A 57,671-nucleotide genomic window follows, 5' to 3' on the forward strand; every position below is an offset into this window, starting at 1 on the left:
CCTGGGTGGGGTTGTTCAGGTAGTGGGCGCGGCGCGGCGGCAGGACCTCCTCCCAGTCGCCGTATCCCTGGCTCCAGAAGGCCGTTCCCCAGGCCGTGTTGAGCGCGTCGAGCGTGCCGTACCTGTCCCTGAGCCAGTGGCGGAACGTGCCGGCCGCCTCGTCGCCCCAGTCGTAGGTGCAGTACTCGTTGTTGATGTGCCACATGGTGAGCGCGGGGTGGCTGCCGTAGCGGGCGGCCAGGTCCTCGGTGATCGCGGCGGCGTGACGGCGGTAGGTGGCGCTGGAGTGCGAGAAGTGCTGGCGGCCACCCCACCACTCGGTGCGGCCGTCCGCGTCACGGGGCAGGGTGTCCGGGTGGAGCCGGCCGAGCCAGGGCGGGGGCGAGGAGGTCGGGGTGGCGAGGACGACCCCGATGCCGTGTTCGTGCACGAGGTCCATGAGCCGGTCCAGCCAGCCGAACTCCCGTGCCCCTGGGCTCGGTTCGATCTTCGCCCAGGAGAAGACACCGAGCGTGACGGAATTGACCCCCGCTTCCCGCATGAGGCGCACGTCCTCGCGCCAGACCTCCTCGGGCCACTGCTCGGGGTTGTAGTCCCCACCGAAGAGAACGCGACCACGGACGGAATCGGCGAGCCCGACTCGCCTGCGGGGACTGGTCGCGCACATGACACACCTCGTTCGGCAGAGAGGGACAAGCCCCCGAGGGGGGCGCCCCGAAGGGGCGCGGGGAACTGCGCGCTCAGCCACATCCGGCCCGCACCCGACAAGCAACCGGAAGTCACCTGCAAGAGCGGGCTGACCGGCGCCAAAGGCGCGAGGTCAGCCTTTGACCGCGCCGGTCAACATCCCCTTCTTGAAGTGCTTCTGGACGAAGGGAGACAGGAACGCAACCGGCAACAACGCCAGCACCATCACAGCCATCTGCACAGCAAGCGCGGACAACTGTCCAGCCCGGATCGCCTGCCCCAACCCCACCGGAGGTTCCTGCTTCTGCACGAGCTGGATCATCACGTTCTGCAGCGGCATCATGTCCTGATCGCTCAGATAGATCGACGCGTTGAACCACGCACTCCAGTACCCGACGGCGTAGAACAGCGTGATCACCGCGATGACGGCCCGGGAGAGCGGGAGCACGATCTGCCAGAGGATCCGCCAGTCCCCCGCCCCGTCGATCCGCGCGCTGTCGGTGAGTTCCGGCGAGATGCCCATGAAGAACGCGCGCAGCACCAGGATGTTGAAGACACTGATCGCGCTCGGCAGGATCAGCGCGAGATACGTGTCGGTCAGCCCCAGCGACTGCACCAGCAGATACGTGGGGATGAGCCCGGCGCCGAAGAACATCGTCGCGAGCAGGGTCATCAGGAACCAGCGGTGCCCGAGCGACCCGATGCGCGAGAGCCCGTACGCGCAGAGGACCGACACCGTCATCGAGAACAGCGTGCCGACGGCGGTGACGCCCAGGCTGACGACGGTGGCGCGGGTGACCTGGCCACCGCTCAGCAGCTCCTGGTAGGCGATGAAGGTGAGGTCCCTGGGCACCAGCACCAGCCCGCCGGCCTCGCTGATGGTCTGCTTCGTGGACAGGCTGGTGACGACGACGATCCACAGCGGGAACAGGACGGCCAGGCAGGCGAAGGTCAGGGCGATGCCCTTGCCCGCGAGTCCGGCCCGGCGCGGCTCCTCCTCCCAGACGGGCCTCGGCGGGGCCGCCCAGCGGCCGGGCGCCTTCGGTCCCGCGCCCTCCGGCCGTTCCTCGGTGACGGCACTCTCGGTCACGGCACTCATTTCTTGTACACCCCCTGCTCGCCCATGAGATGGGCGACCTTGTTCGCGGCGAGGACGAGTCCGAGACTGACCACACCCTTGATCAGGCCGGCCGCCGCCGCGTAACTGAAGTCCTGGTTGCGGACGCCGTTCCACCACACATAGGTGTCGAGGACCTCCGCCGCGCCCGGTCCCACCGCGTCCCGCTGCAGCAGGATCTGCTCGAAGCCGACGGTGAGCGCGTCACCGACGCGCAGCACCAGGAGCAGGGCGATCACCGGACGCAGCGCGGGCAGCGTGACGTGCCACATGCGGCGCCACCGGCCGGCCCCGTCCATCGCGGAGGCCTCGTACAGATCGGGGCTGACGGAGGCCAGCGCGGCGAGGAAGACGATGACGCCCCAGCCGGCGTCCTTCCACACGCCCTCCGCCGTCACCAGGAACTTGAAGACCCCCGGGTCGGTCATGAGGTCGAAGCCCTCGTAGCCGTGCCGGCGCAGGGTCTGCGCGATGATGCCCGCGCCGCCGAAGATCTGCTGGAAGACGGTGATGACCAGCACCCAGGAGAAGAAGTGCGGCAGATAGAGGATCGCCTGCGAGACCGCCCGTACCCGGGGCCTGATCACGCTGTTGATGAGCAGCGCGAGCAGGATCGGGACCGGGAAGAAGAGCACCAGTTGCAGCCCGAACAGGACGAGGGTGTTCTGGACGGCGTCCCAGAACGCCGAGTCCTCGAACAGCCGGGAGAACTGCTCGAAGCCGACCCACGGGCTGTGGAAGACGGCGATGAAGCCGTTGTCGCTGATGTAGGGGTCGTACTCCTGGAAGGCGACGACGTTGCCCAGGATCGGTATGTAGTTGAAGACCAGGACCAGCAGGACGGCCGGCAGGGTCATCAGGACCAGGGTGCGGTCCCGTCTGAAGCGGACCCTGAAGGTGCCGCCGCCGTCGAGGGCCCTGCGCAGGACCCTCTTCTCGGCCCTGGTGACCCCCGGGGCGGGGGACGCGGCGGCCACCGGAGTGCCGCCGCGCGTAGTGGTGTCACGTGAAGCGGTGTCACGTGGAGCGGCGTCACGTGGAGCGGCGTCGGCTGTAGAGGTGTCGGCCGGAGTGGTGTCCCGTGGAGCGGTGCTGTGTGCCACCGGGTCACCCCTGCGCGGATCCGCTGTCGTCCAGCAGCTTCCCGTACCAGTCCCGCAGCTTGTCGCCGCCCTGGCTCTTCCAGTCCGACACTGCCTGCTGCATGTCGCTGATCTTCTTGCGGCCGCGGACGATGTCGTCCTCCAACTGCTCGAAGTCGTTGGAGAGGTTCGTCCAGCGGGCCGGTTCGATGATCTGGAGGCCGTAGAAGGGGGACTTCTTGGTGAAGGCGCCCATCCGCTGCTGCCACTCGACCTGCGCCTTCGCGATCTCCGGCAGGTCGGGGTGCGCGATCGTCGAGGCGGGGCTCGCCAGCATGACGAAGGCGTTCAGGACCTCCTGGTTGCCCTTGTCGTTCTTGGTGGGCGTACCGTCCTTGACCGTGTAGTGCGTGCCCTCGACCCCGTAGTTGGTGAGCATGTACTCCTCGGTGCCGTACGGGGCGGCGGTGACGTTCGCCGCGGCCAGCACGTCCCGGATCACGGCCTTGGACGCCTTCTTGTTGACGAAGGCGAAGATGCTCGCGGGCGCCCCGGCCCACAGCGTGGGGTCCCCGCCGTCATGGCCGAAGATGTCCATGCCGTCGATACGGAAGTCCTTGTTCTGCGCGGCCTGTTCGGTGGTCTTGGCCCACCAGTGCGAGATGTCGTTGTTGTAGATGAGGACTTCGCCTGCGGTGAAGCGCAGACTGGAGTCGCCCTGGTTCTGCGCCTTGGCGTCCGGGTGGACGACTCCCGCGGAGTACAGCTTGCGCGTCCACTCCAGCGCTTCGAGGTATTCGTCGGTCTCGACGCGGTAGACCAGCTTGCCGTCGACGAGGTTCCAGCCGAGCGGCTTCTCGCTCCCGGACAGCACACCGAAGCTGTTGAACGCCGTCCACTTCATGTCGTCGCAGGCCCACACCTTCGCCCTGGCGCTGGTGATCTCCTTGGCCAGGGCCAGGAACTCGGCCGCCGAGGTGGGGAGTTCGTAGCCCTTCTTGTCGAAGATGTCCTTGCGGTAGTACGGCACGATGTTGGCGACGTACGAACTGGGCATCGGCAGGCCGCGCAGCTTGCCGCCGAAGATGGAGCGCTGCCAGGCGTCGGTCGGGACGGCGGCGAGGTTCGGATAGTCCTTGACCTTGTCGCCGGAGAGGTACGGGCCGAGGTCGGCCATCTTGCTGATGATGGCGCTGGGTATCTTGCCGCCCATGTTCCAGCCGGGGATCACCACGACGTCCGGCATGTCGCTGGAGGCGAGGACCGCGCCCAGCTTCTCGTCGTACGTGTTGCCGTCCTGGTTCTGCCAGACGACGTTCGCGCCGATCTTCTCGTTCATCGCCTGGTAATAGGGGTTGTCGCCCTTCGGCGGCGAGCCCCAGAACGGCGACATGATCTTGATGGTGCTGCCCTTGCCGAGCTTGCCCGACACCGAGGCCTTCAGGTCGGCCGTGACGAGCTTGCTGGTGAAGCCGAGGGAGGACCCGTTCTTCGACGCGATGTCCGGCGTCACCACGTTCTGCGCCACGAAGGCGGGAAGGATCTTCTTGGCGTCCTTGCCCGAGGTCGTGCCCTCCTTCTTGCCGCCGTCGGAGCCACCGCAGGCGGCCAGCAGCGGCATCCCGCCGGCCACCGCGACGGTGGCGACCGCCGTGGAGGCGAGGAAGCTTCTCCGGCCGGGACCGGGGGCGGAGGTGTTCGGCGTCATTGCGTCAACCCTTCGTGGCGCACAGCAGGACACCTGGCCAAGTGGCCTTCGGCTGCGGTGTCTTGAGCGGAACTGGCTGAGCTGGAGTTGCGGTGGCTGAGCTGAGGTTGCGGAGGCTGAACCGAAGTCGCACCGGCCGAGCTGAGCGGAAGCGAACCTCGGAGGTCTGCGCACCCAGGAGCAGCACCTTCGATAGTCGAAGCGCTTCGATGTTGCTGCGAGGTTAAGTGAACACCTGGGGGTGCACAAGAGCCGATTCAAACATTCCTCGGAGGTGTGCCAGGGAGGGAGAGGTCTGTACCGGTCGCTTTTGCCCCTTGGGGTGACGAAGGACGGCGGTGGGGATTCGGAGTTGTTGCGTCTGGGTGTCTTGACACCCGACCACTCGTCGAATCAGCATCGAAGCGCTTCGAAAGCTCGCCACCGGCCTTCCCCGTCTTCCGCAAAGGGATCCTCGCGTGACTGCACAAACGCCGCCTTTCCGCGACTCGCAGCTGCCGTTCGCGAAGCGCATCGACGATCTTCTGTCGCGGCTCACCCTCGACGAACGGGTGGCGATGCTGCACCAGTTCGGGCCCGCGGTCGAGCGCCTGGGCATCGCCGCGTTCCGCACCGGCCAGGAGGCCCTGCACGGGGTCGCCTGGATGGGCCCCGCGACCGTGTTCCCGCAGGCGGTCGGCCTGGGCGCGACCTGGAGCGAGGACCTGGTGCGCCGGGTCGGCGAGGCGGTCTCCACCGAGACCCGCGCGATGCGCTCGCGCGACGACCGCGTCGGCCTCAACGTCTGGGCGCCCACGGTGAATCTGCTGCGCCACCCGCTGTGGGGCCGCAACGAGGAGGGCTACTCGGAGGACCCGAAGCTGACCTCGGCGATCGCCACCGCGTACACCCGCGGTCTGCGCGGCGACCATCCCGCCTACTGGCGCACGGCCCCGGTCCTCAAGCACTGGCTCGCGCACAACAACGAGACGGACCGGGCCACCGCGTCGAGTTCGGTACGCCCCCGTGTGCTGCACGAGTACGATCTGCGGGCCTTCCGGGAGACGGTCGAGGCGGGCGCGGTGGCCGGCGTGATGCCCGCGTACAACCTGGTCAACGGCCGCCCCAACCATGTGTCGCCTTACCTGGCGGAGCAGTTGCGCACCTGGACGGACCAGGACCTGCTGGTCTGCTCGGACGCGGGCGCGCCCTCGAACCTGGTCGACTCGGAGCATTACTTCGACACGCACGAGGAGGCGACGGCCGCGGCGCTGCTCGCCGGCGTCGACAGCTTCACGGACCACGGCACGGACGGCTCGAAGATCGTCGAACGCATCCAGGGGGCCCTGGACCAGGGCCTGTTGAGCGAGGCCGACATCGACGCCGCGGTCCGCCGTCAGCTGTCGGTCCGCTTCCGGCTGGGCGAGTTCGACCCGCTGCTGGACCCGTACGCGGACGCCAAGGACTTCGACACCCCCGCGCACCGGGCCCTCGCCCGGGAGGCGGCGGAACAGGCGATCGTCCTGCTCAAGAACGACGGCGGCCTGCTCCCCCTCACCCCCACCCCGGATGGCACCCCGACCGGGGAAGGCCCGCGCATCGCGGTGGTCGGCCTCCTCGCCGACGAGTGCAAGCTCGACTGGTACAGCGGCACCCTCATCCACCGGTCCACACCACTGGAGGGCCTGTACGACCGCTTCGGCGCCGACCGGGTGGACTTCGCCGAGGGCGTGGACCGCGTACGCCTGAGGACCGCCGACGGTACGTACCTGAGCGTGCCGCGGGCGGACGACGCGGGTGAGGAGGTCCGCGGGGCCGAGGGCGCGCTGGACCCGGCCCTTCTCGCGGGCCGCACCGATCTGCCGCCGCTCACCACCGACGACGTGGGCACCGAACTGGCGCTGATCGACTGGGGCGAGGGCGTCCTCACGTTCCGCTCCCCCGACGGCCGGTACCTCTCGGTCGCCGAGGACGGTTTCGTCCGCGCCTCGGCGGACCAGCCGGGCGGCTGGGTCGTGCAGGAGACGTTCCGGCTGGAACCCCGGGGCTCCCGAGAGGGCGGGCACGGGAACGGGCACCTCCTCCGGCACGTCGGCACGGGTCGCTACGTCTCTGTGACCGCAGACGGCGTAAAGGTTGCCGACGAGAATCCGACAGTCCTGGAACTGGAGATCACCGAGCGCGGCGAGGACGCGGTGGCGCACGCGGCGGCCTCCGCCGACGTCGTCCTCGTGGTCGCGGGCAACGACCCGCACATCAACGGGCGCGAGACGGAGGACCGCACCACCCTCGCCCTCCCCGCCCACCAGCGACGGCTCCTGGACGCGGCACGGGTCGCGAACCCGCGCACAGCGCTGATCCTCACGTCCTCGTACCCCTACGCGATCGACCCCACGGGCCCGGCCGCCATCCTCTGGACGGCCCACGGCGGCCAGGCGGCCGGCACCGCGCTCGCCCGCGTGCTGGCGGGGGACGCCTCCCCGGCGGGCCGGCTGCCCCAGACCTGGTACGCCTCGGACACGGACCTGCCCGACCTCCTCGACTACGACGTGATCGACGGCCGACAGACGTATCTGTACTTCGAGGGCACCCCGCTCTTCCCGTTCGGCCACGGCCTGTCGTACGCGTCCTTCGCGTACGCGGACCTGGCGGCGCGGGTCGGGGAGGAGTCCGCTCGCGTCACCTTCACGGTCACCAACACCGGTGACACGGCGGCCGACGAGGTGGCCCAGCTCTACGGCCGCCCCGTGTCACCCTCCGTGCCACGCCCCCGCCGTGAACTGCTGGCCCACCGCCGCGTCCACCTCCCCGCGGGCGCCACCACGGAACTGTCCTTCGAACTCCCGCTCTCCGCACTGGAGTTCTGGGACGTCGCACACGGCCGCCGACGGCTGGAACCCGGCGGATACGAACTCCTCGCGGGCGCGTCCGCCGAGGACATCCGCCTGAGCGCCACGATCGACCCGGCCGGTACGCCGCCCACCCCGCGCCCGGTCCTCGAACGCGGCCTGCGCGCGGCCGACTTCGACGAGCAGCGCGGCGCGGAGATCGTCGACCGCACGAAACGGTCGGGCGACGCGGTGACCCCTGCCGACCCGGACTCGGACCGGGCCGTCGGCCGCACGACCGAACTGGTCTACCGGGCCTGCGACTTCGGGCCGGACGCCCGGTCGGTCACGGTCGAGGTGTCGGGCGAGGGAACCCTCGAACTGGCCCTGGACGACGGCCCGGCGATCACCCACCTGGACATCGCGCCCACCACGGGCCCGTACGCCCACACCTCCGTCACCAGCCCGTTCGCCGCTTCCGGGGTCCACGACCTGCGCATCGAGCTGCGCGGCCCACTGCGGCTCGCGCACGTCGGCTTCTCCGGCTGAGGGCCCGGAGGGAACCGACGGCACAAGGGAGGGGCCCGGCACCGGAAGGCAGCGGTGCCGGGCCCCTTCGCCCGGGGGTGAGGGGGAGGATCACCCCTCGGGCCGGATCATGCTTCGGGCCGGATGAGCCCGCGCTCGTAGGCGCGGATCAGGCGGCGGGGCACGGCGTACTCGCGCCCGTCGACGTGGAAGGGGACGAGATCGGGCGTCGCCGCCTTCCACTGGGACCTGCGGTGCCGGGTGTTGGAACGGGACATCTTGCGCTTCGGGACGGCCATGCCCGGCACACTACATGAAAATGATTGTCACTAGCCATAGGGTCCCGGTGTCCGGTCTCAGAGAGCGAGCCCCGTGAGGACCAGGACGCGCTCGTAGGTGTAGTCGTCCATGGCGAACCGCACGCCCTCGCGCCCGACACCGGACTCCTTGACCCCGCCGTACGGCATCTGGTCGGCACGGTAGGAGGGCACGTCGCCGATCACCACGCCGCCCACCTCCAGCGCCCGGTGGGCCCGGAAGGCGGTCTGCAGGTCATGGGTGAACACCCCTGCCTGGAGCCCGTACTTGGACGAATTGACGGCGGCGAAGGCGGCGGCCTCCCCGTCCACCTTCTGCACGGTGAGGACGGGCCCGAAGACCTCCTCGCAGGAGATCGTCACGTCGGCCGGTACGCCCGCCAGCACCGTCGGCGCGTACGAGGCACCGTCGCGCTTGCCGCCGGCGAGCAGCTCGGCCCCGGCCGCGACGGCCTCGTCGACCCACGACTCGACCCGCTTCGCCGCGTCCTCGCTGACCAGCGGACCGACGTCGGTCGTGTCGTCGGAGGGGTCGCCGGTCACCTGGGCCCCGACCGCGGCGACGATCCGGGGCAGCAGCCGGTCGTACACCGACGCGTCCGCGATGACGCGCTGCACGGAGATGCAGGACTGGCCGCCCTGATAGTTGCTGAAGGTCGCGATACGGGTGGCGGCCCAGTCCAGGTCCTGGTCGCTCGCCCAGTCGGCGAGCACGACGGCCGCGCCGTTGCCGCCCAGCTCCAGGGTGAGGTGCTTGCGCGGTACGGAGTCCATGATCGCGTAGCCGACCTTGTCGGACCCGGTGAAGGAGATGACAGGCAGCCGCTCGTCCTGGACCAGCGCGGGCATCTTATCGTTGGCCACGGGCAGCACGGACCAGGAGCCGGCCGGCAGGTCCGTCTCGGCCAGCAGCTCGCCGATGACCAGGCCGCTGAGCGGGGTCGCGGGGGCGGGCTTCAGGATGATGGGCGCGCCCGCCGCGATCGCCGGGGCGATCTTGTGGGCGCACAGGTTGAGCGGGAAGTTGAAGGGGGCGATGCCGAGCACGACGCCCTTCGGGAAGCGCCGGGTGAGGGCGAGCCGGCCCTGACCGCCCGCGTCGGTGTCCAGCCGCTGGGCCTCGCCGCCGTTGAACCGGCGGGCCTCCTCGGCCGCGAACCGGAACACGGACACGGCCCGGCCGACCTCGCCGCGGGCCCACTTGAGCGGCTTGCCGTTCTCGGCGGAGATGAGCCGGGCGATCTCCTCGGTCCGCTCCACGAGCCGCTTGCTCACGTGGTCGAGGGCGGCGGCCCGTACGTGGGCCGGGGTGGCGGCGAACTCGTCGCGCACGGCGTGGGCGGCGGCGACGGCCTCCTCGACCTGTGCGTCACTCGGCACACCGACCTTGCCGACGAGGCGCCCGTCCCAGGGCGAGGTGACGTCGAAGGTGGCCTCACCGGTGACCCGGCGCCCGGCAAGCCAGAAGGCATGGGTGGAAGTCATGAGGGCCCCGCCCCTTCCAAGAAGTAGGTCAACTACTGGACGTCCCCACGCTAGGCCCCCCACGGACGGGACCCACTTGTCCACGACGGAGCACTCCCCGAAAGCATGGCTCCACTTCGTCAAGGGGGCTGCCTTTGGGGGCGCGGGGAACGGCGCGACCGCCCCCACCGGCCCGCAGCCGCAGCCGCAGCCGCAGCTGAAAGATTGCGCCGTTCCCCGCGCCCCTAGGGGGTCGGGGGGTTTGGGCGGATCGTCGACCGCGGGCCGGTGGGGGCTGGGCGCGCCGTTCCTCGCGCCCCTAGGGGGTCGGGAGGCTCGGCTTGATCGTCAACCTCGGGCCGGTGGGGGTTGAGCGCGCCGTTCCCCGCGCCCCTGGGGGGGGCTCGGGCGGATCGTCGGCCGCGGGTCCGTGGGGGCTGGGCGCCGGGAACGGCGCATGCCTTTAGGGGCGCGGGGAACTGCGCAAGGCCTCAGCCCCCACTCACCCGCAGCCACCAACAGCCCCGGCCGAAGCCTGCCTACTCCCCCGGCACGGCAGTCGCGGACGCCGTCGCCTTCAGCGCCAGCCACAGCTCCATCCGCACATCCGGATCGTCCAGGGACCGCCCGAGGATCTCCTCGACCCGCCGCATCCGATACCGCAACGTGTGCCGATGCACTCCCAGATCCGCCGCGGCCGCATCCCACTGCCCGTGCCGCGACAACCACGCCCGCAGCGAGGCGACCAGATCCCCCCGCCCGGTCGCGTCGTGCTCGTGCAGCGCCCGCAGCAGCCCGTCCGCGAACGCCCGCACCGCGTCGTCCGCCAGCAACGGCACCACGGACCCCGTAGCCACGTCTTCGTGCTCGACCAGCACCCGCCCCCGCCGTCGCGCGACGGACAGGGCCTGCTCGGCCTGCTTGTAGGCGGCCCCGGCGGCGATCGGACCGGCGGGCGCGGACACCCCCACCACCAGTTCGTCCTCGTCGGTCCCCTGCTCGGAACCGCTCCGCGCGATACCGACGGTGTGCGCGTACCGCGTACAGGCGGTGACCACCGCACCCCCGTCCGCGGCGAGCACCACGAGCCGCCGCTCCCCGTCGGGCACGACCAGCACGGCCTCCCCGGACCGGGCCGCCGCGGCCTCCGCGACCTCGACGAACCCGCCCACCAGATCGCCCCCGGCCTCGGCGAGCACGACCGAGGCCGCCTCGACACCGTCCGCGTCGATCCCGTCGGAGTCAGGGCCGGAGTCGGCGTCGGCACCGCCCCTGGCGCGTGCCCGCCCGGCGGACGCGGACGCGGCCTCGGCGAGCATCATCCGGTAGGGCGCGTCGAGCAGCCCGCCGTACAGGTCGCCGGCCACCCCGCGGGCGTGGTCGGACTGCCCGGCCAGCAGCATGCGCAGCACCGCGGCCCCGATCCGCTGCTCGGCGGCGTACAGCGAGCGGGACCGTTCGGTGACGAGGGTCAGCAGGGCGATCGCGGAGTGCACGGCATACCGCTCGGCCGTGCCCGGCGCGGACGCGGTCCCGACGGCGAGCGCGCCACGGGAGCGGCGCCCGGTGCCCAGCGAGTGCAGTTCGACCCGGTCCTCGCCGCCCGTGCCGTCCGTGCCGTCCGTGGGCTCCCCGCCGACGACGGAGCTGGCCGGCGCGGGCCGGTCGCGCAGCCGCTCGACGTCCTCGATGATCCGGGCGGCCCTGCGGCCGGCCCATTCCGGTGCGGTGGCGACGACGGCACCGGAGGCGTCGTACAGCGCGGCCCAGCCGTCGACCTGGGAGGCGAGTGCGGCCAGCAGTCCTTCGGGCCCGTCGTTCAGCGCCTGTCTGGTCAGTTCGCGCTGGGCGGCGAACCCCGCGGTCACCGCCCGGTACTGGTCGGCGGCGATGGCCGCGGAGACGGCCTTGCTGATGGCGAGGAAGGGCGTGCGCCGGGGCACTTCCAGGAGCGGCAGGCCCTCTTCCGCCGCCGCGTCGGCCAGCGCCTCGGGGATCTTCTCGTAGTGCACGCCGACGGCGAAGCCGAGCCCGGCCACCCCGGCCCCGACCAGCCGCTTCACATACCGGCGCATGGCGTCGGCGTCCTCGGCGTCCAGCTTGAGCGCCGTGATGAGGAGGAGTTCCCCGCCCTCCATGTAGGGCACGGGGTCGGTGAGTTCGCTGGCGTGCACCCAGCGCACGGGGGTGTCCAGCCGTTCCCTGCCCGCGCGCACGGTGAGCTTGAGCGCCGAGTGGTGGACGAGCGAGGCGAGCGTGGGTGGCATGGGACCTTCAGGTCTTCACGGGTTCTTCGACGGTCATGGACGAAGTGATGACGAGGTGATCTTTTGGCCGCGATGTATGAACGACCTATGCCGATTCTGCCTCACCGTACGGTCGACCCGTGACCATATGTCCAGACGTCCTGCCGGATGCGCCCGCGCACACCCCTCAGGAGCCCCACACTCCCCTTGCGTACCGCCGCTCAGCCCGCGAGTTCCGCGCTCAGGCTCCCGAGTTCCGCAGATCCACCAGGAGCGGGGGCGCGTGCTCCCCGCGCACGCTGGTGAGCGAGAGCACCGCGTGCCCCGGCGGCACCGCGTGCGCCAGTTCGGACGCCGACCACCGTTCCCGTTCGACCTGGCGCACGGTCACGGCCCGGGCCGTCGGCGCGTTCCCGGTGATCACCCGGCGCAGCATGTGGACGGCCTTCCCGGCCGGTGTCTCCGCGATGATCTGCCGGTCGGTGACGTCCCGCGCCTCGATCCACTCCTTGCCCCAGACCTCCGCGAAGTCCTGCCCGTCCCACGGGGTGAGCCCGGACAGCGCCACCCGGCAGCCGATCGCCCCGAGCAGCGGCGAGCGCAGCGGGCGGGGCGCGTCGTCGAGCGTGCGCAGGGTCATCACGACCCCGGCGTTGGCGGACCGCAGCCGCTGGATCCCCCGTACGGCCTCGGGGGTGACGACCCCGGTGGCGTCGTCGAGCACAAGGCAGGCGAACAGGGACCGGTCCTCGCGGACCGCGACACTGGCCGCGAACTGGGCGAGCACGAGCCGCGACAGGATCCGTGAGGCGTCCGCGTGCCCGCGCTGGGGCAGGTCGATCCGTACACGTACGGGATGGTCGAGCGCGCGCAGCGAGAAGGGCCGGGTCTGTCCGGAGGTGTCGAAGAAGCCGGCGAAGGCGGGCCGGTCGAGCAGCGCCACCCGGTCCGCGAGCACTCCGCCCACATCGCCGGGCTGCCCCAACTGCCGCTCCCGTGCGTCGAGTTCCCGCAGCAGCGACTCCTGGCCGCCCTCGGTGAGCGCCTTACGGAGCGCGCCGAGCGGGCCGGGCGCGCCGTCGAGGAGCTGCCGCAGTTCGGGCACGGAGGGAAAACGTCCGTGGACGGCCCGGTACGGCCCGAGCAGCTGGGCGAGCACGGTGGTGGACCGCCGGCTCTCTCCGCTGGGGTGCGGGTCGGCGAGATCACCGACGAGCGCCTCGGCGAGCACGGCCGCGGCCTCGTCCGGGTCGGTGGTGCCGCCGTACAGGTCGAGGTCGTACACGGACTCGGGGTGGCCCACCCGCACCACGACGTCGTACGCGTCCACCGGGCCGAGGCCCGCCCCGGCGGCCCCGACAACGACCACGGCGGCCCGCCCGGCGAGCGCGTGCAGGCACAGCGACTCGACGAGCGGCCAGACGACACAGCCGGTCTTCCCGGACCCGGCGGGCCCGACGGCGAGCAGCGAGGTCCCCAGCAGCTCGGGCCCGAGCGCCATCCCGGTGCCGCGATAGGCGTACGGATTGCGTGCGTCGTCGGCGGTCGTGCCGAGGCGCACCTGCCCCGTGACGAGGTCGTGCCGCGCGAGCCGGCCCGGCAGGTCCCGGTCGCCGGAGGGGTGCAGACAGGCGGCGGCGCCCTCCTGCAGCACCGCGCCGGTGAAGGTGGCGAGGCTGTGGCGTCCGCTGCGCACGCCCTGCCAGGCGCGGGTGATCCGGGCGTGGTCGACATCGCGCATCAGGCCCGCCCGCGCGTCGGAGCCGAGCCGGTCGGCGGCGTCGGCGGCCCCGGCGGCGCGCAGGGCGTTCCACTGCGCGGGGTCCTCCTCGGGTACGGGCGGCCGGGTGTCGACGGGCGCGGCCCGGCGCCAGGCGGGGGGCCCGTACCGGCGCCAGACCTCGCCCCACCGGCCGAGCCGGCCGACGCCGATCATGATGCCGAGCGCCACGGCCACGTAGTAGGCGTAGACGACCACGACGGATCCGAAGCTGTGCGGCTGCGCCCAGGAGTCCGGGATCATCGCATACAGCGGCAGCAGCCACCAGCCGCCGAGGTAGCCGTTCCACAGCAGCGACCAGATGAGGTAGCCGACGAGGAACGCGATGAACGCGCCGCTGAGCAGCTGCCGGGCCGGAATCCGCTCCGGCTCCACCTCCGGCCGGGGCCGGTGCCCGAAGCGCCAGACGCCCGGCGCTGCCTCGGGCCGGGGCGTGCGCAGCCAGTTGAGGAACGCGGATCCGTCCGGCCGCGGCGGTCCGCCGGGGGCCTGCGCGGGCCGCGGCGGCACCCGGGGCGGTCCGGCCGGCCGCGGCACACGATCGGCGTGTGTGCCCCGTGCGTCGTGCGTGCCGTCGCTGTCCATCGCCTCTGCCACCCCTGACCAGCCGCTCCGTACGTGGTTGCGAGTCAATCTAACGCCCTCACAAGGGGAGTTCACCGCTTACCCGGCCGGGTGTGCGACGAGACGCATCCCCGCCCCCTTGGACGTTCCCCGGCCGCGCCATGTCCAACACGGACAAGCGGCTTCTCCGACACCGCCCAGATGGAGCATGCCCACTCCCCGGCCCCGGCCCTAGCCTGCGAGGAAGGAAGCCGGGCATTCGAGAGAATCCGTTCGCAGACCGCCGTACACCGACAGCCGTTCGCACGACCCCAGGGAGCCCCTCATGAGCGCAGTTCCGCAGGAGCGCCGCATCGTCACCGCCATTCCCGGCCCGAAGTCGCAGGAGCTGCAGGCGCGCCGCACCGCCGCGGTCGCGGCCGGTGTGGGGTCCGTGCTGCCCGTCTTCACCGCGCGTGCCGGCGGCGGCATCCTGGAGGACGTCGACGGGAACCGGCTGATCGACTTCGGTTCCGGTATCGCCGTGACGTCCGTCGGCGCCTCCGCCGAGGCCGTCGTACGCCGGGCCGCCGCCCAGCTCCAGGACTTCACCCACACCTGTTTCATGGTCACGCCGTACGAGGGTTACGTGGCCGTCGCCGAGGCGCTCGCCGAGCTGACGCCCGGGGACCACGCCAAGAAGAGCGCCCTGTTCAACAGCGGCGCCGAGGCCGTCGAGAACGCCGTCAAGATCGCGCGCGCCTACACCAAGCGGCAGGCGGTCGTCGTCTTCGACCACGGCTACCACGGGCGCACCAACCTCACGATGGCGCTGACCGCGAAGAACATGCCGTACAAGCACGGCTTCGGGCCGTTCGCGCCCGAGGTCTACCGCGTGCCGGTGGCGTACGGCTACCGCTGGCCGACCGGGCCGGACAACGCGGGCGCCGAGGCCGCCGCGCAGGCCATCGACGAGATCACCAAGCAGGTCGGTCCGGACAACGTGGCCGCGATCATCATCGAGCCGGTGCTCGGCGAGGGCGGCTTCATCGAGCCCGCGAAGGGCTTCCTGCCGGCCCTGAGCAAGTTCGCGACCGACAACGGCATCGTGTTCGTCGCCGACGAGATCCAGTCCGGGTTCTGCCGTACCGGCCAGTGGTTCGCGTGCGAGGACGAGGGCATCGTCCCGGACCTGATCACCACCGCCAAGGGCATCGCGGGCGGTCTGCCGCTCGCCGCCGTGACGGGCCGCGCCGAGATCATGGACGCCGCGCACGCGGGCGGCCTGGGCGGCACCTACGGCGGCAACCCGGTCGCCTGCGCCGGCGCGCTCGGCTCCATCGAGACGATGAAGGAGCTGGACCTCAACGCGAAGGCGAAGAACATCGAGGCCGTCATGAAGGCCCGGCTGGGCGCGATGGCCGAGAAGTTCGACATCATCGGCGACGTCCGCGGGCGGGGCGCGATGATCGCGATCGAGCTGGTCAAGGACCGTACGACGAAGGAGCCGAACGCGGAGGCGACCGCCGCGCTCGCCAAGGCCTGCCACCAGGAGGGCCTGCTGGTCCTGACCTGTGGCACCTACGGGAACGTGCTCCGTTTCCTGCCGCCGCTGGTCATCGGTGAGGACCTGCTGACCGAGGGACTGGACATCATCGAGCAGGCTTTCGCCCGCATCTGAGCGGGCCAGGTCTCATCGGTCCGCTGCCGGGACCGTCCGTCCTGTCGCAGGAGCGGGGCGTGTGAAGAAGGTGTGCGAGGTGCATGGCGGGAAGGGAATCCTCCTGTCGGACGCCCGTCCGCTGTCGTAGGTTCTAGGCAGATGAGAGATGCACCCCGCCCACAGGGGACTGTGGGCGACATCAGGACGGGGCCTCCCCAGCTTCGCCCTGGTCGTGCCTTCGCGCACACAACCGGAGCCTTGTGCTTCGGGTCTCCTCACCGATCGGACAGTCGCTCGCCCCAAACCCCCCGGGGCGCGCGACAACCCGGTCAGAACCACCGAAGGGCTTGCACCTACCCCCCTGGTGCAAGCCTTTCGGCGCGTCCGGGGGCTGTCCGCGGCCCTGCCCGGCCGGCTGACCGGCGCCACGGGACGGCGTCCGCCGGGGGTGCCTGGTCGCCTGCGGGTCCGTTGTGGCTGGCCGCGCAGTTCCCCGCGCCCCTGACGGGGCGGGGCGGGACCGGGGTGGGATCGCCGTCTTGCCGTCCTCGGTCCCGTCGTGGGCGGGCGCGCAGTTCGCCGCGCCCCTGACGGGGCGGGGCCTCGTGGTGCTGGCACGCTGTACCGCATGATCAGCGACCCCGAGAGCGGCAGTCGACGTGGCGGCTCAGCGGATGCGGGGCGCCGTGCCCGGATCCTCGCCCCGCTCTTGCTCCTTCTGCTCCTCGCCCTCCTCACCTGGCAGGTCTGCGTCGACGGCCCAGTGCGCCGCGCCGACGAACGGCTCGCGCGGACGGTCGAGGGAAGCCGCCTGCCGACGGGTGCCGCCGAGTTCCTCGCGGATCTCGGCAACATCGGGGTCGCCGTCCCGGTCCTGGCCGCGGTCGCCGCGTACGTCGCCTGGCGGGCGCGGCGGGCGGCTCTCCCCCGCTGGTGGCTGCCGCCGCTCGCGGCCCTGGTCACCATGGCCGCCGTACCGCTCCTGGTCGTCCCCCTGAAGGAGGCCGTCGGCCGCACCGGCCCGCCCGGTATGGCGGGCGACGGCTACTACCCCTCGGGCCACACCGCCACGGCCGCCGTCGCCTACGGAGCCGCCGTCCTCCTCCTGCTCCCCTGGCTCCGCAACCGCTACCTCCGCCGCGAACTCACCATCGCCTGCCTGGTCCTGGTGGCAGCCGTGAGCTTCGGCCTGGTCCGCCGCGGCTACCACTGGCCACTGGACGTGATGGGGAGCTGGTTCCTGAGCGCCCTGCTGCTGCTGGGACTCTCGGTGTTCCTGACCAGCAGCAGCACAGCGGCTCAGCCGAAATAGCCGTCGAAGTTCTTCGAGAACTCCCAGCCGCCGAAGCGGTCCCAGTTGATCGACCACGTCATCAGGCCGCGCAGGGCGGGCCAGGTGCCGTGGGTCGCGTACGAGCCGCAGTTCGTCTTCTTCGTCAGGCAGTCCAGGGCCTTGTTGGTCTCCGACGACGGTACGTGGCCGTTGCCCGCGTTCGTCGTGGCCGGCATGCCGATGGCCACCTGGTCGGGGCGCAGCGGCGGGAAGACGTTGGCCGCGTCGCCCGCCACCGGGAAGCCGGTGAGGAGCATGTCGGTCATGGCGATGTGGAAGTCGGCGCCGCCCATGGAGTGGTACTGGTTGTCGAGGCCCATGATCGGCCCGGAGTTGTAGTCCTGGACGTGCAGGAGCGTCAGGTCGTCGCGCAGGGCGTGGATGACCGGGAGGTACGCGCCGGCGCGCGGGTCCTGGCCGCCCCACTTGCCCGTTCCGTAGTACTGGTAGCCGAGCTGCACGAAGAACGTCTCCGGGGCCATCGTGAGGACGAAGTCGGCGCCGTACTTGGCCTTGAGGGTCTTCACCGCCGAGACGAGGTTCACGATCACCGGGGTCCTGGGGTTCTTGAAGTCGGTGTCGTCGGCGTTCAGGGAGAGCGAGTGGCCCTCGAAGTCGATGTCCAGGCCGTCGAGCCCGTACGTGTCGATGATCTTCGAGACCGAGGAGACGAACGTGTCGCGGGCCGCCGTGGTCGTCAGCTGCACCTGGCCGTTCTGGCCGCCGATCGAGATGAGGACCTTCTTGCCGGCGGCCTGCTTCGCCTTGATCGCCGCCTTGAACTCGGCGTCGGACTCGACCCCCGGGCACTCGGCCGCCGGGCAGCGGTCGAAGCGGATGTCGCCCGAGGTCACCGTGGTCGGTTCGCCGAAGGCCAGGTCGATGACGTCCCAGCTGTCCGGGACGTCGGCCATCCGCGTGTAGCCGGAACCGTTGGCGAAGCTCGCGTGGAGGTAGCCGACCAGGGCGTGGGCGGGCAGGTCGGCGGGGTCGCCGCCGCCCGGGCCCGCCGCGGTGGTCGCCGTGACGACCGGGGACTTCGCGGACTCCCCGGCGGCGTTCACGGCGGTGACCTGGAAGGAGTACGCCGTCGAGGGGGCGAGGCCGGTGACGGTGGTCGACGTCCCGGTGGGCGTCTGGACCTTCGTCCCGTTGCGGTAGACCGCGTAGCCCGTCGCGCCCGGCACCGCAGGCCAGGACAGGCCGACGCCGGTGGACGTGACCGTGCCGACCGTGGGGGCGGTGGGCGCGGCCGGGGGCTGCACCGCGTCGCCGCCGGGGCCGACCAGGGAGATGTCGTCGGCGTAGTAGGCGCCGGTGCCGTACCAGCCGTGGGTGTAGATCGTGACCCGGGTGGTGGTGGGGCCGGTGCGGAAGGTCGTGGCGAGCCGCTGCCAGTCCGGCGCGGACTGGGTCCATGTGGAGACGTCGGTGGTGCCGGTGCCGCTCGCGCCGAGGTAGACGTAGGAGCCGCGGACGTGTCCGGCGAGCGTGTACTGGGAGTCGGGTTTGACCGTCACGGTCTGCGCGCACTGCGCGTTGTCGCTGCCGGCCGGGGTCGCCTGCAGCGCCGAGGCACCGCTGCGGACGGGCGAGCCCACGGTGGTGCCCGCCGTGCAGGACCAGCCGTCGAGGCCCGCTTCGAACCCGCCGTTGCGGGCCAGGTCCGCGTCGGCCGCACGGGCGGCCGACGAGAGCGCGGTCATTCCGGGTACGGCCAGGACGGTGGCCGCGCACACGGCGAGGACGGATCTGTGAACAGATCCGCGGACAGGTCCGCGGACAGGTCTGGCGCGATCCACGAGTGCCTCCTGGCGTGGGGGAGATGGAGGGTGGAGCGCGCTCAATTTGGTCCAGACCAATAATGTTGTCAAGACCCCCGGCAGCTATCCGTCACCGCGCTCACCCCTCACCGAACCCGTCGCGCTCACCGGACCCTCCCCGGTCCTCGGTCGCCAGCCCCGCCGCCGCCTCGTGCATGGCCAGTTCCAGCAGCGCCGGGTCGGTGAGCGTGCCGGAGCCGTCCGGGGGGATCAGCCAGCGGACCCCGCCGGTCGAGCGCCCGGGATACGGGACGACGATCCACGTACCGCGCCCCGCCGTACGCACCCCCGTGCCCAGCCAGCGCGCGGCCGTCCCCGGCGGGACGAAGAAACCCATGCGCGCGTCACCGAAGTCGACGAGCACGGGACCGGGCTGGTCGAGCACGCGGGACAGCACGTCGAGCGTCGGATAGCCGAGCCGGCCCGGCAGGATGAGCACGTCCCAGACCCTGCCCGCCGGCAGCAGCGCGACCCCCGCGGGGTTGCGCTCCCACTCGAAGCGGCAGGCCTCGGGATCCGGTGCCACGGATGCCAGCCACTCGACCGCCGTCTTGGCCCCTGTCATGGCGGAACCTCCCTCTCTCGTGTCGACGCCTGGTCGCGTCACAGGAGAGAGGGAGGTCCAGGCCTGGCATTACGCGGCTTTCGGCAACGAATTGCGGGAGTCGTCCCTGCCGCCCGGCCGGCGAACCGGCTCAGCTGTCGAAGCCGAGGCCCACCCGGTCCATCGTCCGCAGCCACAGATTGCGCCGGCCGCCGTGCGCGTCCGCGCGGGCGAGGGACCACTTGGTGAGCGCGATGCCCGTCCACGCGAACGGTTCCGGCGGGAAGGGCAGCGGCTTCTTACGGACCATCTCCAGCGCCGTACGCTCCGTGCGCTCCCCCGCCAGCAGGTCGAGCATCACGTCCGCGCCGAACCGGGTCGCGCCGACACCGAGGCCCGTGTAGCCGGCCGCGTAGGCGACCCGGCCCCCGTGCGCCGTGCCGAAGAAGGCCGAGAACCGGGAGCACGTGTCGATCGCGCCGCCCCAGGCGTGGGTGAAGCGGACGCCCTCCAGCTGCGGGAAGCAGGTGAAGAAGTGCCCGGCGAGCTTCGCGTACGTGTCCGGCCGGTCGTCGTACTCGGCGCGCACCCGGCCGCCGTACGGGTACACCGCGTCGTAGCCGCCCCACAGGATCCGGTTGTCGGCGGACAGCCGGAAGTAGTGGAACTGGTTCGCCGAGTCCCCGAGCCCCTGGCGGCCCTTCCAGCCGATCGAGTCGAGCTGCCCGGCGGTCAGCGGCTCGGTCATCAGCGCGTAGTCGTAGACCGGCACGGTGTACGGGCGCACGCGCTTGACCAGGTTCGGGAAGATGTTCGTGCCCAGGGCGACCCGGCGGGCGCGCACGCTCCCGTACGGCGTGCGTACGGCCATGCCCGCGCCGTACGCCTTCAGGGTGAGCGCGGGCGTGTTCTCGTACACGCGCACCCCCAGCCCGACGCAGGCGCGTTTGAGTCCCCAGGCGAGTTTGGCGGGGTGGAGCATGGCGACGCCCCTGCGGTCGTGCAGGCCGCCGAGGAAGGTCGGTGAGTTCACCTGCTCCCGTACGGCGTCGGCGTCCAGGTGCTCGACGCCGTCGGCGAGGCCCCGCTCCTTCAGCTCCTCGTGCCAGTCGCGCAGTTCGGCCGCCTGGTACGGCTCGGTCGCCACGTCGATCTCGCCGGTGCGCTCGAAGTCGCAGTCGAGGGAGTAGCGGGCCACGGCCGCCTCGATGCCGTCGAGGTTGCGAGCGCCCAGCTCCTCCAGCCGGTGGATCTCGTCGGGCCAGCGGGTCAGGCCGTTGGACAGGCCGTGGGTGAGGGAGGCGGCGCAGAATCCGCCGTTGCGGCCCGAGGCGGCCCAGCCCACCTCGCGGCCCTCCAGCAGGACCACCTCGCGCCCGGGGTCGCGTTCCTTGGCGAGGAGCGCGGTCCACAGTCCGCTGTAGCCACCGCCGACGACGAGCAGGTCGCAGGTCTCGGCGGCGGTGAGCGCGGGCTCGGGGCGGGGCTTTCCGGGGTCGTCCAGCCAGTACGAGAGCGGCTGGACGTCGGAGAGCGACTTCGCCCAGTTCTTGTCGGTCCGATCGTTGTTACGGCTCATGGCGCTCGGGGCCATGATTTCAACTCCCAACAGAGATTCTGCGGTGGTGCCTTTCGGCCGTCATGCCTTCTGACGGTTGCGGCGGTTTCCGATGACCATTCCGGCCAGCACGAACAGTACGGCGATGAGGAACATGGCCGTACCGATGACGTTGATCTGAACGGGTGTTCCGCGCTGTGCGGAACCCCAGACGAACATCGGGAACGTGACGGTCGAACCGGCGTTGAAATTGGTGATGATGAAATCGTCGAAGGAGAGCGCGAAGGCGAGCAGCGCTCCGGCGGCGATTCCGGGCGCGGCGATGGGCAGCGTGACCCGCAGGAAGGTCTGCAGGGGGCCCGCGTACAGGTCCTGCGCGGCCTGTTCCAGGCGCGGGTCCATCGACATCACGCGTGCCTTCACGGCGGTGACGACGAAGCTCAGACAGAACATGATGTGGGCGATGAGGATCGTCCAGAAGCCCAGCTGGGCGCCCAGGTTGAGGAAGAGCGTGAGCAGCGAGGCGGCCATGACGACCTCGGGCATCGCCATCGGCAGGAAGATCAGCGAGTTCACGGCGCCGCGCGCGCGGAAGCGGTAACGGACGAGCGCGAAGGCGATCATCGTGCCGAGGACGGTGGCGCCCAGGGTCGCCCAGGCGGCGATCTGCAGGCTCAGTGAGAGCGAGCCGCACAGGTCGGCGACCCCGCAGGGATCGGTCCAGGCGTCCGTGGAGAACTGCTGCCATTCGTAGTTGAAGCGCCCCTTCGGATTGTTGAAGGAGAAGACGGTGACGACGATGTTGGGCAGCAGCAGATATCCGAGGGTCAGCAGACCCGCGATGACGACGAGACGGCTTCTGAACCAGCGCAAGAGGCCCATCTAAACCAGATCCTCCGTCCCGGACTTGCGGATGTAGAGCGTGACGATGGCCAGGATTCCCGCCATGAGAATGAAGGAGAGAGCCGCGGCCGTCGGATAGTCGAGAATGCGCAGGAACTGCGTCTGGATGACGTTTCCGACCATGCGGGTGTCGGTGGAGCCGAGCAGATCGGCGTTCACGTAGTCGCCGCTCGCCGGGATGAACGTGAGCAGTGTCCCGGAGACGACGCCGGGCATCGACAGCGGGAAGGTCACCTTGCGGAAGGTGGTGAAGGGCCGCGCGAAGAGATCGCCGGCCGCCTCGTGCAGCCGCCCGTCGATGCGTTCGAGGGAGGTGTAGAGCGGCAGGATCATGAACGGCAGGAAGTTGTACGTGAGTCCGCAGACCACCGCGAGCGGGGTGGCCAGCACGCGGTCCCCCTCGGTGACGCCGAGCCAGCTGGTGACGTCCAGGACGTGGAGCGTGTTGAGGGCGCCGACGACCGGGCCGCTGTCCGCGAGGATCGTCTTCCAGGCGAGCGTGCGGATCAGGAAGCTGGTGAAGAAGGGCGCGATGACCAGGATCAGGATCAGGTTGCGCCAGCGGCCCGCGCGGAACGCGATCAGATACGCGAGCGGGTAGCCGAGCAGCAGGCACAGGATCGTGGCGGTGCCCGCGTAGGCGATGGAGCGCAGGAACTGCGGCCAGTAGTCGGCCACCGCGTCCCAGTAGGTCGCGAAGTGCCAGGTGACCTGGTAGCCGTCCTCCAGGGAGCCCGTCTGCACGGACGTGGAGGCCTGGTAGACCATCGGCAGCGCGAAGAAGACGACCAGCCAGAGGATGCCGGGGAGCAGCAGCCAGTACGGGGTGAGGCGGCCCCTCCTGTGAGGGGGGCGCTCCTTCGGCGCGGGGGTGGGCGCCAGGGGTGGCGCGTCGGTGACGGTCGTCATCAGGCCGCCTCTTCCTCGACCGTTTCGATGCCCGCGTCGATGTCCTGGGCGGCGTCCAGGCCGAAGGTGTGTGCCGGGTTCCAGTGCAGGACGACCTCGGCGCCGGGTACGAGCCGGGGGTCGCGGTCGATGTTCTGGGCGTAGACCTCGAACTCCGGGCAGACCGGGCTGTCGATGACGTACTGCGTGGAGACGCCGATGAAACTGGAGTCGGCGATCGTGCCCGTGATGCGGTTGCGGCCCGCCGGGATCTCGCCCGCCTCGTCGGCGTGCGTGAGGGAGATCTTCTCGGGGCGGACCCCGACCAGGACCTTGCCGCCGGCCGTCGTGGGCGCCGAACATCGGGCCTCGGGCAGGACGAGCTTGCCGCCGCCCGCTCCGAGGACGATGTCGTCGCCGCTCCTGGCGTCGACCTCGGCCTCGATGAGGTTGGAGGTGCCGAGGAAGTTGGCGACGAACGTGGTCTGCGGGTTCTCGTAGAGGTCGGCGGGCGAGCCGAGCTGCTCGACGCGGCCCGCGTTCATCACGGCGACCGTGTCGGCCATGGTCATGGCCTCCTCCTGGTCGTGCGTGACGTGGATGAAGGTGATGCCGACCTCGGTCTGGATGCGCTTGAGCTCCAGCTGCATCTGACGGCGCAGCTTCAGGTCGAGGGCGCCGAGGGGCTCGTCGAGGAGGAGCACCTTGGGGGTGTTGATCAGCGCGCGGGCCACGGCGACGCGCTGCTGCTGGCCGCCGGAGAGCTGGTGCGGCTTCTTGCGGGCCTGCTCGCCGAGCTGTACGAGGTCGAGCATCTCGCCGACCTGCTTCTTCACCGACTTGATGCCGCGCCGGCGCAGACCGAAGGCGACGTTCTCGAAGATGTCGAGGTGCGGGAAGAGGGCGTACGACTGGAAGACGGTGTTCACGGGCCGCTTGTACGGGGGCAGGTTCGTGACGTCCTGCTCGCCGAGGAAGACCGTTCCGGAGGAAGGTTCCTCCAGACCGGCGATCATGCGCAGGGTGGTGGTCTTGCCGCAGCCCGACGCTCCGAGGAGGGCGAAGAACGAGCCCTGGGGTACGGTCAGATCGAGCGGCCGGACGGCGTTGAAGGAGCCGTAGGTCTTGCTGATGCCCGAGAGGCGGACGTCACCGCCGGACTCCGTACCGCTCGTCGTGCTGCCCGTCGTGCTGTTCTTCGCACTGTTGTTGGTGGTCACGGTGATCACGCCCCCGTCAGCTTTGCGAACTTCTCTTCGTACGCCGTCTCTTCCTTCGCGCTCAGCGAGCGGAAGGCGTGCGACGTGGCCGCCATGGCGGCGTCGGGAATGATCAGCGGGTTGTCGGCCGCCGACTTGTCGATCTTCGCCAGTTCGGCCTTCACACCGTCGACGGGACAGACGTAGTTGATGTACGCGGCCAGCTGCGCGGCAGGACCGGGCTCGTAGTAGTAGTCGATGAGCCGCTCGGCGTTGGACTTGTGCCGTGCCTTGTTGGGGACCAGCAGGTTGTCCGAGGAGATCATGTAGCCGCTGTCCGGGATGACGAAGTCGATGTCCGGGCTGTCCGCCTTGAGCTGGACGACGTCTCCGGCCCAGGCGACACAGGCCGCGAGGTCGCCCTTGGTGAGGTCGGACGTGTAGTCGTTGCCGGTGAAGCGGCGGATCTGGCCCTTGTCGACGGCCTTCTGGAGCCGGGCGATCGCCGCGTCGAAGTCGTCGTCGGTGAACTTCGCCGGGTCCTTGCCGAGGTCGAGCAGCGTCATTCCGATGCTGTCGCGCATCTCGGACAGGAAGGCGACGCGTCCCTTGAGCTTCGGGTTGTCGAGCAGGTCGGAGATCGACTTCACCTCCACCCCGTCCAGTGCCTTCTTGTTGTACGCGATGACGGTGGGGATACCGGTCCAGGGGTACGAGTAGGCGCGTCCCGGGTCCCAGTCGGGGGTGCGGAACTGCTGGGAGAGGTTCGCGTAGGCGTGCGGCAGGTTGGACGCGTCCAGTTTCTGCACCCAGCCGAAGCGGATCAGCCGGGCGGCCAGCCAGTCGGTGACGCAGATGAGGTCGCGCCCGGTGTCCTGGCCCGCCGCGAGCTGCGGCTTGAGCTTGCCGAAGAACTCGACGTTGTCGTTGATGTCCTCGGTGTACTTGACCTTGATGCCGGTGCGTTCGGCGAACGTGTCGAGCGTCGGGTGCCGCTTCCCGCTGTCGTCGACGTCCATGTACTCGGTCCAGTTGGAGAAGCTGATCTGCTTCTCCTTGGCCGAGTGGTCCTCGGACGAAACGCCCGCGGTGTTCTTCGCCGCGGGGATCCCGCAGGCGCTCAGGGTCCCGAGTCCGCCCAGGGCGAGCGCGCCGCCCGTCGAGGCGCGCAGCAGCGAACGGCGGCTGAGGGAGGCCCTGCCATTGCGGAAGCTGCGCCGCACGGCGGCCAGTCGGGCCGGGGACAGTTGGTCGGGCTCGTACTGCTCCATGCTCGTGGTGCCCTTTCGGGAGGGTTCGGCCTGGTCCGGGCCGACAGTGACTAACGGTCCCCGAAGATCGTGCGGTGCCAGTCCTTCCTGGCCACCGCCGTGTTGTCGAACATGACGTGCTTGATCTGTGTGTACTCCTCGAACGAGTACGCGGACATGTCCTTGCCGAAGCCGGACGCCTTGTAACCGCCGTGGGGCATCTCGCTGATGATCGGGATGTGGTCGTTGACCCACACACAGCCCGCCTTGATCTCACGCGTGGCCCGGTTCGCCCGGTACACGTCACGGCTCCACGCGGAGGCGGCGAGACCGTACGGGGTGTCGTTGGCGAGGCGGATGCCTTCGTCGTCGCTGTCGAAGGGGACGGCCACCAGGACCGGGCCGAAGATCTCGGACTGCACGATCTCGCTGTCCTGGGCGGCGTCGGCGATCAGGGTCGGCCGGTAGTACGCGCCGTGCTCGAGCCCCTTCGGGATCTCGCCGCCGGTGACCACGCGCGCGGAGGAGCGTGCCCGGTCGACGAACCCGGCGACCCGGTCGCGCTGGGCCACGGAGATCAGCGGTCCGAGATCGGTGTCCGGGGCGAACGGATCGCCGAGCCGGACGCTCTCCATCAGCTCCGCGGTCCTGGCGACGAACTCTTCGTAGAGGGGCCTTTGCACGTACGCGCGCGTGGCGGCCGTGCAGTCCTGGCCCGTGTTGATGAGCGCGCCCGCGACCGCGCCGTGCACGGCGGCCTCCAGATCGGCGTCGTCGAAGACCACGAAGGGGGCCTTGCCGCCGAGTTCCAGATGCAGGCGCTTGACCGTGGAGGTGGCGATCTCCGCGACGCGCCTGCCGACGGCGGTGGACCCGGTGAAGGAGGTCATGACGACGTCCGGGTGCCCGACCAGATGCTCACCGGAGTCCCGGCCCGCCCCGCTGATGACGTTGACGACCCCGTCCGGGATGCCCGCCGCCGTCGCCGCCTCGGCGAACAGCAGCGAGGTGAACGGGGTCAGCTCGGCGGGCTTGAGGACGATCGTGTTGCCGGCGGCGATCGCCGGGAGGACCTTCCAGGCGGCCATCTGGAGGGGGTAGTTCCAGGGGGCGATGGACCCGACCACCCCGATGGGCTCACGCCGTACGTACGAGGTGTGGTCTCCGGAGTACTCACCGGCGGACTGGCCCTGGAGATGCCGGGCCGTGCCCGCGAAGAAGGCGGTGTTGTCGATCGTGCCCGGGACGTCGAACTCCCGGGTCAGCTTGATCGGCTTGCCGCACTGCAGGGACTCGGCCTGCGCGAACTCCTCGGCGCGGTCCGCGAGCACGGCGGCGAAGCGGTGCATGGCGTCGGAGCGCTCGCCCGGGGTGGCGCCGGACCAGCCGGGGAACGCCTCCCGCGCGGCCCGCACCGCCGCGTCCACGTCGTCCGTGCCCGCCAGCTCGTACGTGTGGAGGTCGTCGCCGGTGGCGGGGTCGACGACGGTGTGACTCCGGCCGGACGTGCCCTTGGCCGGCCGGCCCGCGATGTACTGCGCGCCGTCCGCGAAGCGGTCCTGCGCCTGGAAGCGATGGCCCGGATTGTGCATTTCGCTCTCCTCCGCCGCACTCCCCGAACCCGGGGGGGTCGGCGTAGCTCCAGCTCGATTTGAGTGCCGATCCTGACAGAGCAATGGTGCTCCAACAAGTGATTCCGTTGTTGCCATTTGGTTACGCGACGGAATCTGTCGACCAGGTGTCGAGTCGCTGAGGAAAAGGCAGGACGGATTGTCAGTGGTGCGTGCCAGACTCGCGTGCATGGGGGAGATCAAGAACAGCATCGCGTCCCGGGAGGCGCTGGTCAGCGCGGTCCGGGCGGGGGCGAAGGTCAAGTACCTGCACTTCTGGGGGCACCGGCCGCGGGCCGACGGGCGCATCGGGTCGAGCTGTCTGAGCCAGTGGTGGCCGTCGCCGTTCACGGCCGACGGGGTGGAGTACCGGACGGCCGAGCACTGGATGATGGCGCGCAAGGCGCGGCTCTTCGGTGACGCGGAGGCGGAGCGGCGGGCGCTCGACGCGTCCGATCCGGCGCTCGCGAAGAAGGCGGGGCGGCTGGTCAGGGGGTTCGACGAGTCCGTCTGGGAGCGGGAGCGGTTCGACATCGTGGTCGAGGGAAGCGTGCGGAAGTTCGCCTCCGACGAGGCGCTTCGCGGATTCCTGCTGGGTACGGGCGGGCGAAGCGAGGTGGGGGTCCCCCCGGCCGAAGGCTGGGGGAGGGTGCTGGTGGAGGCCAGTCCCGTGGACCGGGTCTGGGGCATCGGCCTGTCCGCGGACGACGCCCGCGCGTCGGATCCCACGCACTGGCAGGGCCCAAACCTCTTGGGCTTCGCCCTGATGAGGGCCCGGGAGCGCTTGCGCTCCGCGTGAAGGGTGAACGAGTCCGGCCTGCGGCCAGGCCGGGGCGGCCCTGGCGGGGGCGAGGTACGTGGTTACCTGCGGGCCCGGTGGGGGCTGGTCGCGCAGTTCCCCGCGCCCCTAAAGGGGCCCGGCCGTCGCAGCCCCCTGCCGCAGCAACGGACCGCTTCGGGCTTTGGCGTTTAGCTTTTAGGGGCGCGGGGAACTGCGCGACAAGCCCACAACAACCCGCACCCGTCCACCCACCGAACCCACCCCCAGGGGCGCGAGGAACTGCGCGGCCAGCCCACGACCACCCGCACCTGCCCACCCGGCGGATCCACCCCAAGGGGCGCGGGGAACGGCGCAAAGGCCTCAGCCCCTACTCACCCGCACCCACCCACAAGCCAGCCCAAAACCCCCGCTCAGCTGACCGTAGTCAACGACGTGCTGAAGCCGTCGTCCCCGTTCCCCGACTCATCGATCACGGTATCCGGCAGGATCAGGAACACCACCAGGAACGCGACGCCCAGCGCGACACCGACCGCCCCGCAGATGATCCCCGCCAACGCCTGCCCGGCGTTCGTCGCCTGGCCCCGCCGGGCCCGCCCCCGCCCGATCGCCCCGAAGATCACCGCGAGAATCCCGCACACGAGCGCCACCGGCCACAGGCAGAACCCGACCGCCGCGACGATCCCGAGTACGAGCGACGCGGTCCCCAGCCCATTGCTCGGCCCCATGGGCATGCCAGGCATCCCGGGCCCACCCGGCCACCCGTAACCGGGCCCACCCTGCACGGGGTAAGCCGGATACCCGTACCCAGGCCCGTGCCCGTGCACAGGCCCGTACCCGTACGGCACCTGCCCCGGCCCTCCCGGCGCAACCGGCGGCGGCGGAACCGCGGAGGAACCCCCCGGCGCCGCATACGGATCCGGCGTCACGGGGAACGAGGTCACGGTCTGCCGGTCGTGCACCGAGGACGGCCCGGCCCCCGGCGAGGCACCCGCGTCCATCGGCGGAGCCCAGGGATTCGGCTCCTCGCCCGCCCCACCCGATGCCTTCGCGTCCTCGGACATGCGCAAAGCCCCCTCTTTCGTACGTGGCGTCATGCTACGGCCCAAGCCTCCCCGCAGGCGGACCGCGGCCTACGATGATCCTCGAAGCACCGCACCACCGATCAGCCGATCACCCGCGCCCACCCGCCGCACACCGGCGGGGCGCCGTTCCTGGGGAGGAACCTTGACCGACCTGCACGCCTTCATCGCCGGACTGCCCAAGGCCGAACTGCACGTCCACCACGTCGGCTCCGCCTCCCCCCGGATCGTCTCCGAGCTGGCGGCCCGGCACCGCGACTCCAAGGTGCCGTCGGACCCCGAGGCACTGGTCGACTACTTCACGTTCACGGACTTCGCCCACTTCATCGACGTGTACCTGTCCGTCGTCGACCTCATCCGCACCCCCGAGGACGTACGTCTCCTCACGTACGAGGTCGCCCGTGACATGGCCCGGCAGCAGATCCGCTACGCCGAGCTGACGATCACGCCGTTCTCGTCGACGCGCCGTGGTATCGACGAGGGCGCCTTCATGGACGCCATCGAGGACGCCCGTATCGCCGCCGAGGCCGACTTCGGCACGATCCTGCGGTGGTGCTTCGACATCCCGGGCGAGGCGGGGCTCGAATCCGCCGAGGAGACGGTCCGGCTCGCCACGACCGACAAGCTCCGCCCGGAGGGCCTGGTCTCCTTCGGGCTGGGCGGCCCCGAGATCGGCGTACCCCGGCCGCAGTTCAAGCCGTACTTCGACCGTGCGATCGCAGCCGGCCTGCACTCCGTACCGCACGCGGGCGAGACGACCGGGCCCGAGACGGTGTGGGACGCGCTGACGGACCTGCGGGCCGAGCGCATCGGCCACGGCACCAGCTCCGTCCGGGACCCGAAGCTCCTCGCGCACCTCGCCGAGCACCGCATCCCGCTGGAGGTGTGCCCCACCTCCAACATCGCCACCCGCGCGGTCCGCACCCTCGACGAGCACCCCATGAAGGAGTTCGTACGGGCCGGTGTCGTCGTCACCGTCAACTCCGACGACCCGCCGATGTTCGGCACCGACCTGAACAACGAGTACGCGGTCGCCGCCCGTCTTCTCGACCTCGACGAGCGGGGTCTGGCCGAGCTCGCCAAGAACGCCGTCGACGTCTCCTTCCTGGACGCCCCCGGCAAGGCGGCGCTGGCGGCGGAGATCGACACGTACACCGCCGGGTGGCTCGCGCCCTGAGCCGGCGCACCAGCACAATGGGCCGATGCGTACCGTGACTGCCGTGGCCCATCGCGGCGACCCCTACCGCGTCCGTGAGAACACGCTCGGCTCCCTGCGTTCCGCGCTCCGACGGGGCGCGGACGCCGTGGAGATCGACGTCCGGCCGACCCGCGACGGCGTGCCCGTCCTGCTCCACGACGACACGCTGAAGCGGCTGTGGGAACAGGACCGGCCGTTGCGCTCGCTCTCCGCCGACGAGGTGCGGGGGCTGACCTCGGGCGGGATCCCCACGCTGGAGGAGGCTCTGAAGGCGGCGGACGACGGCCGCCTCATGATCGACCTGCCCGGCCCGCCGGACGCGCGTACCGTCCGCCGGATCGTCGGTGTCGTCCGGGACTTCGGCGCCGAGGAGCGCGTGTACTACTGCGCGGGGGCCGCCGCCATGCTCGCCGTCCGCGCGGCCGACCCCGCCGCCGAGATCGCCCTCACCTGGACGAGCCTCGCCCCGCCGCGGCCCGCGCTGCTCGACGCCGTACGGCCCCGGTGGCTCAACTACCGCTTCGGGCTGGTCGACCGCGATCTCGTCGACAGGGTCCACCGGGACGGCTACCTGGTCTCGGTGTGGACGCCCGACACCCGGCGGTCCATGCGGCGGCTCCTCGACGCGGGCGTCGACTCGATCACGACGAACCGCATCGACACGCTCCGCTCCCTGCCGGTGCGGACCCCTCAGGGAAATCCCTGACAACACCCTTGCCCGGTACGGAAGTTGCTCGGGGACCGGCCAGGGTCGCCGCCCTCCCGGAGGAGGATCCGCGAGGCGGCGTACGCCCGGAGGATGAAGGTCACCGATCACCCGGGAGTCAGCCGATGGATGTCCGTGCCCGTACCCGTACCGCCTGTGCCGCCCTCGTGGTGCTGGGCCTGACCGCGGGCCCCGTGGCCGGGACCGCGCTCGCCGCCTCCCCGCCCACGGCCTCCGTACGTCAGACCGCGGGCCCGGACGCCGGGGACCGGGACACCGGGAGACCGGGGGCCGTGGATCCGGCCACCGGCCGGGCCTTGCGGGCCGCGCTCGCGGGGCTTCCGGACGACGACGCGACGGCCGCGCTCGTACGGGTGTCGGGCACGGACGGTGTGTGGCGGGGCAGCGCCGGGGTGCACGATCTGCCGAGTGGGCACGAGGCGCTGGCGGACGGGCGTTTCCGGGCCGGTTCCACGACGAAGGTCGTCACCGCGGCCGTCGTGCTCCAACTCGCCGCCGAGGGCCGGGTGGACCTGGACGGGCACGTCCAGACCTACCTGCCCGGCCTCCTCCCGAAGGCCTTCGAGCCCATCACCGTACGGCAGTTGCTCACGTTCACCAGCGGTCTGAAGCCGGGCTCGTCGCTCGGGGACGTGAACGGCGAGGGGTACGAGCGGCGGTACGAGACGCTGACGCCCGAGGAGGTGGTGGCCGCCTCGGTCGCCCAGGGTCCCGCCTTCCGCCCCGGCGAGCGGCAGAACTACAGCAACATCGACTACACCGTGCTGGGCCTCCTCGTGGAGAAGGTCACCGGCGACTCGTACGAGCACCAGGCGACGGTACGGGTCCTGCGGCCGGCCGGGATGCGGCACACGTCCTTCCCCGGCGGCCCCGACCCGCGTATCCACGGACCGCACAACCGCGGCTACCAGCGACTGGCGGACGGCAGGCTGGTGGACGCCACCGAGTGGAACATGTCGGACCGGTGGGCCGCGGGCGACATGATCTCCACGACGGCGGACCTGGAGCGGCTCCTGCACGCGCTGTTCCGGGGCCGGCTGGTCCCCCGGCCCCTCCTGGACAAGGAGATGTTCACCCTGCCCGATGTGCCGGGCGCCACCATGAGCGCCGGTCTCCAGCGGTTCGACCTGGGCAACGGCACGATCCTGTGGCTGAAGTCGGGGGCGCGTCCCGGGTACGGCACGCTCGTCGCGGCCACCCGTGATCTGTCCCGCACCCTCGTGTACTCGGTCAACGCGACGGACGCCAAGTCGGAGGACATGAACCCGGTGGCCGAGCGGATCGTACGGGCGGCCTTCGGGGGGTGAGGGCGGCCGGGGCGGGCTAGGTGTTCGGGGGGCCCGGTTCGTCCGGGTGCGCGGGGGGCGGGCCGCCGAGGACCGCGACGCGCTGCGCGAGGCGCTTCAGGACGGTCTCGCCCCACTGGAGGTTCCCCCGCTCCAGGGCGATACCGCCCTGGAGGGTGAGATAGGGGCCGATGCGGTCGGCGGACGCGAGGTGTTCGTCCTCGGTGCGGCCGGCCAGCATGCGTTCCCGCATCCGCAGATAGCGGGCGAGTTTGGCGGCGGACCGTTCGACGCGCTCGGCGACCGCGGTCCGTACGGCCTCGATGTCGTCGAGGTCCCCGATGTCGACGCACTGGACCTTGACCATCAGCTCGTCCCTGATGGCCAGGGGCTTCGCGGGGCCCTCGGTGACGAACGCGCGCAGGACCCGGCGTCCGGACTCCGTGAGCGAGAAGAGCCGTTTGTTGGGCCGGCGCTCCTGCTGGACGACCCGGGCGGAGACCAGCCCCTCGCCCTCCATGCGCTCGAGCTCGCGGTAGAGCTGCTGGGGGGTGGCCATCCAGAAGTTGGCGACCGAGGCTTCGAAGCCCTTCGCGAGGTCGTACCCCGACGCCTCGCCCTCCAGGAGTGCGGCCATCACCGCGTTGCGCAACGCCATGGGCTCAAGCTAGCACCGGGTCGATCAGCCGTTGATCAGTCAAGGACGCGACTGTCGACGAGGACCGGCGGGAGCAGTTCCGGCCGCTTGGCCTGCCGCCCGTCGCCCGACGAACGGCCCCGGACCCGGCGCATGAGCCAGGGCCCCAGGAAGCCGCCGACCCAGCGCAGTTCCGCCCCGACGACCCGCAGCCGCGTGGGCACCGACGCACCGGGCGGCAGGGGCAGCGTCCAGGCCTCGTCACTGCCCGGCAGGCCGCACGCGTGGGCGACCGCGGCGGCGATCCGCGCATGGCCGAGCGGACTCGCGTGCAGCCGGTCAGGACTCCACAGCCGGGGGTCCGTGACCACCTCGTGGGCGGACATGTCCGCGATGACCACGCCATGGCGTCCGGCCGCGTCCCGGATACGGGAGTTGAGGGCGAGGACCCGGCGGCCGAGCGGCCTGGCCAGCGGGCTGATCCGGCCGACGTCGGGGAAGGTGACCGTCGCGACGCGGGCCCCCTGCCCGGTCAGCGCGGCGAACATCGCCTCCAGGTGGGCGCCCACCTCGTCCGCGTCGAAGCGGGGCCGCAGCAGGTCGTTCATCCCGGCGACCACGGTGGCCACGTCGGGCCGCAGGGCGAGGGCCGCGGGCAGCTGCTCGGCGCGCACCTGCCCTGCGAGGCGCCCGCGGACGGCGAGATTGGCGTAGAGGACGTCCGGGGACCCCTTCGCCAGCTCCTCCGCGAACCGGTCGGCGCATCCGCGCAGCCCTGTCACGTCGTCGCCGTCACCGAGCCCCTCGGTCTGACTGTCGCCCAGGGCGACGTACCGCAGATATCCGCTTCCGCTGTCGGACATGGGGTGACCCCTTTCGCCGTGGCCCGCCACTACCCCACTAATACCCTATTCACTTTGTTGGCTATGGCAAGAGGTGACCGGCGGTACGGCCACCGGTGCGGGCTACAGGCCGGCGATGGCGTTCCAGCGCTTCGCGAACTCCGTCCGCTCCTTCGCCGTGATGTCGCGGGCGATCGCGAGCCGCTTGCGCATGGCGCTGTCGGGGAAGATGAGCGGGTCCTCGGCGAGGGCGGCGGTCTCCTTGTCCTTGGCGGAGGCGAGGATGTCCTGGGCGGCCGGGACGGGGCAGACGTAGTTGACCCAGGCGGCGAGTTCGGCGGCCACGGCGGGCTCGTAGTAGTAGTCGACCAGTTCCTCCGCGTTCGCCTTGTGGCGGGCGAGGTTCGGGATCATCAGGGACTCGGACCAGAACTCGGCACCCTCCTCCGGCACGACGAACTCGATGTCGGGATCGTCGGCCTGCAGCTGGATCACGTCACCGCTGTACGCCTGGCAGGCCAGCACGTCGCCGCTCGACAGGTCCTTTATGTAGTCGTTGCCGGTGAAGCGGCGGATGTGGTCCGCGCGGACGAGCTCGTCGACCTGGTCGCACATCGTGTGGAAGTCGTCCGCGGTCCACCGGGTGATGTCGACGCCGTTGCCCTGCATGAGCAGCGCGAACGCCTCGTCGAGCCCCGACAGCAGCGTGACGCGGCCCTTGAGGTCGTCGGCCCACAGATCGGACACGTGCCGGATCTCCCGGCCCAGCCTGCGGCGGTTGTACGCGACACCGGTGATCCCCGACTGCCACGGCACGGTGGAGCGGCGCCCCGGGTCGAAGGCCGGGGACCGCAGTTGCGGATCGAGGTACCTGGTGATGTTCGGCTGCCGGGAGCGGTCCATCTCCTGGACCCAGCCGAGGCGTACGAACCGCGCGCACATCCAGTCGCTGACGACGATCAGGTCCCGGCCGGTCTCCTGGTGGTTCATCAGGGACGGGCTGACCTTGCCGAAGAACTCGTCGTTGTCGTTGATCTCCTCGGTGTACGTGACCGCGATCCCGGTGCGCTTCCCGAAGGCGTCCAGGGTGGGGCGCCGCGACTCGTCCTCGTCGTCCGTGTCGATGTAGAGCGGCCAGTTTGCCCAGGTCAGACGCTTCTCCGTGGCCGACAGATCGCTTCTCCGCCGGTCTCCTGGCGCGACGTACGCGGCCGGTACCCCGCAGCCCGCGGCGAACGCTGCCGCCGCGCCCGTACCGAGGGTGCGCAGCAGGTTGCGGCGGGACATGGGGGTCTTCTTCGGGGTCGGGTGGCTCCGGTTCGCTGGCACGTCCGCAGCATGCCGGGCGCGTCGGCGGGCGGGCAATGGACGTTGCGTCCAGCGGTCCGGCCACGGGACGACAGGGTGTCGCCCCCGCCGCCCCTACCCGTTCCCGTCCACGCATGGGGGCTGCGCCCCCTCGCCCCCCTTGTCCTCAAACGCCGGACAGGCTGGAGGTGTCCGCCGGCCCGGCGACACTTCAGCCCGTCCGGCGTTTGAGGGCCGGGGGTTCGGGGGCAGCGCCCCCGAGTCGTTGAGGGGAACGGGTGAGGGCGGCGGGGGCGGAAACACCACCTCCACCCACAACCCGCCCTCCCCCCGCGCCCGCGCCTCCACCACACCCCCGTGCGCCCCCACGATCGCCGCCACGATCGACAACCCCAGTCCCGCCCCCTCCCGGGCACGGCCCCGCACCCGCTCCACCCCCAGCCTCCGGAACGGTTCGAACAGCACCCCCACCTGATCGACCGGCACCACCGGCCCGCTGTTGGCGATCCGCAGGGACGCCCGCCCGTCGACGACCCCGGTCCAGACGGTGACCCAACCCCCCGCCCCCTCGGCCACGTTGTGGCGGACGGCGTTCTCCAGCAGATTGCTCACGAGCCGTCCGACCAGATGCGGGTCCCCGACGAGCGGCGCGGACGTCAGTTCCGCGTCCACCCGGGGCCCGGGGCCGCCCTCGGGCAGCAGGTCATCCGTGAGGACGGCCAGGTCCACCGACTCCCGCTCGTGCAGCGCCCGCTGCCCCCGCGCCAGCGTGAGCAGCGCCTCGATCAGCCGCTCCTGCTCCTGCCCGGCGGCCCGCACGCGCAGGCAGGCCGCCCGCAGGGACGCGGCGTCGGCGCGCGGGTCGGCCAGTGCCACGTCGACGACGGCCTGCTGAAGGGTGAGCGGGGTACGCAACTCGTGCGACGCGTTGGCCACGAAACGCCGCTGCGCCTCGAAGGCGCCCTCCAGCCGGGCGAGCAGATCGTCGAACGTGTCAGCGAGATCCTTCAGCTCGTCGTCGGGGCCGGACACGGCGAGACGCCGGTGCAGATCGTCCGCGGAGATCCGCCGGGCCGTGACCGCCATGTCCCGCAGCGGCGCGAGGACCCGTCCCGCGACCAGCCATCCGAGGATCAGTGAGGCGATCGCCATGACGCCGAGGGCGATCCCCGACTCGACGAGCAGCTGGTGGAGCTGGTCACCCCGCTGGACGGCCAGCCGCTCGCGCACATAGCTCTCGACCGTGGCCGCCCCCGGCTTCATGACGCTCCCGGAGCCCGCGTCCCCCGTATCCGCGCCGCCCGGTACCGGCCGGTCGCCCGACCCCGACCCGGACACGGCCAGCGGCTGGTTGTCGGCCACGAGCGCGTACGTGAGGGCCAGCAGCACCGCCCCCGTCACCACGAACAGCCCGCCGTAGAGCAGTGTCAGCCGCCACCGGACGCTCTGCGGCCTCCGGCCCCCGCGCGACCCCGGGAACGCGAACCGCCCGCGCACCGCACCCATACCGCTCACGCCACCCGCGCCCCCCCATACCGCCCGTGCCACCCACACCGCTCACACCCGGTACCCGGCCTGCGCCACCGTCTCGATCAACGGTGGCTCACCGAGCTTGCGCCGCAGCCTGCTGACCGTCACCTTCACGGTCTGGGTGAAGGGATCGGCCGCCTCGTCCCAGCCCCGCTCCAGCAGTTCCTCGGCCGAGACGACCGCCCCGCCGGCCGCCATCAGCAGCTCCAGGACCGCGAACTCCTTCGGGCTGAGCGGCAGTTGCCGCCCCTCGCGGGACGCCACCCGGCGGGCGGGGTCGAGCCGCAGGCCGCCGCGGACCAGAACGGGCGGCAACGCGGGCTGCGCGCCGCCCCAGGGCCCGTATCCGCGCGACGAGTTCGGTGAAGGCGAAGGGCTTCGGCAGGTAGTCGTCGGCGCCCATCCCGAGCCCCGCGACGCGGTCGGCGACCGTGCCGGACGCGGTCAGCATCAGTACCCGCGCCCGGCTGCCCCCCTCGGCCAGGGCCCGGCAGACCCGGTCACCGTGCAGTCCGGGCAGGTCACGGTCGAGCACGACGACGTCGTATCCGTTGACCGTGGCCCGCTCCAGCGCCGCATGGCCGTCCAGTGCGAGATCGACGGCCATCCCCTCTCTGCGCAGTCCCGCCGCGACGGTCTCGGCGAGCTCCTCGTGGTCCTCGACCACCAATACGCGCATCGGCATCTCCGGCTGCGTCTCCGGCTGTTGCGAACCCTGCGGCCAGCGTGCCCGCCGGCCGGTAACAGGGTGGTAAGAGCGCCCGTTCCCGTGCCGTAACCGCCCGCGCGCTGAGGTGGTCCCGACCGGGGACCGACGTCCCCGGAACGGCCGACACAACGGAAGACACCAGGGAGGACCTCATGCGGAGTTCGACGAAACGGCACCGCCGGCTGGCCGCGGCCTGCGCCCTGATCAGCGCACTCGCACTCGGCGGGGTGTACGCCGGTCAGTCCGTGGCCGCCGGATCACCGTCGGGCGATGACTCGTCGTCCGGCGGTGGATCTTCGTCCGACGGCGGCTCGTCGTCCCCGAAGCCGCCGAAGGACGACGACTCGACCGACTGGAAGCGCCAGGACAAGGCGTCCCGCGCGTACACCGAGTGCATGCGTGACAACGGTCTGGAGGACTTCCCCGACATCGTCGTCTACACGGCGGACGGGGGCCGCGGGGTGAAGGTACGGATCGACAGGGGCGAGGGTGACGGGGCGAAGCGCCCGGACCCGACGTTGAAGGAGTTCCGCAAGGCGGCCAAGGCCTGTCAGGACATCCTCGACGACATCGGCGTCAAACTCCCCGTCCCGCCCGGCGACCTGCCCGGGAAGGGCGGCGGGCCCGTCCCGGCCCCCGGCGGCTGCGGCGAGATCCGGCAGCACGAGAAGGGGAGCGGTGATCGGCGCGAGGGCGGCGACACGACGGAGTCGAGCGTCGGGGGGCTCGTCTTCAGCAGCTGACCCACGCCGACTCGCCGGGCCCGCGCCCGGCACCGGCAGCGGCCCCGGGCGGACCAACTCCCGCCCGGGGCCTCGTACCGCGTACCCCGTACCGCCTACCGAACGCTCAGCCGAGCGACGTCATCACGTGCTTGATGCGCGTGTAGTCGTCGAAGCCGTACCCCGACAGGTCCTTGCCGTAGCCGGAGTGCTTGAAGCCGCCGTGCGGCATCTCCGCGACCAGCGGGATGTGCGTGTTGATCCACACGCAGCCGAAGTCGAGGACCTTGGACATGCGCATCGCGCGCGCGTGGTCCTTCGTCCAGACGGAGGAGGCGAGCGCGTACTCGACGCCGTTCGCGTACTCGACGGCCTGGGCCTCGTCCGTGAAGGACTGGACGGTGATGACCGGGCCGAAGACCTCGTTCTGGATGATCTCGTCGTCCTGCTTCAGGCCGGAGACGACGGTCGGGGCGTAGAAGTAGCCCTTCTCGCCGACCCGGTGGCCGCCCGCCTCGACCTTGGCGTGCGCGGGCAGCCGCTCGATGAAACCGGAGACCTGCTTGAGCTGGTTCGGGTTGTTGAGCGGCCCGTACAGCACGTCCTCGTCGTCGGGCTGCCCGGTCTTCGTGTCGGCGGCGGCCTTGGCGAGCGCGGCCGTGAACTCGTCGTGGATGGACTCCTGTACGAGGACGCGGGTGGCGGCCGTACAGTCCTGGCCCGCGTTGAAGAAGCCCGCCACCGAGATGTCCTCGACGGCCTTGGCGATGTCGGTGTCCTCGAAGACCACGACGGGCGCCTTGCCGCCCAGCTCCAGGTGGACGCGCTTGACGTCCTTGGCGGCGGACTCCGCGACGGAGATGCCCGCCCGTACGGAACCGGTGATGGACGCCATGGCCGGGATCCGGTGCTCGACCATCGCGCGGCCGGTGTCACGGTCGCCGCAGATGACGTTGAAGACGCCCTCGGGGACGATCGAGCCGATGATCTCGGCGATCAGGACCGTGGAGGCCGGGGTGGTGTCGGACGGCTTGAGCACGACCGTGTTGCCCGCGGCGAGCGCCGGGGCGAACTTCCACACGGCCATCATCATCGGGTAGTTCCACGGCGCGACCTGGGCGCAGACACCGACCGGCTCACGGCGGACGATCGAGGTCAGGCCCTCCATGTACTCGCCGGCCGACCTGCCCTCCAGCATGCGCGCCGCGCCCGCGAAGAAGCGGATCTGGTCGACCATGGGCGGGATCTCCTCGGACCGGGTCAGTCCGATGGGCTTGCCCGTGTTCTCGACCTCCGCGGCGATGAGTTCCTCCGCCCGCTCCTCGAAGGCGTCCGCGATCTTCAGGAGGGCCTTCTGGCGCTCGGCGGGGGTCTGGTCGCGCCAGGCGGGGAAGGCCGCGGCGGCGGCCTCCATCGCGGCGTCGACGTCGGCCTGACCGGACAGCGGCGCGGTGGCGTACGCCTCGCCCGTCGCGGGGTTGACCACGTCCGTGGTCCGTCCATCGGCGGCATCGCGGAACTCTCCGGCGATGTAATTACGCAGACGACGCAGCTCGGTGCTCACTGCCCGGCCCTCCTGTCGGATGTCCTACGACTGTCCTTCTACGGTCCCGCGCCCCCGGTGTCCACTACCTGAGACGCCTGGATGCCCACCCTAATCCTCGCCCCGACGTTTTCAACACCCCCGCTGGCCCCAGAGCTGCGAAATCCGCAGACTTGGAACACGTAAACAACGAATTTCATCGATCACACCTTGCGGAACTGTCGAGCCCTCGTGCACAGTGAGCGCGTGGCCAGTCGAAGCGCAGACCCCAGGGATCCCCGGGACTCCCGTGAGTCCAGGAGCGGCACCCCCCAGCTGGATGCCGTCTCCCTCGGCATCATCGAGCAGCTCCAGGAGGACGGCCGCCGGCCGTACGCAGCGATAGGCAAGGCCGTGGGCCTTTCCGAGGCGGCCGTGCGCCAGCGCGTCCAGAAGCTGCTCGACCAGGGCGTGATGCAGATCGTCGCGGTCACGGACCCGCTCACCGTGGGCTTCCGCAGACAGGCGATGGTCGGCATCAACGCCGACGGCGACCTGGAACCGGTCGCGGACGCGCTGACCGCCATGCCGGAGGTCGAGTACGTGGTGATGACCGCGGGCTCCTTCGACATCCTCGCCGAGATCGTCTGCGAGGACGACGACCACCTGCTGGACGTCATCAACAAACGCATCCGGATCCTGCCCGGCGTGCGCTCCACCGAGAGCTTCGTCTACCTCAAGCTCAAGAAGCAGACCTACATGTGGGGAACCCGATAGCCGTGACTGCCAAGGACCTCAGCCGCACCGCGTACGACCACCTGTGGATGCACTTCACCCGCATGTCCTCGTACGAGAACGCGCCCGTCCCCACGATCGTCCGTGGCGAGGGGACCTACATCTACGACGACAAGGGCAAGCGCTACCTCGACGGTCTGGCCGGTCTGTTCGTGGTCCAGGCGGGCCACGGCCGTGCCGAACTGGCCGAGACGGCCGCCAGGCAGGCCCAGGAACTGGCCTTCTTCCCGATCTGGTCGTACGCCCACCCGAAGGCCGTCGAGCTGGCCGAGCGCCTCGCGCACCACGCTCCCGGCGACCTGAACAAGGTCTTCTTCACCACCGGTGGCGGCGAGGCCGTGGAGACGGCGTGGAAGCTCGCCAAGCAGTACTTCAAGCTGCAGGGCAAGCCGACCAAGTACAAGGTCATCTCGCGCGCGGTCGCCTACCACGGCACCCCGCAGGGCGCCCTGTCCATCACGGGCCTGCCCGCCCTGAAGGCCCCGTTCGAGCCGCTGGTCCCCGGCGCGCACAAGGTCGCGAACACCAACATCTACCGCGCGCCCGCGTTCCTCGACAACGGCTCCGGCGTCTCCCCCGAGGCCTTCGGCCGCTGGGCCGCCGACCAGATCGAGGAGCAGATCCTCATGGAGGGCCCGGAGACGGTCGCCGCCGTCTTCCTTGAGCCCGTGCAGAACGCCGGCGGCTGCTTCCCGCCGCCGCCCGGCTACTTCCAGCGGGTGCGCGAGATCTGCGACCAGTACGACGTACTGCTCGTCTCGGACGAGGTCATCTGCGCCTTCGGCCGCCTCGGCACGATGTTCGCCTGCGACAAGTTCGACTACGTACCGGACATGATCACCTGCGCCAAGGGCATGACCTCGGGCTACTCCCCGATCGGCGCCTGCATCATCTCGGACCGCCTCGCCGAGCCGTTCTACAAGGGCGACAACACCTTCCTGCACGGCTACACCTTCGGCGGTCACCCCGTGTCGGCCGCCGTCGGCCTCGCGAACCTCGACATCTTCGAGCGCGAGAAGCTCAACGAGCACGTCCTGGCGAACGAGGGCGCGTTCCTCTCCACCCTCCAGAAGCTGCACGACCTGCCGATCGTCGGCGACGTCCGCGGCAACGGCTTCTTCTACGGCATCGAGCTGGTGAAGGACAAGGCCACCAAGGAGACCTTCACGGACGAGGAGTCGGAGCGCGTGCTCTACGGCTTCGTCTCCAAGAAGCTCTTCGAGTACGGCCTCTACTGCCGCGCCGACGACCGCGGTGACCCGGTCATCCAGCTGTCGCCGCCGCTGGTCTCCGACCAGTCGACGTTCGACGAGATCGAGGGGATCGTCCGCCAGGTGCTGACGGAGGCCTGGGCGAAGCTGTGAGCTGAACCTTTGAGCTGAACAAGTGATCAACACCGGCCCCGGTGCCGCCCGTTCGAGTGAGAATGCGCGCCCCGGGGCCGCGTGCTGTCCGGCCTCCGGGCCCCGACTCCCTAGCGTGCCCAGTGACCGATCGGCCCTGCCTTCGTTCCCCCGACCGGGGGACCCGGTGACCTTCCGAGGACGCCCGGGCAGCGCAAATCAGATCTGAAGAGGTGTACGCGATGGCGGCTCCGCCGGACAACGACGTGCTCTGGGCACGTGCCCTGCACGTCAAGCACAACGGCTCACCCGCACTCTCCGGCGTCTCGATCGGGGTTCGCGAGGGCGAGATCCTCGCCGTCGGCGGCCCGCGCGGCAGCGGCAAGACGACCCTCCTGCAGTGCCTGTCGGGACAGCTCCTGGCACAGCAGGGCGAGGTCTGGTTCAACAGCACGCCCGTCCACACCATGAGCCCGACGAACCGCGAACGGCTGCGCCGCGACCGGTTCGGCTGGATCGACCCGGCACCGGTCCTCGTCCCCGAGCTGACCGCCTGGGAGAACGCCGCCCTGCTCCTGATGCTGCGCGGGGTGAGCCGCCGCCGGGCCAAGACCGCCGCGCTGGAGTGGCTGGACCGCCTCGACGTCGGCGGCTGCGCCCGCAAGCGCCCGTACGCCCTGCTCCAGTCGGAGCGCCAGCGGGTGGCCATCGCCCGCGCCCTGGCGCCCGCGCCGAGCGTGATCTTCGCCGACGAGCCCACCGCGCCGCTGCACCGCGCCGACCGCGCGCAGGTGCTGCGCACGCTCACCGCGGCGGCCCGTTCGCACGGGATCACGGTCGTGCTGGCCACGCACGACGCGGACACCGCGGCGCTCGCCGACCGCACGGTGTCGCTGCTCGACGGGCGGCGCGTGAACACGGTCCATCTGCCACCGGTCGCGGACCCACCCGAGCAGGCCGGGGCGACCGGGCCCGCCGAGACGGAAGGCCGGGCCGCGTGCTCGCTCTCCGCCTAGTCCGCGGGGCCAACCCCGCCGTCCAGTTCCGCCGGCTCCTCGTCGCCGCGGCGTCCGCGGGCACCGGCTTCCTGCTCCTGTGCACCCTGGGATACGCGCTGGGGCACCCCGACGCGTCCACGGCGGCCGTGCTCCGGCTCGCCTGGTGCCTCGCGCCGATCGCGGCCACCGTGCAGTTCGCGGTCGCCGTCGCCCGGACCGACCCGGCCACCCGCCCCCGGGCCGGGCTCGCGGCGATCGGTCTGGGACCCGGGCAGCTGATGATCCTGGCGGCCGTGTCCACCGCGGTGTCCTGCACGCTGGGCTCGATGGTCGCCCTGCTGTTCTTCCTGCACCTGCGCGGCGGCCTGACGGGCCTGCCCTTCGACGGCGAGGCGGCCGGGTTCCTCGCCGCGAACCAGCCGCTGCCCCTGCCCGCCACGCTCACGCTGCTGGCCCTGGTACCGGTCCTCGCGTCCGCGGCCGGCGCGCTGGTACTGCGCCCGAGGGGCCCGCTCCCCACGGCGGGCGGACGCCCGACCCGCCTGGGCGGCTTCGGCGGCTACGGCCGCTCCACGGACCGCATCGGCTCCAGCACATACGGCCGCTTCGGCTCCCACCCGAACAACGACACACAGCCACCTCCGGCCCCGAAAGGGGCGCGGGGAACTGCGCGAGCAACCCTCACGGACCCGCAGAATCCCGACAACCCCACCCCGGAAGGGGCGCGGGGAACTGCGCGACAGGCCCCCACCGGCCCGCAGACTCCCCACGACGCCAACCACCCCCACCCCCACCCCCTCCCCACCCCCACCGGCCTCCCCTGGGGCGCAGCCGTACTGGCCGCAGGCCTGGCCGTGGAGGCATACGCGGGCAGGAGCACCCACGAGGGCCCCGCACTACCGGGCGGCCTCACAGGAGGCCCCTTCGGCGTACTCGTCGGCTGGGCCCTCACCGCACTGGGCCTCGCACTCGCCGGCCCCGCCCTCACCCACCTCTGCGGCCGACTCCTCCAGTCCGTACGGCCGAGCGCCACACGCCTGCTCGCCGGACGCGTGCTCATGGAGGAGGCGACCCGCATCGGCCGTCCGCTCGGCGTGGTGTGCGCGGTGGCGTCGGGCACGTACGCCATGGCCGTGCTCTACAGCGGTACGCGCCCCGGCATCGGCCCCCTCACCACCCTCGGCCTGCTGCTCGTCGCCGGGTGCGCCCTGGCGACGCTGCTGACGGCCGCCGTCGAGGCGAGGGACGCGCGCGCCGACACCACCGCGGCCCTGCTGCGGATCGGCGCGCCCGCCTCGACGCTGCGCGCCGCCGCCGCCCTCCGCGCCGGGGCCCTGATCGTCGTCCTCACCCCTCTGACCTGGGCGATCGCGGAGCTGGCGGCCATGCCACTGGTCCGCTGACCCGGCGTACGCAGACGGGCCGATCACGTGATCCACCGCGTGATCGAGCGCCCGTACGAAAAAGATTCGCGCGGACCGATGACTTTTCGGCGGGCTCCCGGTCTGACCCTCCGAACAGCAACTCACCCGACGGAGGACCTCCCATGTACCAGCAGATGATCTTCGTGAACCTCGCCGTGAACGACGTGGACGTGTCCAAGAAGTTCTTCTCGGAGCTCGGCTACACGATCAACGCGCAGTTCTCGGACGAGAACTGCGCGTCCGTCGTCATCAGCGACACGATCGTCGCGATGCTGCTGAACAAGCAGCGCTACGCGGACTTCACGAAGAAGGAGATCGCGGACTCGACGAAGACCAGCGAGGTGCTGCTGTGTCTGAGCGCCGAGAGCCGCGAGAAGGTCGACGAACTGGTCGACAAGGCGATCGCGGTGGGCGGCTCGGCGAGCGGCGAGACCCAGGACCACGGGGTCATGTACGGGCGCGCCTTCGACGACCCGGACGGCCACACCTGGGAGGTCATGTGGATGGACCCGTCCGTCGTCCAGGGCTGAATCCCCCGCCCACGCTCCCGTACGCGCCCTTGTCCGCGCCCCCGTCCGCGCGCCCGTCCGCGTCCGAAGGGGTCACCGCCGAACGGGCGGCGCTCGAACAGCCCGTGCTTACATGGGCGGGTGCAGACGAGCCCCGCCCATGTGGCCCATCACAACGACCGTGAGATCGAGACGCTGGAGGAGTTCGATGCGACCGTCTCGGCCCGCGGCACCCTCACCGGCTTCCGCGTCCAGGCCGTCGATCTGACGGATCGTACGAAAGAGCTGCTGGCCAGCGACACCGCGGGCGCCGTCTTCCTGGGCTGCCCGATGCGGGACAGCGCGGCGGCGAAGATCCGGGCCGACGGCGCGCTGGTCTTCCCGCCCCTGCCCGGTGTGCCGTTCGACCCGTACCGCGGCCACCTCTACACGCCCGACGAGCTGTTCCGCTCCCTCGACAAGGGGTACGAGGCGACGCCGGACGCGGTCGCGTACGACTGGTTCCAGCGGACCCGGGCCGACGGGGACGTCTACGCGTCGATGCTCCGCTCGATCCACGACGACGCCGTCTCCGACGCCCTCGACGAACTCCTGCGCGGGGCGCGCGTGGTGGGCGTGATGGGCGGCCACGCACTGGCCCGCGGCACGGACGCGTACGGGGACGCGGCCAGGCTGGGCCGCGCGCTCGCCCGCGCCGGGTTCACGGTGGCGACCGGCGGCGGCCCCGGCGCGATGGAGGCGGCCAACCTCGGCGCGTACGCGGCCCCGTACCGCGACGGCATGCTGGACGAGGCGTGCGAACTCCTCGGCAAGGCGCCGTCGTTCGTGCCGTCGGTGACCGACTGGGCGCGCGCCGCCTTCGAGGTGCGCGAGCGGTGGCCGAAAGGCAACGCCTCCGTCGGCATCCCCACCTGGTTCTACGGGCACGAGCCGCCGAACGCCTTCGCCTCCCACATAGCCAAGTACTTCGCCAACGCCACCCGCGAGGACGGCCTGCTGGCCCGCTCGAACGCGGGCGTGGTCTTCCTGCCCGGCGCCGCCGGGACGGTCCAGGAGATCTTCGACAACACGACCCCCAACTACTACGGGTCACGCGGCGAACCCACCCCCATGGTCCTGGTGGACCGCGCCCACTGGACGCAGCGGCTGCCCGCCTGGCCGCTCCTCCAAGCCCTCGCCCGCGACCGCCCGATGGAGTCCCGCATCGCGCTGGTGGACCGGATCGAGGAGGCCCCGGAGGCCCTCGACCGCCTGTCGCGTGTAAATGAAACCTAAAAGCCAAGGGGCAAGACGGACACACGGATTGACAACCGCGGACGGTGCCCAATAAACCTGTGAGGCGTCTGGGATTGCTGTTTCTCAGTAGCTCCCATCAACCCCCCTCATTTTGTGCATCCCGTGAAGGGCAATCGTGTCCATATCTCGCCGTACCGCACGTTCTGTGCGCATTCTCGGAGTTGCCTCCGCCTCGGCCGCGCTCACGCTCGGTCTCGCCGGCAACGCGCTCGCCTGCAACATCAGCGAGTTCTCGGCCGTCGCCAAGTGCGACGGTACGAAGGGCATCATCAGCGTCACCGACAAGGACCCGTCGGGCGTCAAGGCCACGGTCAGTGTCTTCCTCCAGTCGAACGGTGCCGACGCGAAGCTCGTCGGTGAGCAGGAGGTCAAGGGCACGCGCGAGGGCGTGACCATCGACTTCGCCGAGGACTGGAAGCCGAACGCGACGTACCGCGTGCACGTCAAGGCCGGCAACCAGGTCGACGAGGACATCAAGGAGAACCTCGTCACCCCGTCCGAGGGTTGCGAGTCCCCGGAGACCACCCCTCCGGCGACCCCGAAGCCCTCGGAGAAGCCCTCCGAGCCGGCTGAGGAGCCCTCGGAGCCCGCCGAGTCCCCGGAGCCGTCCGAGTCGGAGTCCACTCCGGCCGCGTCGACCGGTGACAACGCCCCGTCCCCCGCGGGTGACTCGAACCTCGCCGAGACCGGTTCCAGCTCCAACACCGGTGCGATCGCCGGCATAGCGGCCGCGCTCGTGGCGGCCGGCGCCGGCGTGATGTTCGCGCTCCGCCGCCGAGGCGCAGCAAAGACCCGCTGACCCACCAGTAGTGGCCCGCCCCTTCACCAGTTCAGAGGGGACGGGCCACTACTGCGTCCGGGACCACCGAGGGCCGCCCTCGGGGACGCTCCCGGGGCCGCGGGCAACGGCGCAGGCTCGGCTTGTTACTCCCAGGGCCGCGGGCCACGGCGCAGGCTTGACTTGTCGCTCTCAGGGGCGCGGGGAACGGCGCAATCCTTCGCCTTCAGACGCACAGGGACCGGCACAACCCACCAGGGGCGCGGGGAACGGCGCAATCTTTTGTCTTTCAGGGGCGCGGGGAACGGCGCAGGCTTGTCGCCTTCAGGGGCGCGGGGAACGGCGCGACCGGCCCCCACCGACCCGCAGGTCGAGTCCCCCGGCCCCACGGACCGCCCACGCGTCCACCTCCGCACCCGGCGCGAGCCGAACGCCCTGGACGACGGGCCCATCCTCCCAGGCCCCCACAACACCCACCCAGCCCCCGACGGGCACATCCTGAGCGGCACCCGAGCGCCACCACGGACCACACATCAGCAGGCCCCCGGAAGGTCCGCGCGCCCGAGCACGACAACGTCGGCCGCGTCGAAGGCCACCCCCACTTCCTCCCCCACCCCCGGCGCGTCCCGCAACGCACACGCCGCCTCCAACCGCGGCGCCCCCTCCGCCTGCAGCTGCACGGCGACATGCGTGCCCCGGAAGGTCCGCGCGGCCACCGCGCACCGCAGCCCCTCCGCGACCGGTACGAGCCGTACCCCCGCGGGCCGGACGAGCAGCGTGACCTCACCCTGCGGAGTTCCCGAAGGCACCGGCAGCTTGCCCCAGGGCGTGGCCGCGGCCTCCCCGGAGACGGTCGCCCCGGTCACGTTCTCGAAGCCGAGGAAGCGGGCCACGAACTCGTCGGCCGGCCGCTGCCAGACCTCAAGCGGCGTACCGGACTGGGCGATCCGCCCGTCCCGCATCACGACGACCCGGTCGGCGAGCGCGAAGGCCTCGCCCTGGTCGTGGGTGACCGCGAGCACGGTGGTGCCCAATTCGCCGAAGAGTTCGCGCAGTTCTACCACCAGCCGTTCACGCAGCGAGCGGTCCAGCTGGCCGAGCGGTTCGTCGAGCATGAGCAGCCGGGGCCGCGGAGCCAGCGCACGGGCGAGCGCGACCCGCTGCTGTTCGCCCCCGGAGAGGGAGGCGACGGCCCTCCCCTGCGCGCCCGGCAGCCCCACGAGCGCCAGCAACTCCCCCACCCTGACTGCCTGTCGCTGCTTCGACTCCCCGTGCATCCGCAGCCCGAAGGCCACGTTTCCAGCCACATCGCGCTGCGGGAACAGCTGATGGTCCTGGAACATCAGGCCGACCCCCCGCTTGTGCGCGGGCACCCCGTCGAGGTCGCGGCCGTCCAGGAACACCCGCCCGTCGTCGAGATGCTGCAGCCCGGCGACCGCCCTCAGCAGCGTCGACTTGCCGCTGCCGCTGGGCCCGAGGACGCACACGATCTCGTGCTCGGCGACATCGAGCCCGACGTCGTCGAGCACGGCCCGCCCTGCGAACCGTACGGTCGCCCCATCCAGTTCGAGCATCGTCAGAACTCTCCCGTCCGGTCGGAGCGAAGGTCGGTGCGAAGGCGTTCGAGGACCAGCAGCGCCACCGCGCACACGAGCATCAAGAGGGTCGACAGGGCCATGGCCTGCCCGTAGTTGAGGTCCCCGGCCCGCCCGAGCAGCCGCGCCACGGCGACCGGCAGCGTCGGGTTGTCGGGCCGTGCGATGAAGACGGTCGCGCCGAACTCGCCCAGCGACACCGCGAACGCGAACCCGGCCGCGATCAGCAGCGCCCGCCGCACCATCGGCAGGTCGACCTCGCGCCACACCCGCCAGGGCGAGGCCCCGAGCACCGCCGCGGCCTCGCGCAGCCGTCCGTCGACCGCGCGCAGCACCGGCAGCATGGTCCGTACGACGAAGGGGACGCCCACCAGCGCCTGCGCGAGCGGCACCAGGATCCAGGTGCTCCGCAGGTCGAGGGGCGGCTCGTCGAGCGCGATGAGGAAGCCGAAGCCGACGGTCACGGCGGAGACGCCGAGCGGCAGCATGAGCAGCGCGTCGAAGCCGCGGACGAGACGTCCGAGCCGTCCGGTGTCCCGCCGGGTGAGCGCGGCGGCGGCGAGTCCGCCGATCAGCAGGGCGATGGCGGTCGCGGCGAGGGCGTACCGCAGCGAGTTGCCGACGGCGTCGATGGGCGGGACGAGGAAGAGGCTGCCCTCGTTGCGGGTGAGCGCCTTGTAGTAGCCGAAGCCGGGGGCGTCGAGCGAGCGCTCGACCAGGACGGCCAGCGGCAGCACGAGCAGGACGGCGATGGAGCCGAGGACTCCCGCGAGCAGCGCCCACTGCCCCGCCCCGTACGGCCGTCGTGCGGTCGTGGCCGCGTCCACCAGCCGCAGGGCCGTCTCCCGCCGCCGTACGGTCCGGGCGTGGACGGCGAGGATCGCGCCGACCGCGACGAACTGGACGAGCGTCAGCACGGCGGCCGTGGAGAGGTCGAAGATCTCCGAGGTCTGCCGGTAGATCTCGACTTCGAGCGTGGAGAAGGTGGGGCCGCCGAGGATCTGCACGACGCCGAAGGAGGTGAAGGTGAAGAGGAACACCATGAGCGCGGCGGCGGCGACGGCCGGGCCGAGCGCCGGGAGGGTCACCCTGCGCCAGGCCGCGAACCGGGAGGCGCCGAGCACCCTGGCGGCCTCCTCCTGCCGCGGGTCGAGCTGCGACCAGAGGCCGCCGACCGTGCGGACGACGACCGCGTAGTTGAAGAAGACGTGCGCGAGCAGGATGGCCCAGACGGTGGTGTCCAGGCGTACGCCCCACAGCTCGTCCAGGAGCCCGCCGCGCCCGAGCAGTGCCAGGAAGGCCGTTCCCACGACGACCGTCGGCAGCACGAACGGCACGGTGACGACGGCCCGCAGGATCTGCTTGCCCCTGAACTCGAAGCGCGCGAAGACGTACGCGCCGGGGAGTGCGACCAGCAGGGTGAGCGCGGTCGAGGCGAGCGCCTGCCAGGTCGTGAACCACAGGACGTGCCGGATGTCGGACTGTCCGAGCACGTCCGCGATCCGCCCGAACCGCCAGACCCCGTCGACCTTCAGCCCGCGGACGGTGATCGCGACGACCGGATAGGCGAAGAAGACCCCGAAGAACGCGGCGGGCACGACCATGAGCCCGAGCCGTGCCACGCTCCCCCGGCGCGCAGACCGCGCAGACCGGGGGCGCGCGCGGGGCTCTACTTCAGTACGAGCGAGGTCCATGACTTGACCCACTCGTCACGGTTGTCGGCGATCCTGGCGGGGTCCAGGGTCTCGGGGTTCGCGGCGGCGGGACCGTACTGCGTGAACGCGTCGGGCACCTTGGCGCCCTCGATCACCGGGTAGACGAACATGTTGAGCGGCATGTCCTCCTGGAACTGCTTGCCGACCAGGAAGTCGATGAGCGCCTTGCCGCCCTCGGTGTTCTTCGCGTTGCTGAGCAGGCCCGCGTACTCGACCTGGCGGAAGCAGGTGCCGTCCGCGACTCCGGTCGGCGCGGTCTTCGGCTTGGGGTCGGCGTAGATGACCTCGGCGGGTGGCGAGGAGGCGTACGAGACGACGAGCGGCCGGTCGCCCTTGGCCTTCTTGCCGCCGGCGGACCCGGAGAACTCCTCGTTGTAGGCCTGCTCCCAGCCGTCGACGACCTTCACGCCGTTGGCCTTGAGCTTCTTCCAGTAGCCCTCCCAGCCCTTGTCGCCGTACTCGGCAGCGGTGCCGAGCAGGAAACCGAGGCCGGGCGAGGAGGTCGAGGCGTTCTCGGTGACGAGGAGATCCTTGTACGCGGGCTTGATCAGATCGTCGAACGACGTCGGCACGGCCAGCTTGTGCTCGCTGAACCAGGCCTTGTCGTAGTTGACGCAGATGTCTCCGGAGTCGATGGGCGTGACCCGGTGCTTGTCCTGGTCGACCCGGTACCGGGCCTGGATGCCGTCCGCGCCCTTGGCCTCGTACGACTGGAACAGTCCGTTGTCGAGGGCGCGGGAGAGCAGGGTGTTGTCGACGCCGAAGAAGACGTCTCCCTGCGGGTTGTCCTTGGTGAGGATCGCCTTGTTGACGGCCTGCCCGGCGTCGCCGTCCTTGAGGACCCGGACCTTGTACCCGGACTCCTTCTCGAACGCCTTCAGTACGGCCTTGGTGTAGGCGAAGGAGTCATGGCTGACGAGGGTGACGGTCTTGGAGCCGGAGCCCCCGTCGCCGTCCCCGGAGTCGGACGAGCCGCAGGCGCCGAGCGCGGCGAGGCCGAGACCGGTGGCCGCGACCACGGCGGTGATCCTGAAGGTGCTGCTCTTGGTGCTCACTCGATTCCTCCTGGGTTGACCAGGAAGAGACGCGGCCCTGCCCGGGACCTCGAACGGATCCCGGGCAGGGCGCAACAGCTTGAGTAGTGACCGAACTTCCTACCCAGAATGACCTGGGCGAGGTTCAGAGGGTCTGCGGGCTGTCCCGCACTCTCAGCGCTGTGGCGCTCCCCTGTCGGAATATGAAGATGTCGTCATACGAAGATGCCGTCGTGCGAAAATGCCGTCGTACGAAAATGCCGTCGTACGGAATGTCCGTACGCCTCGCCAGACTACCGCTCGGTGGCCGCGAGCTGTCCGCACGCCCCGTCGATCTCCTGACCACGGGTGTCCCGGACGGTGACGGGCACTCCATGGGCCGCGATCGCCTCGACGAACGCCTTCTCGTCCTCGGGCCGCGAGGCGGTCCACTTGGAGCCGGGCGTCGGGTTCAGCGGGATCAGGTTCACATGCACCGGCTTGCCCTTGAGCATCCGCCCGAGCCGGTCACCGCGCCACGCCTGGTCGTTGATGTCCCGGATGAGCGCGTACTCGATGGAGAGCCGGCGCCCCGACCTGGCCGCGTACTCCCAGCCCGCGTCCAGCACTTCCCGTACCTTCCACCGCGTGTTGACCGGTACGAGGGTGTCGCGCAGCTCGTCGTCCGGTGCGTGCAGGGAGATGGCGAGACGGCACTTGAAGCCCTCGTCGGCGAACCGGTTGATGGCGGGCACCAGACCGACGGTCGACACGGTGATCCCGCGCTGCGAGAGCCCGAGCCCGTCCGGCTCCGGGTCGGTGAGGGCACGGATGGACTGGACGACCCGCTTGTAGTTGGCGAGCGGCTCGCCCATGCCCATGAAGACGATGTTGCTGAGCCGCGCCGGGCCGCCGGGGATCTCCCCGTCGCGCAGCGCCCGCATGCCGTCGACGATCTGGTGCACGATCTCGCCGGTCGACAGGTTCCGGTCGAGACCGGCCTGTCCCGTCGCGCAGAACGGGCAGTTCATCCCGCAGCCGGCCTGTGAGCTGATGCACATGGTGACCCGGTCCGGGTAGCGCATCAGCACGGACTCGACGAGCGTGCCGTCGAAGAGCCGCCAGAGGGTCTTGCGGGTGGTGTCGTCATCGGTGGACAGATGCCGCACGACCGTCATCAGCTCGGGCAGCAGGGCTTCCTGCAGCTTGGCGCGCGAGCCGGCAGGGATGTCGGTCCACTGCTCGGGGTCGTGCGCGAACCGCGAGAAGTAGTGCTGCGAGAGCTGTTTGGCACGAAACGGCTTCTCCCCGACCGCGGCAACGGCCTCTTTACGCTCGGCAGGCGTGAGATCGGCAAGGTGCCGCGGCGGCTTCTTGGCTCCGCGGGGGGCGACGAATGTGAGTTCTCCGGGCTTAGGCATGGCTGTACCAGTGTCGCAGATCGATTCGTGTGACCTGCGGCCGTCGGCCCCGGGGGCGGTCGTTGACGGTCGTTGTCGGTCGTCGTTGGCCCCCCTCAGACGGCCCACAGACGGCCCAGCAACGGGCAGGTGACCTGGGACGACGCATAACCTGAGAGTCTCGCATCTGGTACCACGGGGTCCGTTGTAACGGGCCGCATCGATCCTCTCCTCCTGGCCTGCGGCTAACCGACCAGCGCCTCATGGGGAAGACCTGGAGAGGCACGAGATTCGTAGAGACCAAGCTATGACGAGCCGGACTTCGTGGAGGACGTTGCCCCGTCGAGCTCCGGGCGTTCGCTCACAAAATTGCAATGTCACGGACAGACGTACCTCAAGTGCGGTACCGGTGGAGAATGACCGACCCCGCGCCGCCGACTCGCCAATGGGCCGAGTGTTCCCAAACCGAAGAAATCGCGGATAGCTTTTCTCTGTGCCAAGGCGAAGTTGTCGAGCCTTACACGAAATGCCTTTCGCATCTTTCAGCAAACGAACGTGGCAGGCATTTCAATTCCATGCACGAGCGACCCAGAGTGAGCTATCAAGGAACGACGATCGATGCGGATCTTTTCCGGCACATCACTTCCGTTCTCAGCATGGGAAGAACTCAAGCTAGCTTCCATAACTGCAAATTCACCGGCGACGTCACAAGAATGACGGGGGTCTTCCGAAATCACATCTCATTTACGTCATCAGAGTTTGAAGGAGTGTCCATGTTCGACGAGGTCGAGTTCCTCGGGGGCGTTGATTTCAGCGCAGCCCACTTCAGGAATTCGGCGATTTTCGGTCAAGTAAAATTTCACGAGGGCGCCTCATTCGACGGGGCGAAGTTCTCGGACTGGGCAAACTTCGAGGATGCAACTTTCACCAAAGACGCTTTTTTCGAAGACGCACATTTCAAGAAGGCGAACTTCGACGGGGCTCGTTTTCTGGATTGGGCCCTATTCGAGAGAGCGGAATTCACCACAGAGGCGTCCTTCCATAGGGCAACTTTCCAGAATGCCGCCATATTCAAGGGCGTCACCTTCAACGGCGTCGTCGAGTTCAACGAATCAGAGTTCCTAAGGGCTGCCAACTTCCGGGATGTCAAAGCGAGTGTCGATGCGATTTTTGATGGTGCACGATTCGCAGAGATTTCGAGGTTCGGTCCAATCCAATGCGAACAACTTTTGGATCTATCACACACACATTTCGAGCATCCAGTCCTGATCATCGTGGATGCGAGCAAGATACGCCTACGGCATACCCTGTTCGGTTCGCATGCCTCACTTCAAGTGGCGCGGGCCAGCATAGACCTGACACATGCGATTCTTAATCAGCCAGTCGATGTCATTGGGGCGCCCTCGACCATAAACTTCAGAACTGGCGCCATTACGTCAATCGCATCGCTGACATCACTTAGAGGTGTCGACTGTGCAATGTTGACCGTCGCGAGCCTCTCGCTTACGGAGTGCACCTTCAGCGGAGCAATCCATCTCGACCAACTGCGCCTTGAAGGTCGCTGGCATTTCAACCGGAGCCCTCACCGCTTCTCTATAATGCCGCCGTTTCGTCACACGAGCCGCCAAGTCATCGAAGAGGAACGACGTCGGCGTGCCCTTTCGGGCAGAATCTCATCTCACCACATCTGGGGTGGCGGGCCAATAGATAGAGTCGTTCCTCGGTACGACGCATTGGCGATAATTTATCGGCAACTACGGAAGTCGCGCGAGGACGCAAAGGATGAGCCCGGCGCCGCAGACTTCTATTACGGGGAAATGGAGATGAGGCGCCTCAGCCGCAAATGGAGTGCATCCGAGCGTTGGCTGCTGCAACTGTACTGGCTTCTATCGGGCTACGGGCTACGTGCGTCGCGCGCGCTAGGGTGGCTCCTCCTAGCGATGCTGACCACCATTTTAGCCATGATGGCATTTGGATTGCCTCAGGAATCGTCGAAACAGCAGGCTACCGGCATAGTCCCGCCGAACGGGGGGAAGGTTACTTTCGAGATCGATAAAACAGATGTGAAGAACCCCAACGACGAATGGTTCACTTCCGAACGGTACGAGAAATCACTAAAGGTCACCCTCAATTCAGTCGTTTTCCGCTCCAGCGGTCAGGAGCTCACTACCGCTGGCGACTACATCGAAATGGCCTCCCGCTTCTCTGAACCGGTTCTCCTAGGTCTCGTTGCGCTTTCCGTTCGTGGGCGGCTAAAGAGATAACGGAAATTTTTGGAGATGACTGCCTAGGCGGGACGAGGCCCCGACGTCACGCCCCTCGCACTTGCTCTCTCGAAAGCCGCCCGAGGCACTGTTTGAAGTTGGGACCCGGACAGTTTGTCCGGGTCCCTCATTCTCGCGGCATGCACGCTGTGAGGACTGATGCCAAGCCACGGCGTCAGCTACCCGCTCAGGCACTGGCTCTGTACCGTGAAATCAGCCCCACCACCACCAGGAGGCAACACGCAATGCGTGGTCTCGGAGATCACCTCAGCATCGGCGAGCGGATCGCGTTCTACCGCAAGCGCCGCGGCTACACGCAAGAGGTTCTGGCTGGGCTGGTCGGCTATAGCACCGACTGGTTGGCGAAGATCGAAACGGGTCGCCGGAAGCCACCCCGCATCGACATGCTCGGGGAACTGTCGCGCATCCTGCGCGTTCCCCTCGGGGATCTACTAGGTCAGACCGTACTCATGGAGGACGAGAGGCAGCACGACGACGTTCCGGCCGTGCGCGACGCGCTCATGAGCCCGCGCCGACTGTCTCGTCTGCTCTTTGGCCCTGAGGCCGAGGTGCAGCTCCCTATGCCCGCGCCTGTGGCCGTGCGGGTGGAGCATGCATGGAACGACTACCAGGGCGGGCGACTCGGCAGCGTCATCGCCGCACTGCCCGCGCTTCTCCAGACCGCACAGGAACTGGAGGAGCGAGCGGCACGGCGCGGGGAGGACCGTAGCGACTGCTGGGCAGTATCAGCCCGTACCCACCACCTCGCAGCGACAACGCTCGCGAAGATCGGCGAATCGGACATCTCATGGCTCGCTGCCGAGCGCGCGATGCGTGCCGCGGACGAGTCGGACGACCCGCTTGTACTGGCATCGGCCGCACGTTCCGGCACGCATGCCTTGCTGGCCAACGGTCGGTACGACGACGCATTGGAGCTGGGCAACACCGCCGCCGTGTGGCTGTCCTCTCGGGTGTCCGACAACGATCCCGCGGCGCTGAGTCTGCTGGGGATGATCCACCTCCGGGCGGCCGTGGCCGCGGCACGCCATCAGGACCGGCCGACTGCAACGGGTCTGTTGGACCGAGCCGAGGAACTCGCGGATGACCTCGGCTCGGATGAAAACTACTGGCAGACCGGCTTCGGGCCCACGAACGTCCTGCTTCACCGGTTGTCCATTGAACTGGATCTCGACAACGTGTCGTACGTGGTGGATCACGGCCGGATCAATGTCGACCACATGCCGCAGGAACGCAGCGTGTCGCACCGAATCGACTTCGCGCGTGCCCTGTCGCTCAGCGGACAAGGCGATGAGGCATTCACGGAACTCCGAACCGCTGAGCGCACATCACCGCAGCTCGTACGCAACAATCCCAGGGTGCGTGAGACGCTGCGAGACCTGATCAAGCAGTCTCCGGTATCGGGTGGCTCACGTTCGTCCGAGGTGTTCGTCATGGCTCAACGGTGCAGGGCGGTGCAGTGAGCGCAGGCAAGCGCGGGGTGCTGGGAGTCGTCGGTTCAGCGGCCGGAGGTGTGGAGGCACTGCGCACCGGCCTGGTCGAGCCCGCGATGGACCGTGGTTGGCAAGTAGCCGTCACACTGACGCCGACCGCAGGCCAGTGGCTACGGCTGAGCGGCGAGGCCGAGCGGCTGGAGAAGCTGACCGGCCTCCCCGTGCGCGATGAGCCGCGATTGCCCGGGGAGGCCCGACCGCACCCGCTGGTTGACTGCTACGTGGTGGCCCCGGCATCGGCCAACATGGTCGCCAAGCTCGCGACCGGCCTGATGGACAACCAGGCACTGACGCAAGTGGGCGAGGCTATCGGCACTCTCGGTTTGCCTGTCGTCGTCTTCCCTCGGGTGAATGCGGCGCACGCTCGCCACCCGGCGTGGCAGCGCCACATCGACACCCTTCGAGCCGGAGGCGTGCACGTTGTCCAGGGCCCGGACGTATGGCCGCTGTACGAGCCGCGGGAAGCGCCGGCGGGGCGGGGCCTCCCATGGGCGACCGTACTCGACACGGTCGATGAGGCCAGCCGATGACGGATCGTCAACTTCCCTGACCTGCAAGGAAAGAGGGCCCGGACAGACTGTCCGGGTCCTCTGCCGTTCCCGGCTACATGCTCATTGGCATGTCAGGGATCAATGAGCGAAGCGGCGAGCCGGAAGGCATAACTCCTGCTGAACTCGCGCTCATCAAGGCGAGTTTGAGTGAGGCGCGCGTCAAGGTCGAACAACTACTGAGGCGCGCGGACGAACTCACGGCGAGGGTGGAGTCTCGCTGCCCACAAGCCGCTCAAGCCGGTCCAGACGCTCCCCCAGCAAGTGGAGGGCGTCATGGATCGTGCTGAGTTCTGCCGCCAAAGCGCTGAATGCTGGGCTGCTTCCGGGCTCCGTGCCGAGAGGCACGGCAGGGTCACGGACGAACGTTCCGCGGCCCTGCTGAGTGAGAACCAGCCCCTCGTCACGAAGCTGACCGAACGCGCTCTGCACAGTCATGAGCTGCACGCCAAGTTCCTTGGCGAGTTTGCGAGCGGCTGGGAGCTGGTCCCCCGGCTCGTACTCGCGATCGGAACCCGCGATCTTCTCGCGGAACTCCGCCGCAATCTCCTTGGCCGTGGGCGTCTGCCTGGGCGCTTCGGGGCTCTGGTCCATGACATTGAGAGTAACCGGACCTAGGTCAATCTCTGATCCTTCTCCGCACCCTCTTGACAGCCAGATTGACCTAGGTCAATCTAGAGCCACAGCAGCACGGCGAGCTCGGAAGGGCTTCACCCGCTGTGTTCACAACTGCTTGACCTGCACGAACGCCCGGAGAGCCCCGTGAAACGGGCTCGAAGGAAGCGATGGATCTTTGACAACTCAACAGAGTGCCGACCCAGCCACCTGTACACGGGTGGTCGATGGGTGCGGGTCACCATCCCGACCGCCCATGTCGGGCCGGGTGACCTGCCCGGATCCACCCCTCGGGGTGGTGACCGGCATTGCCTGATCTGAAGTCCGCAGCACCTTCGCGAGGGTCCGTCCCTCGCCTCCATCGACTCAGCGGCCGAACGCCGCTGCCGGTTGCCTCCCCTGGTCGTCTCGCACGAACAGGGCTGAGGGGAGCCGGAACATCCCTTCGCTTTTCTGGGAGTCATCATGACCGCAAC

At 70.1% G+C, this 57,671-nt stretch carries 46 protein-coding genes and 1 pseudogene (2 of these 47 cut by a window edge); 19 read left to right on the plus strand and 28 right to left on the minus strand.

Annotation, left to right across the window (positions count from 1 at the left end; all coding sequences use genetic code 11):
* The 4 genes from ACZ60E_RS27785 to ACZ60E_RS27800 all read right to left on the minus strand — a co-directional run.
* A protein-coding gene (locus ACZ60E_RS27785) for a beta-galactosidase (protein WP_469443976.1) crosses the window boundary here: on the minus strand, positions 1-667 show its beginning. It extends 1,337 nt beyond the left edge of the window; the window shows 667 of its 2,004 coding nt (coding positions 1-667); its start codon is at positions 665-667; its stop codon lies off the left edge, out of view.
* 153 nt (positions 668-820) lie between these two features.
* Complete coding sequence (locus ACZ60E_RS27790; RefSeq protein WP_469443977.1) at positions 821-1,786, minus strand: carbohydrate ABC transporter permease; 966 nt, start codon at positions 1,784-1,786, stop codon at positions 821-823.
* Entirely contained in the window at positions 1,783-2,907 is a 1,125-nt protein-coding gene (locus tag ACZ60E_RS27795; RefSeq protein ID WP_469443978.1) for an ABC transporter permease, read from the minus strand. The genes ACZ60E_RS27790 and ACZ60E_RS27795 overlap by 4 nt, the downstream gene beginning before the upstream one ends.
* A 4-nt stretch (positions 2,908-2,911) precedes the next feature.
* Positions 2,912-4,594 (minus strand): extracellular solute-binding protein, encoded by a 1,683-nt coding sequence (locus ACZ60E_RS27800; protein ID WP_469443979.1) that lies wholly within the window; start codon positions 4,592-4,594, stop codon positions 2,912-2,914.
* Positions 4,595-5,052: 458 nt separating this feature from the next.
* On the opposite strand from ACZ60E_RS27800, the gene ACZ60E_RS27805 reads away from it, so the two are divergent.
* Positions 5,053-7,950 (plus strand): glycoside hydrolase family 3 C-terminal domain-containing protein, encoded by a 2,898-nt coding sequence (locus ACZ60E_RS27805; RefSeq protein WP_469443980.1) that lies wholly within the window; start codon positions 5,053-5,055, stop codon positions 7,948-7,950.
* A 107-nt stretch (positions 7,951-8,057) separates the two neighbouring features.
* Here the strand turns inward: ACZ60E_RS27805 and rpmF are convergent, their stop codons facing one another.
* The 4 genes from rpmF to ACZ60E_RS27825 form a co-directional block, all read right to left on the minus strand.
* Entirely contained in the window at positions 8,058-8,228 is a 171-nt protein-coding gene (gene rpmF, locus ACZ60E_RS27810; protein WP_384810921.1) for a 50S ribosomal protein L32, read from the minus strand.
* Between the two features lie 57 nt (positions 8,229-8,285).
* Positions 8,286-9,731 carry an aldehyde dehydrogenase family protein gene (locus tag ACZ60E_RS27815; protein WP_469443983.1) on the minus strand — a complete coding sequence of 482 codons (1,446 nt, stop codon included), beginning with the start codon at positions 9,729-9,731 and terminating at the stop codon, positions 8,286-8,288.
* Between the two features lie 518 nt (positions 9,732-10,249).
* The gene (locus tag ACZ60E_RS27820; RefSeq protein WP_469443985.1) at positions 10,250-11,977 is read right to left on the minus strand and encodes a PucR family transcriptional regulator; all 1,728 of its coding nucleotides are present in this window, start codon (positions 11,975-11,977) and stop codon (positions 10,250-10,252) included.
* Between the two features lie 220 nt (positions 11,978-12,197).
* Positions 12,198-14,321 carry an ATP-binding protein gene (locus ACZ60E_RS27825; protein WP_469443987.1) on the minus strand — a complete coding sequence of 708 codons (2,124 nt, stop codon included), beginning with the start codon at positions 14,319-14,321 and terminating at the stop codon, positions 12,198-12,200.
* A 304-nt stretch (positions 14,322-14,625) separates the two neighbouring features.
* Here ACZ60E_RS27825 and gabT point away from each other — a divergent pair, with 304 nt between their 5' ends.
* Both gabT and ACZ60E_RS27835 read left to right on the plus strand, forming a co-directional pair.
* A complete protein-coding gene (gene gabT / locus ACZ60E_RS27830) occupies positions 14,626-15,960 on the plus strand; it encodes a 4-aminobutyrate--2-oxoglutarate transaminase (protein WP_107021763.1) in 1,335 nt (444 codons plus the stop codon).
* Positions 15,961-16,570: 610 nt separating this feature from the next.
* Entirely contained in the window at positions 16,571-17,254 is a 684-nt protein-coding gene (locus ACZ60E_RS27835) for a phosphatase PAP2 family protein (protein ID WP_469443988.1), read from the plus strand.
* Here the strand turns inward: ACZ60E_RS27835 and ACZ60E_RS27840 are convergent.
* From ACZ60E_RS27840 to ACZ60E_RS27875, 8 genes are all read right to left on the minus strand, one after another.
* Positions 17,242-19,077, minus strand: coding sequence for a chitinase (locus ACZ60E_RS27840; RefSeq protein ID WP_469443989.1), 1,836 nt, complete (start codon positions 19,075-19,077; stop codon positions 17,242-17,244). The two genes, ACZ60E_RS27835 and ACZ60E_RS27840, sit on opposite strands and share 13 nt — an antisense overlap.
* A gap of 100 nt (positions 19,078-19,177) precedes the next feature.
* On the minus strand, positions 19,178-19,663 hold the full coding sequence (locus ACZ60E_RS27845; protein WP_384810929.1) for a hypothetical protein: 486 nt from the start codon (positions 19,661-19,663) through the stop codon (positions 19,178-19,180).
* Positions 19,664-19,793: 130 nt separating this feature from the next.
* The gene (locus tag ACZ60E_RS27850; RefSeq protein ID WP_469443991.1) at positions 19,794-21,236 is read right to left on the minus strand and encodes an NAD(P)/FAD-dependent oxidoreductase; all 1,443 of its coding nucleotides are present in this window, start codon (positions 21,234-21,236) and stop codon (positions 19,794-19,796) included.
* Positions 21,237-21,281: 45 nt separating this feature from the next.
* Positions 21,282-22,082 (minus strand): ABC transporter permease, encoded by an 801-nt coding sequence (locus ACZ60E_RS27855; RefSeq protein ID WP_384810932.1) that lies wholly within the window; start codon positions 22,080-22,082, stop codon positions 21,282-21,284.
* Entirely contained in the window at positions 22,083-23,012 is a 930-nt protein-coding gene (locus ACZ60E_RS27860; protein ID WP_469443993.1) for an ABC transporter permease, read from the minus strand.
* Positions 23,012-24,211: an ABC transporter ATP-binding protein gene (locus tag ACZ60E_RS27865; RefSeq protein ID WP_469443995.1), complete on the minus strand. Its 1,200-nt coding sequence runs from the start codon at positions 24,209-24,211 to the stop codon at positions 23,012-23,014. Before ACZ60E_RS27865 ends, ACZ60E_RS27860 begins: the two co-directional genes overlap by 1 nt.
* A gap of 5 nt (positions 24,212-24,216) precedes the next feature.
* A complete protein-coding gene (locus ACZ60E_RS27870; RefSeq protein WP_469443996.1) occupies positions 24,217-25,461 on the minus strand; it encodes a polyamine ABC transporter substrate-binding protein in 1,245 nt (414 codons plus the stop codon).
* 50 nt (positions 25,462-25,511) lie between these two features.
* The gene (locus ACZ60E_RS27875; protein ID WP_469443999.1) at positions 25,512-27,032 is read right to left on the minus strand and encodes a gamma-aminobutyraldehyde dehydrogenase; all 1,521 of its coding nucleotides are present in this window, start codon (positions 27,030-27,032) and stop codon (positions 25,512-25,514) included.
* A 208-nt stretch (positions 27,033-27,240) separates the two neighbouring features.
* Between ACZ60E_RS27875 and ACZ60E_RS27880 the strand changes: the two genes are divergently transcribed.
* The gene (locus ACZ60E_RS27880; RefSeq protein WP_469444001.1) at positions 27,241-27,849 is read left to right on the plus strand and encodes an NADAR family protein; all 609 of its coding nucleotides are present in this window, start codon (positions 27,241-27,243) and stop codon (positions 27,847-27,849) included.
* 392 nt (positions 27,850-28,241) lie between these two features.
* On the opposite strand, the gene ACZ60E_RS27885 is transcribed toward ACZ60E_RS27880, so the two are convergent.
* Positions 28,242-28,571 (minus strand): DUF4190 domain-containing protein, encoded by a 330-nt coding sequence (locus ACZ60E_RS27885; RefSeq protein WP_469444003.1) that lies wholly within the window; start codon positions 28,569-28,571, stop codon positions 28,242-28,244.
* Positions 28,572-28,923: 352 nt separating this feature from the next.
* On the opposite strand from ACZ60E_RS27885, the gene ACZ60E_RS27890 reads away from it, so the two are divergent.
* The 3 genes from ACZ60E_RS27890 to ACZ60E_RS27900 all read left to right on the plus strand — a co-directional run bounded on the left by ACZ60E_RS27890 (position 28,924) and on the right by ACZ60E_RS27900 (position 32,142).
* Positions 28,924-30,087: an adenosine deaminase gene (locus ACZ60E_RS27890; RefSeq protein WP_469444004.1), complete on the plus strand. Its 1,164-nt coding sequence runs from the start codon at positions 28,924-28,926 to the stop codon at positions 30,085-30,087.
* 25 nt (positions 30,088-30,112) lie between these two features.
* Positions 30,113-30,814, plus strand: coding sequence for a glycerophosphodiester phosphodiesterase (locus tag ACZ60E_RS27895; RefSeq protein ID WP_469444005.1), 702 nt, complete (start codon positions 30,113-30,115; stop codon positions 30,812-30,814).
* Positions 30,815-30,939: 125 nt separating this feature from the next.
* Positions 30,940-32,142 (plus strand): serine hydrolase domain-containing protein, encoded by a 1,203-nt coding sequence (locus tag ACZ60E_RS27900; protein ID WP_469444006.1) that lies wholly within the window; start codon positions 30,940-30,942, stop codon positions 32,140-32,142.
* Between the two features lie 16 nt (positions 32,143-32,158).
* On the opposite strand, the gene ACZ60E_RS27905 is transcribed toward ACZ60E_RS27900, so the two are convergent.
* The 5 genes and pseudogenes from ACZ60E_RS27905 to ACZ60E_RS27925 form a co-directional block, all read right to left on the minus strand.
* Positions 32,159-32,779: a PadR family transcriptional regulator gene (locus ACZ60E_RS27905; protein ID WP_384810959.1), complete on the minus strand. Its 621-nt coding sequence runs from the start codon at positions 32,777-32,779 to the stop codon at positions 32,159-32,161.
* 35 nt (positions 32,780-32,814) lie between these two features.
* Positions 32,815-33,621, minus strand: a complete 807-nt coding sequence (locus ACZ60E_RS27910; protein WP_469444008.1) for an SGNH/GDSL hydrolase family protein — start codon at positions 33,619-33,621, stop codon at positions 32,815-32,817.
* 102 nt (positions 33,622-33,723) lie between these two features.
* Positions 33,724-34,887, minus strand: a complete 1,164-nt coding sequence (locus ACZ60E_RS27915) for a polyamine ABC transporter substrate-binding protein (RefSeq protein ID WP_469444010.1) — start codon at positions 34,885-34,887, stop codon at positions 33,724-33,726.
* A 135-nt stretch (positions 34,888-35,022) separates the two neighbouring features.
* A complete protein-coding gene (locus tag ACZ60E_RS27920) occupies positions 35,023-36,414 on the minus strand; it encodes a sensor histidine kinase (RefSeq protein ID WP_469444263.1) in 1,392 nt (463 codons plus the stop codon).
* A gap of 51 nt (positions 36,415-36,465) precedes the next feature.
* Positions 36,466-37,117: pseudogene (locus tag ACZ60E_RS27925) on the minus strand (response regulator transcription factor).
* Positions 37,118-37,299: 182 nt separating this feature from the next.
* On the opposite strand from ACZ60E_RS27925, the gene ACZ60E_RS27930 reads away from it, so the two are divergent.
* Positions 37,300-37,890 carry a hypothetical protein gene (locus ACZ60E_RS27930; RefSeq protein WP_469444012.1) on the plus strand — a complete coding sequence of 197 codons (591 nt, stop codon included), beginning with the start codon at positions 37,300-37,302 and terminating at the stop codon, positions 37,888-37,890.
* A 106-nt stretch (positions 37,891-37,996) separates the two neighbouring features.
* Here ACZ60E_RS27930 and ACZ60E_RS27935 read toward each other — a convergent pair whose 3' ends face one another.
* A complete protein-coding gene (locus tag ACZ60E_RS27935; RefSeq protein WP_384813457.1) occupies positions 37,997-39,433 on the minus strand; it encodes a gamma-aminobutyraldehyde dehydrogenase in 1,437 nt (478 codons plus the stop codon).
* Between the two features lie 210 nt (positions 39,434-39,643).
* On the opposite strand from ACZ60E_RS27935, the gene ACZ60E_RS27940 reads away from it, so the two are divergent.
* The 7 genes from ACZ60E_RS27940 (at position 39,644) to ACZ60E_RS27970 (ending at position 46,555) form a co-directional block, all read left to right on the plus strand.
* Positions 39,644-40,168: an Lrp/AsnC family transcriptional regulator gene (locus tag ACZ60E_RS27940; protein ID WP_107021782.1), complete on the plus strand. Its 525-nt coding sequence runs from the start codon at positions 39,644-39,646 to the stop codon at positions 40,166-40,168.
* On the plus strand, positions 40,153-41,550 hold the full coding sequence (locus ACZ60E_RS27945; protein WP_384813452.1) for an aspartate aminotransferase family protein: 1,398 nt from the start codon (positions 40,153-40,155) through the stop codon (positions 41,548-41,550). Before ACZ60E_RS27940 ends, ACZ60E_RS27945 begins: the two co-directional genes overlap by 16 nt.
* Positions 41,551-41,771: 221 nt before the next feature.
* Positions 41,772-42,545, plus strand: a complete 774-nt coding sequence (locus ACZ60E_RS27950) for an ABC transporter ATP-binding protein (protein ID WP_384813449.1) — start codon at positions 41,772-41,774, stop codon at positions 42,543-42,545.
* Positions 42,527-43,930, plus strand: coding sequence for a hypothetical protein (locus ACZ60E_RS27955; protein ID WP_469444015.1), 1,404 nt, complete (start codon positions 42,527-42,529; stop codon positions 43,928-43,930). Before ACZ60E_RS27950 ends, ACZ60E_RS27955 begins: the two co-directional genes overlap by 19 nt.
* A 143-nt stretch (positions 43,931-44,073) precedes the next feature.
* Complete coding sequence (locus ACZ60E_RS27960; protein WP_384813444.1) at positions 44,074-44,481, plus strand: VOC family protein; 408 nt, start codon at positions 44,074-44,076, stop codon at positions 44,479-44,481.
* Between the two features lie 120 nt (positions 44,482-44,601).
* Positions 44,602-45,735 carry an LOG family protein gene (locus tag ACZ60E_RS27965; RefSeq protein ID WP_469444017.1) on the plus strand — a complete coding sequence of 378 codons (1,134 nt, stop codon included), beginning with the start codon at positions 44,602-44,604 and terminating at the stop codon, positions 45,733-45,735.
* Positions 45,736-45,901: 166 nt separating this feature from the next.
* A complete protein-coding gene (locus ACZ60E_RS27970; protein WP_384813439.1) occupies positions 45,902-46,555 on the plus strand; it encodes an LAETG motif-containing sortase-dependent surface protein in 654 nt (217 codons plus the stop codon).
* Between the two features lie 512 nt (positions 46,556-47,067).
* On the opposite strand, the gene ACZ60E_RS27975 is transcribed toward ACZ60E_RS27970, so the two are convergent.
* From ACZ60E_RS27975 to rlmN, 4 genes are all read right to left on the minus strand, one after another.
* Positions 47,068-48,108: an ABC transporter ATP-binding protein gene (locus tag ACZ60E_RS27975; RefSeq protein WP_384813436.1), complete on the minus strand. Its 1,041-nt coding sequence runs from the start codon at positions 48,106-48,108 to the stop codon at positions 47,068-47,070.
* A 2-nt stretch (positions 48,109-48,110) separates the two neighbouring features.
* Entirely contained in the window at positions 48,111-49,823 is a 1,713-nt protein-coding gene (locus ACZ60E_RS27980; RefSeq protein ID WP_384813433.1) for an ABC transporter permease, read from the minus strand.
* Positions 49,799-50,899, minus strand: a complete 1,101-nt coding sequence (locus tag ACZ60E_RS27985) for a thiamine ABC transporter substrate-binding protein (RefSeq protein WP_453795477.1) — start codon at positions 50,897-50,899, stop codon at positions 49,799-49,801. Before ACZ60E_RS27985 ends, ACZ60E_RS27980 begins: the two co-directional genes overlap by 25 nt.
* Positions 50,900-51,171: 272 nt before the next feature.
* Positions 51,172-52,278 (minus strand): dual-specificity RNA methyltransferase RlmN, encoded by a 1,107-nt coding sequence (gene rlmN / locus ACZ60E_RS27990; protein WP_107021791.1) that lies wholly within the window; start codon positions 52,276-52,278, stop codon positions 51,172-51,174.
* 395 nt (positions 52,279-52,673) lie between these two features.
* Here rlmN and ACZ60E_RS27995 point away from each other — a divergent pair, with 395 nt between their 5' ends.
* From ACZ60E_RS27995 to ACZ60E_RS28005, 3 genes are all read left to right on the plus strand, one after another.
* On the plus strand, positions 52,674-54,521 hold the full coding sequence (locus tag ACZ60E_RS27995) for a pentapeptide repeat-containing protein (protein ID WP_469444021.1): 1,848 nt from the start codon (positions 52,674-52,676) through the stop codon (positions 54,519-54,521).
* Between the two features lie 245 nt (positions 54,522-54,766).
* Positions 54,767-56,002 carry a helix-turn-helix domain-containing protein gene (locus tag ACZ60E_RS28000; RefSeq protein ID WP_469444022.1) on the plus strand — a complete coding sequence of 412 codons (1,236 nt, stop codon included), beginning with the start codon at positions 54,767-54,769 and terminating at the stop codon, positions 56,000-56,002.
* The gene (locus tag ACZ60E_RS28005) at positions 55,999-56,562 is read left to right on the plus strand and encodes a flavoprotein (protein WP_469444024.1); all 564 of its coding nucleotides are present in this window, start codon (positions 55,999-56,001) and stop codon (positions 56,560-56,562) included. Before ACZ60E_RS28000 ends, ACZ60E_RS28005 begins: the two co-directional genes overlap by 4 nt.
* A 216-nt stretch (positions 56,563-56,778) precedes the next feature.
* Here ACZ60E_RS28005 and ACZ60E_RS28010 read toward each other — a convergent pair whose 3' ends face one another.
* Positions 56,779-57,174 carry a GntR family transcriptional regulator gene (locus tag ACZ60E_RS28010; RefSeq protein ID WP_469444026.1) on the minus strand — a complete coding sequence of 132 codons (396 nt, stop codon included), beginning with the start codon at positions 57,172-57,174 and terminating at the stop codon, positions 56,779-56,781.
* 486 nt (positions 57,175-57,660) lie between these two features.
* Between ACZ60E_RS28010 and ACZ60E_RS28015 the strand changes: the two genes are divergently transcribed.
* On the plus strand, positions 57,661-57,671 hold the 5' end (the start) of the coding sequence (locus ACZ60E_RS28015) for a hypothetical protein (RefSeq protein ID WP_469444028.1). The gene runs 442 nt beyond the window's last position; only the first 11 of its 453 coding nucleotides appear in the window; it begins with the start codon at positions 57,661-57,663; its stop codon lies beyond the right edge, outside the window.

The organism is Streptomyces sp. NPDC102514 (genome assembly GCF_055584525.1).

Excerpts from the sequence above, each read along its gene's own strand:
- ACZ60E_RS27860 (WP_469443993.1), bottom strand. The coding sequence starts at position 23,012 with ATGACGACCGTCACCGACGCGCCACCCCTGGCGCCCACCCCCGCGCCG.
- ACZ60E_RS28000 (WP_469444022.1), top strand. The coding sequence starts at position 54,767 with ATGCGTGGTCTCGGAGATCACCTCAGCATCGGCGAGCGGATCGCGTTC.
- ACZ60E_RS27850 (WP_469443991.1), bottom strand. The coding sequence starts at position 21,236 with ATGGCCCCGAGCGCCATGAGCCGTAACAACGATCGGACCGACAAGAAC.
- ACZ60E_RS27915 (WP_469444010.1), bottom strand. The coding sequence starts at position 34,887 with ATGTCCCGCCGCAACCTGCTGCGCACCCTCGGTACGGGCGCGGCGGCA.
- ACZ60E_RS27975 (WP_384813436.1), bottom strand. The coding sequence starts at position 48,108 with ATGCTCGAACTGGATGGGGCGACCGTACGGTTCGCAGGGCGGGCCGTG.
- ACZ60E_RS27930 (WP_469444012.1), top strand. The coding sequence starts at position 37,300 with ATGCGGAGTTCGACGAAACGGCACCGCCGGCTGGCCGCGGCCTGCGCC.
- ACZ60E_RS27910 (WP_469444008.1), bottom strand. The coding sequence starts at position 33,621 with ATGTCCGACAGCGGAAGCGGATATCTGCGGTACGTCGCCCTGGGCGAC.
- ACZ60E_RS27870 (WP_469443996.1), bottom strand. The coding sequence starts at position 25,461 with ATGGAGCAGTACGAGCCCGACCAACTGTCCCCGGCCCGACTGGCCGCC.
- ACZ60E_RS27980 (WP_384813433.1), bottom strand. The coding sequence starts at position 49,823 with ATGGACCTCGCTCGTACTGAAGTAGAGCCCCGCGCGCGCCCCCGGTCT.
- ACZ60E_RS27885 (WP_469444003.1), bottom strand. The coding sequence starts at position 28,571 with ATGCCTGGCATGCCCATGGGGCCGAGCAATGGGCTGGGGACCGCGTCG.
- ACZ60E_RS27790 (WP_469443977.1), bottom strand. The coding sequence starts at position 1,786 with ATGAGTGCCGTGACCGAGAGTGCCGTCACCGAGGAACGGCCGGAGGGC.
- ACZ60E_RS27880 (WP_469444001.1), top strand. The coding sequence starts at position 27,241 with ATGGGGGAGATCAAGAACAGCATCGCGTCCCGGGAGGCGCTGGTCAGC.
- rlmN (WP_107021791.1), bottom strand. The coding sequence starts at position 52,278 with ATGCCTAAGCCCGGAGAACTCACATTCGTCGCCCCCCGCGGAGCCAAG.
- ACZ60E_RS27835 (WP_469443988.1), top strand. The coding sequence starts at position 16,571 with ATGATCAGCGACCCCGAGAGCGGCAGTCGACGTGGCGGCTCAGCGGAT.
- ACZ60E_RS27825 (WP_469443987.1), bottom strand. The coding sequence starts at position 14,321 with ATGGACAGCGACGGCACGCACGACGCACGGGGCACACACGCCGATCGT.
- ACZ60E_RS27875 (WP_469443999.1), bottom strand. The coding sequence starts at position 27,032 with ATGCACAATCCGGGCCATCGCTTCCAGGCGCAGGACCGCTTCGCGGAC.
- ACZ60E_RS27950 (WP_384813449.1), top strand. The coding sequence starts at position 41,772 with ATGGCGGCTCCGCCGGACAACGACGTGCTCTGGGCACGTGCCCTGCAC.
- ACZ60E_RS27815 (WP_469443983.1), bottom strand. The coding sequence starts at position 9,731 with ATGACTTCCACCCATGCCTTCTGGCTTGCCGGGCGCCGGGTCACCGGT.
- ACZ60E_RS27995 (WP_469444021.1), top strand. The coding sequence starts at position 52,674 with ATGACCGACCCCGCGCCGCCGACTCGCCAATGGGCCGAGTGTTCCCAA.
- ACZ60E_RS27800 (WP_469443979.1), bottom strand. The coding sequence starts at position 4,594 with ATGACGCCGAACACCTCCGCCCCCGGTCCCGGCCGGAGAAGCTTCCTC.
- ACZ60E_RS27820 (WP_469443985.1), bottom strand. The coding sequence starts at position 11,977 with ATGCCACCCACGCTCGCCTCGCTCGTCCACCACTCGGCGCTCAAGCTC.
- rpmF (WP_384810921.1), bottom strand. The coding sequence starts at position 8,228 with ATGGCCGTCCCGAAGCGCAAGATGTCCCGTTCCAACACCCGGCACCGC.
- ACZ60E_RS27920 (WP_469444263.1), bottom strand. The coding sequence starts at position 36,414 with ATGGGTGCGGTGCGCGGGCGGTTCGCGTTCCCGGGGTCGCGCGGGGGC.
- gabT (WP_107021763.1), top strand. The coding sequence starts at position 14,626 with ATGAGCGCAGTTCCGCAGGAGCGCCGCATCGTCACCGCCATTCCCGGC.
- ACZ60E_RS27890 (WP_469444004.1), top strand. The coding sequence starts at position 28,924 with ATGCTACGGCCCAAGCCTCCCCGCAGGCGGACCGCGGCCTACGATGAT.
- ACZ60E_RS27895 (WP_469444005.1), top strand. The coding sequence starts at position 30,113 with ATGCGTACCGTGACTGCCGTGGCCCATCGCGGCGACCCCTACCGCGTC.
- ACZ60E_RS27905 (WP_384810959.1), bottom strand. The coding sequence starts at position 32,779 with ATGGCGTTGCGCAACGCGGTGATGGCCGCACTCCTGGAGGGCGAGGCG.
- ACZ60E_RS27855 (WP_384810932.1), bottom strand. The coding sequence starts at position 22,082 with ATGGGCCTCTTGCGCTGGTTCAGAAGCCGTCTCGTCGTCATCGCGGGT.
- ACZ60E_RS27960 (WP_384813444.1), top strand. The coding sequence starts at position 44,074 with ATGTACCAGCAGATGATCTTCGTGAACCTCGCCGTGAACGACGTGGAC.
- ACZ60E_RS28010 (WP_469444026.1), bottom strand. The coding sequence starts at position 57,174 with ATGGACCAGAGCCCCGAAGCGCCCAGGCAGACGCCCACGGCCAAGGAG.
- ACZ60E_RS27845 (WP_384810929.1), bottom strand. The coding sequence starts at position 19,663 with ATGACAGGGGCCAAGACGGCGGTCGAGTGGCTGGCATCCGTGGCACCG.
- ACZ60E_RS27900 (WP_469444006.1), top strand. The coding sequence starts at position 30,940 with ATGGATGTCCGTGCCCGTACCCGTACCGCCTGTGCCGCCCTCGTGGTG.